The sequence below is a fragment of the Lysinibacillus sp. FW12 genome, from assembly GCF_050817245.1.
Taxonomy (GTDB): Bacteria; Bacillota; Bacilli; order Bacillales_A; family Planococcaceae; genus Lysinibacillus; species Lysinibacillus irui.
Genome location: NZ_CP139094.1, coordinates 1 through 57,671, shown reverse-complemented (window position 1 = coordinate 57,671; position 57,671 = coordinate 1). Strand labels below are relative to the sequence as shown.

At 40.1% G+C, this 57,671-nt stretch carries 45 protein-coding genes, 14 tRNA genes and 6 rRNA genes (1 of these 65 running past the window's edge); 60 read left to right on the top strand and 5 right to left on the bottom strand.

Going from position 1 to position 57,671, the window contains the following annotated elements; translation table 11 throughout:
* Positions 1-148 carry the 5' portion of an AbrB/MazE/SpoVT family DNA-binding domain-containing protein gene (locus SJW71_RS00325; protein WP_274795150.1) on the bottom strand. The gene continues 131 nt to the left of window position 1, outside the view, so the window shows 148 of its 279 coding nt (coding positions 1-148); the start codon lies at positions 146-148; its stop codon lies beyond the left edge, outside the window.
* Positions 149-482: 334 nt separating this feature from the next.
* Here SJW71_RS00325 and metG point away from each other — a divergent pair, with 334 nt between their 5' ends.
* The 25 genes from metG (at position 483) to SJW71_RS00200 (ending at position 24,948) form a co-directional block, all read left to right on the top strand.
* Positions 483-2,474, top strand: coding sequence for a methionine--tRNA ligase (metG, locus tag SJW71_RS00320; RefSeq protein ID WP_431811635.1), 1,992 nt, complete (start codon positions 483-485; stop codon positions 2,472-2,474).
* 253 nt (positions 2,475-2,727) lie between these two features.
* Positions 2,728-3,498: a TatD family hydrolase gene (locus SJW71_RS00315; RefSeq protein ID WP_274795152.1), complete on the top strand. Its 771-nt coding sequence runs from the start codon at positions 2,728-2,730 to the stop codon at positions 3,496-3,498.
* Positions 3,499-3,633: 135 nt separating this feature from the next.
* Positions 3,634-4,845, top strand: coding sequence for a G5 and 3D domain-containing protein (locus SJW71_RS00310; RefSeq protein ID WP_274795153.1), 1,212 nt, complete (start codon positions 3,634-3,636; stop codon positions 4,843-4,845).
* Positions 4,846-5,254: 409 nt separating this feature from the next.
* Positions 5,255-5,821, top strand: a complete 567-nt coding sequence (rnmV, locus tag SJW71_RS00305; RefSeq protein ID WP_274795154.1) for a ribonuclease M5 — start codon at positions 5,255-5,257, stop codon at positions 5,819-5,821.
* Positions 5,814-6,695 carry a 16S rRNA (adenine(1518)-N(6)/adenine(1519)-N(6))-dimethyltransferase RsmA gene (gene rsmA / locus SJW71_RS00300; RefSeq protein ID WP_274795155.1) on the top strand — a complete coding sequence of 294 codons (882 nt, stop codon included), beginning with the start codon at positions 5,814-5,816 and terminating at the stop codon, positions 6,693-6,695. The genes rnmV and rsmA overlap by 8 nt, the downstream gene beginning before the upstream one ends.
* Before the next feature lie 156 nt (positions 6,696-6,851).
* The gene (veg, locus tag SJW71_RS00295; RefSeq protein ID WP_004229199.1) at positions 6,852-7,112 is read left to right on the top strand and encodes a biofilm formation stimulator Veg; all 261 of its coding nucleotides are present in this window, start codon (positions 6,852-6,854) and stop codon (positions 7,110-7,112) included.
* Between the two features lie 114 nt (positions 7,113-7,226).
* On the top strand, positions 7,227-7,406 hold the full coding sequence (locus SJW71_RS00290; RefSeq protein WP_004229193.1) for a small, acid-soluble spore protein, alpha/beta type: 180 nt from the start codon (positions 7,227-7,229) through the stop codon (positions 7,404-7,406).
* 222 nt (positions 7,407-7,628) lie between these two features.
* The gene (gene ispE / locus SJW71_RS00285; RefSeq protein WP_274795156.1) at positions 7,629-8,495 is read left to right on the top strand and encodes a 4-(cytidine 5'-diphospho)-2-C-methyl-D-erythritol kinase; all 867 of its coding nucleotides are present in this window, start codon (positions 7,629-7,631) and stop codon (positions 8,493-8,495) included.
* A 56-nt stretch (positions 8,496-8,551) separates the two neighbouring features.
* Entirely contained in the window at positions 8,552-9,385 is an 834-nt protein-coding gene (gene purR, locus SJW71_RS00280; protein ID WP_274795157.1) for a pur operon repressor, read from the top strand.
* Entirely contained in the window at positions 9,382-9,756 is a 375-nt protein-coding gene (locus SJW71_RS00275) for a RidA family protein (protein WP_322605665.1), read from the top strand. The genes purR and SJW71_RS00275 overlap by 4 nt, the downstream gene beginning before the upstream one ends.
* Positions 9,757-9,978: 222 nt before the next feature.
* A complete protein-coding gene (gene spoVG / locus SJW71_RS00270) occupies positions 9,979-10,281 on the top strand; it encodes a septation regulator SpoVG (RefSeq protein WP_274795159.1) in 303 nt (100 codons plus the stop codon).
* A 262-nt stretch (positions 10,282-10,543) separates the two neighbouring features.
* On the top strand, positions 10,544-11,914 hold the full coding sequence (gene glmU / locus SJW71_RS00265; RefSeq protein ID WP_274795160.1) for a bifunctional UDP-N-acetylglucosamine diphosphorylase/glucosamine-1-phosphate N-acetyltransferase GlmU: 1,371 nt from the start codon (positions 10,544-10,546) through the stop codon (positions 11,912-11,914).
* Positions 11,915-11,938: 24 nt separating this feature from the next.
* A complete protein-coding gene (locus SJW71_RS00260) occupies positions 11,939-12,898 on the top strand; it encodes a ribose-phosphate diphosphokinase (protein ID WP_274795161.1) in 960 nt (319 codons plus the stop codon).
* A 255-nt stretch (positions 12,899-13,153) separates the two neighbouring features.
* A complete protein-coding gene (locus SJW71_RS00255) occupies positions 13,154-13,753 on the top strand; it encodes a 50S ribosomal protein L25/general stress protein Ctc (RefSeq protein WP_431811634.1) in 600 nt (199 codons plus the stop codon).
* A 135-nt stretch (positions 13,754-13,888) separates the two neighbouring features.
* Entirely contained in the window at positions 13,889-14,455 is a 567-nt protein-coding gene (gene pth, locus SJW71_RS00250) for an aminoacyl-tRNA hydrolase (RefSeq protein WP_274795163.1), read from the top strand.
* A 247-nt stretch (positions 14,456-14,702) separates the two neighbouring features.
* A complete protein-coding gene (locus tag SJW71_RS00245) occupies positions 14,703-14,930 on the top strand; it encodes an anti-sigma-F factor Fin (RefSeq protein ID WP_016993788.1) in 228 nt (75 codons plus the stop codon).
* Between the two features lie 263 nt (positions 14,931-15,193).
* The gene (gene mfd, locus SJW71_RS00240) at positions 15,194-18,706 is read left to right on the top strand and encodes a transcription-repair coupling factor (RefSeq protein ID WP_274795164.1); all 3,513 of its coding nucleotides are present in this window, start codon (positions 15,194-15,196) and stop codon (positions 18,704-18,706) included.
* Between the two features lie 243 nt (positions 18,707-18,949).
* A complete protein-coding gene (gene spoVT, locus SJW71_RS00235; protein WP_274795165.1) occupies positions 18,950-19,486 on the top strand; it encodes a stage V sporulation protein T in 537 nt (178 codons plus the stop codon).
* Positions 19,487-19,643: 157 nt separating this feature from the next.
* Positions 19,644-21,263 carry a putative polysaccharide biosynthesis protein gene (locus tag SJW71_RS00230; RefSeq protein WP_431811633.1) on the top strand — a complete coding sequence of 540 codons (1,620 nt, stop codon included), beginning with the start codon at positions 19,644-19,646 and terminating at the stop codon, positions 21,261-21,263.
* A 9-nt stretch (positions 21,264-21,272) separates the two neighbouring features.
* On the top strand, positions 21,273-22,733 hold the full coding sequence (gene mazG, locus SJW71_RS00225; RefSeq protein WP_274795168.1) for a nucleoside triphosphate pyrophosphohydrolase: 1,461 nt from the start codon (positions 21,273-21,275) through the stop codon (positions 22,731-22,733).
* A 4-nt stretch (positions 22,734-22,737) separates the two neighbouring features.
* On the top strand, positions 22,738-23,028 hold the full coding sequence (locus SJW71_RS00220) for an RNA-binding S4 domain-containing protein (protein ID WP_322605661.1): 291 nt from the start codon (positions 22,738-22,740) through the stop codon (positions 23,026-23,028).
* 147 nt (positions 23,029-23,175) lie between these two features.
* Positions 23,176-23,475 carry a sporulation protein YabP gene (yabP, locus tag SJW71_RS00215; RefSeq protein WP_004229167.1) on the top strand — a complete coding sequence of 100 codons (300 nt, stop codon included), beginning with the start codon at positions 23,176-23,178 and terminating at the stop codon, positions 23,473-23,475.
* Positions 23,472-23,963, top strand: coding sequence for a spore cortex biosynthesis protein YabQ (gene yabQ / locus SJW71_RS00210; protein WP_312507368.1), 492 nt, complete (start codon positions 23,472-23,474; stop codon positions 23,961-23,963). Before yabP ends, yabQ begins: the two co-directional genes overlap by 4 nt.
* A gap of 17 nt (positions 23,964-23,980) precedes the next feature.
* On the top strand, positions 23,981-24,385 hold the full coding sequence (locus SJW71_RS00205) for an FtsB family cell division protein (protein WP_274795170.1): 405 nt from the start codon (positions 23,981-23,983) through the stop codon (positions 24,383-24,385).
* Between the two features lie 134 nt (positions 24,386-24,519).
* A complete protein-coding gene (locus SJW71_RS00200) occupies positions 24,520-24,948 on the top strand; it encodes a S1 domain-containing RNA-binding protein (protein ID WP_274795172.1) in 429 nt (142 codons plus the stop codon).
* An 85-nt stretch (positions 24,949-25,033) separates the two neighbouring features.
* On the opposite strand, the gene SJW71_RS00195 is transcribed toward SJW71_RS00200, so the two are convergent.
* The 4 genes from SJW71_RS00195 to SJW71_RS00180 form a co-directional block, all read right to left on the bottom strand.
* Complete coding sequence (locus SJW71_RS00195) at positions 25,034-25,285, bottom strand: hypothetical protein (protein ID WP_312507367.1); 252 nt, start codon at positions 25,283-25,285, stop codon at positions 25,034-25,036.
* A gap of 166 nt (positions 25,286-25,451) precedes the next feature.
* A tRNA-Glu gene (locus SJW71_RS00190) sits at positions 25,452-25,523 on the bottom strand.
* A 5-nt stretch (positions 25,524-25,528) separates the two neighbouring features.
* A tRNA-Met gene (locus SJW71_RS00185) sits at positions 25,529-25,605 on the bottom strand.
* A gap of 11 nt (positions 25,606-25,616) precedes the next feature.
* A tRNA-Gly gene (locus SJW71_RS00180) sits at positions 25,617-25,691 on the bottom strand.
* Positions 25,692-26,111: 420 nt separating this feature from the next.
* Between SJW71_RS00180 and SJW71_RS00175 the strand changes: the two genes are divergently transcribed.
* From SJW71_RS00175 to rrf (SJW71_RS00005), 35 genes are all read left to right on the top strand, one after another.
* Positions 26,112-28,499 carry a SpoIIE family protein phosphatase gene (locus SJW71_RS00175; RefSeq protein ID WP_274795174.1) on the top strand — a complete coding sequence of 796 codons (2,388 nt, stop codon included), beginning with the start codon at positions 26,112-26,114 and terminating at the stop codon, positions 28,497-28,499.
* Positions 28,500-28,533: 34 nt separating this feature from the next.
* Positions 28,534-29,940 (top strand): tRNA lysidine(34) synthetase TilS, encoded by a 1,407-nt coding sequence (gene tilS / locus SJW71_RS00170; protein ID WP_274795175.1) that lies wholly within the window; start codon positions 28,534-28,536, stop codon positions 29,938-29,940.
* 67 nt (positions 29,941-30,007) lie between these two features.
* Positions 30,008-30,550, top strand: coding sequence for a hypoxanthine phosphoribosyltransferase (hpt, locus tag SJW71_RS00165; protein ID WP_274795176.1), 543 nt, complete (start codon positions 30,008-30,010; stop codon positions 30,548-30,550).
* A 281-nt stretch (positions 30,551-30,831) separates the two neighbouring features.
* The gene (gene ftsH / locus SJW71_RS00160) at positions 30,832-32,862 is read left to right on the top strand and encodes an ATP-dependent zinc metalloprotease FtsH (protein ID WP_274795177.1); all 2,031 of its coding nucleotides are present in this window, start codon (positions 30,832-30,834) and stop codon (positions 32,860-32,862) included.
* Positions 32,863-33,004: 142 nt separating this feature from the next.
* Positions 33,005-33,838, top strand: coding sequence for an aldo/keto reductase (locus SJW71_RS00155; RefSeq protein ID WP_274795178.1), 834 nt, complete (start codon positions 33,005-33,007; stop codon positions 33,836-33,838).
* Positions 33,839-34,155: 317 nt separating this feature from the next.
* Positions 34,156-34,923: a type III pantothenate kinase gene (locus SJW71_RS00150; RefSeq protein WP_274795179.1), complete on the top strand. Its 768-nt coding sequence runs from the start codon at positions 34,156-34,158 to the stop codon at positions 34,921-34,923.
* Positions 34,924-34,944: 21 nt separating this feature from the next.
* A complete protein-coding gene (gene hslO / locus SJW71_RS00145; RefSeq protein WP_274795180.1) occupies positions 34,945-35,826 on the top strand; it encodes an Hsp33 family molecular chaperone HslO in 882 nt (293 codons plus the stop codon).
* Entirely contained in the window at positions 35,810-36,781 is a 972-nt protein-coding gene (locus SJW71_RS00140; protein ID WP_431811632.1) for a peptidyl-prolyl cis-trans isomerase, read from the top strand. Before hslO ends, SJW71_RS00140 begins: the two co-directional genes overlap by 17 nt.
* 240 nt (positions 36,782-37,021) lie before the next feature.
* Positions 37,022-37,951, top strand: coding sequence for a cysteine synthase A (gene cysK / locus SJW71_RS00135; protein WP_274795182.1), 930 nt, complete (start codon positions 37,022-37,024; stop codon positions 37,949-37,951).
* 149 nt (positions 37,952-38,100) lie between these two features.
* Complete coding sequence (locus SJW71_RS00130) at positions 38,101-39,510, top strand: anthranilate synthase component I family protein (RefSeq protein WP_396631776.1); 1,410 nt, start codon at positions 38,101-38,103, stop codon at positions 39,508-39,510.
* Positions 39,507-40,088: an aminodeoxychorismate/anthranilate synthase component II gene (pabA, locus tag SJW71_RS00125; protein ID WP_322605671.1), complete on the top strand. Its 582-nt coding sequence runs from the start codon at positions 39,507-39,509 to the stop codon at positions 40,086-40,088. Before SJW71_RS00130 ends, pabA begins: the two co-directional genes overlap by 4 nt.
* Entirely contained in the window at positions 40,089-40,928 is an 840-nt protein-coding gene (gene pabC, locus SJW71_RS00120) for an aminodeoxychorismate lyase (RefSeq protein WP_322605659.1), read from the top strand.
* Between the two features lie 13 nt (positions 40,929-40,941).
* Positions 40,942-41,796, top strand: a complete 855-nt coding sequence (folP, locus tag SJW71_RS00115; protein ID WP_274795185.1) for a dihydropteroate synthase — start codon at positions 40,942-40,944, stop codon at positions 41,794-41,796.
* Entirely contained in the window at positions 41,796-42,161 is a 366-nt protein-coding gene (gene folB, locus SJW71_RS00110; protein ID WP_274795186.1) for a dihydroneopterin aldolase, read from the top strand. The genes folP and folB overlap by 1 nt, the downstream gene beginning before the upstream one ends.
* Positions 42,161-42,673 (top strand): 2-amino-4-hydroxy-6-hydroxymethyldihydropteridine diphosphokinase, encoded by a 513-nt coding sequence (gene folK, locus SJW71_RS00105; protein ID WP_322611851.1) that lies wholly within the window; start codon positions 42,161-42,163, stop codon positions 42,671-42,673. The genes folB and folK overlap by 1 nt, the downstream gene beginning before the upstream one ends.
* Positions 42,674-42,765: 92 nt before the next feature.
* Positions 42,766-43,806 carry a tRNA dihydrouridine synthase DusB gene (dusB, locus tag SJW71_RS00100; protein ID WP_322605656.1) on the top strand — a complete coding sequence of 347 codons (1,041 nt, stop codon included), beginning with the start codon at positions 42,766-42,768 and terminating at the stop codon, positions 43,804-43,806.
* Between the two features lie 173 nt (positions 43,807-43,979).
* Positions 43,980-45,482, top strand: coding sequence for a lysine--tRNA ligase (lysS, locus tag SJW71_RS00095; protein ID WP_274795189.1), 1,503 nt, complete (start codon positions 43,980-43,982; stop codon positions 45,480-45,482).
* A gap of 196 nt (positions 45,483-45,678) precedes the next feature.
* Positions 45,679-45,960: a hypothetical protein gene (locus SJW71_RS00090; RefSeq protein ID WP_274795190.1), complete on the top strand. Its 282-nt coding sequence runs from the start codon at positions 45,679-45,681 to the stop codon at positions 45,958-45,960.
* 738 nt (positions 45,961-46,698) lie between these two features.
* Positions 46,699-48,251, top strand: a 16S ribosomal RNA gene (locus SJW71_RS00085).
* A 180-nt stretch (positions 48,252-48,431) separates the two neighbouring features.
* Positions 48,432-51,359, top strand: a 23S ribosomal RNA gene (locus SJW71_RS00080).
* Positions 51,360-51,473: 114 nt separating this feature from the next.
* A 5S ribosomal RNA gene (rrf, locus tag SJW71_RS00075) occupies positions 51,474-51,589 on the top strand.
* A 10-nt stretch (positions 51,590-51,599) separates the two neighbouring features.
* Positions 51,600-51,675: transfer RNA gene (locus SJW71_RS00070), tRNA-Val, on the top strand.
* A 3-nt stretch (positions 51,676-51,678) separates the two neighbouring features.
* Positions 51,679-51,754 (top strand) — tRNA-Thr (locus tag SJW71_RS00065).
* A 7-nt stretch (positions 51,755-51,761) separates the two neighbouring features.
* Positions 51,762-51,837, top strand: a tRNA-Lys gene (locus tag SJW71_RS00060).
* 17 nt (positions 51,838-51,854) lie between these two features.
* Positions 51,855-51,939, top strand: a tRNA-Leu gene (locus tag SJW71_RS00055).
* Between the two features lie 36 nt (positions 51,940-51,975).
* Positions 51,976-52,050, top strand: a tRNA-Gly gene (locus tag SJW71_RS00050).
* Positions 52,051-52,055: 5 nt separating this feature from the next.
* Positions 52,056-52,144 (top strand) — tRNA-Leu (locus tag SJW71_RS00045).
* A 7-nt stretch (positions 52,145-52,151) separates the two neighbouring features.
* Positions 52,152-52,228: transfer RNA gene (locus SJW71_RS00040), tRNA-Arg, on the top strand.
* A gap of 10 nt (positions 52,229-52,238) precedes the next feature.
* A tRNA-Pro gene (locus SJW71_RS00035) sits at positions 52,239-52,315 on the top strand.
* 14 nt (positions 52,316-52,329) lie between these two features.
* Positions 52,330-52,405 (top strand) — tRNA-Ala (locus SJW71_RS00030).
* 143 nt (positions 52,406-52,548) lie between these two features.
* A 16S ribosomal RNA gene (locus SJW71_RS00025) occupies positions 52,549-54,100 on the top strand.
* Between the two features lie 94 nt (positions 54,101-54,194).
* Positions 54,195-54,271, top strand: a tRNA-Ile gene (locus SJW71_RS00020).
* A 12-nt stretch (positions 54,272-54,283) separates the two neighbouring features.
* Positions 54,284-54,359: transfer RNA gene (locus SJW71_RS00015), tRNA-Ala, on the top strand.
* 87 nt (positions 54,360-54,446) lie between these two features.
* Positions 54,447-57,374: ribosomal RNA gene (locus tag SJW71_RS00010) — 23S ribosomal RNA — on the top strand.
* A gap of 188 nt (positions 57,375-57,562) precedes the next feature.
* Positions 57,563-57,671, top strand: a 5S ribosomal RNA gene (gene rrf / locus SJW71_RS00005).
* The 16S, 23S and 5S rRNA genes sit together here with 11 tRNA genes alongside, the layout of an rRNA operon.

Here is a 57,671-nt window from a genome sequence, read left to right as displayed (position 1 = left end):
GCATATATTTTTTTAAGATGATTTTATCATCATCGACATAGATTTCTAAAGCGTCCTTTTCAGCAATACCTAGCGTACGACGTAACTCGATAGGAATTACTACACGACCTAACTCATCGACTTTACGAACAATCCCTGTTGATTTCATAATAGATTTCCTCCTAATTTATAAAAGTTATATTTGTATTTCGTCAAATTTCGACATTATTTCCTTGTCTGATAGTTATCATACCAAGTAATGCCATAAACGTCAATTAATTAATACACTAATATTATGGTTTTAGAAAAAATTTTTTGAGAAGAATGCAGATATTTTAATTATTTTAAAAGGTTTTTAATAAATATTTTCTATAATAGTAAAAAAGGTTCTTATTTAAGTCATTTAATGGATTGAATATATTATTCGACAATTTTCGCATGTAATAAACTTTCATTGAAACGAATTTCGTACTTCGTTAGAATAGAGAGTATATTGTAGAACAATGGAGGCAGTTCTTGTGAGTGAACAACAAAAAACATTCTATATAACAACACCCATTTACTATCCAAGTGGGAAATTTCATATTGGTACGGCATATACAACAGTTGCATCTGATACTATTGCACGCTATAAACGTTTACGTGGCTATGATGTTCGTTTTTTAACAGGTATGGACGAGCATGGACAAAAAATACAGGAAAAAGCAGCAGAGGCAGGTAAGCACCCTCAAGATTATGTAAATGAAATCGCAGATGCTGCTAAAAAGCTATGGGCTTTAATGGATATTTCTTACGATGACTTTATTCAAACAACGCAAGAACGACATACTAAAGCTGTCGAAAAGATCTTCCAGAAGTTTTTAGATAATGGAGATATTTATAAAGGCGAATATGAGGGCTGGTATTGTACACCGTGTGAATCATTCTTTACAGAGACTCAATTAGTTGATGGAAATTGTCCAGACTGTGGTCGACCAGTGCACAAAGTAAAAGAAGAATCGTATTTCTTTAATATGAAGAAATATGCCGATCGTTTATTAGCTTATTATGAAGAAAATCTAGAATTCATTGAGCCCGAATCACGGAAAAATGAAATGATTAACAACTTTATTAAACCAGGACTTGAAGATTTATCTGTATCAAGAACTTCCTTCGATTGGGGAATTAAAGTACCTGGGGATCCAAAGCATGTCATTTATGTGTGGGTGGATGCATTAACGAATTATATTACATCTCTAGGATATCTTTCAGATGATGAGACATTGTTCAACAAATATTGGCCAGCAGATGTACATGTAGTAGGAAAAGATATTGTTCGCTTCCATACTATTTATTGGCCTATTTTCTTAATGGCATTAGATTTGCCATTACCAAAAAAGGTATTTGCCCATGGTTTTATTATGATGAAAGACGGTAAAATGTCTAAATCAAAAGGAAATGTCATTTATCCAGAAATGCTAATCGAGCGTTATGGCCTAGATGCGACACGTTATTTCCTTTTACGTGAATTGCCATTTGGCTCTGACGGGGTATTTTCTCCAGAATCATTTATCGAACGTACAAACTTTGATTTAGCAAATGATTTAGGTAATTTATTAAATCGAACTATTTCCATGATTAATAAATATTTTGATGGCATTATTCCTACAGAAAATCTTCAACAAACAGAATTTGATGCAGGTTTAAAAGAACAAGCTGAGTCAGTTCGTATTAAATATGAAGAAAGTATGGAAAAAATGCAATTTAGTGTCGTACTTGCTGATCTATGGACACTAGTTTCACGTACTAATAAATATATAGATGAAACCCAGCCTTGGGTATTAGCAAAAGAAGAAGCGGATAAGCCAAAACTAGGTGCTGTTATGCGAAATTTGGCAGAAAGCTTACACCAAATAGCTGTCATGTTACAACCATTTATGACAACAACACCAAAACGTATGATCGATCAGTTAGGTTTAGATGACAAATTCTTAGCATGGGATACAATTGAAACATTCGGCAATACTATTCCAGCAAACATTAAAGTGGTAGAAAAAGGGATACCTATTTTCCCACGCTTGGAAAATGAAGTTGAAATTGCTTATATTCGTGAGGAAATGCGTGGTTCTGTGAAAACACCACAAGAAGAAGAAACTAATAAGGTTGCCAAGTCTAACGAACATCCAGATATTCCTGAAATTACTATTGATGATTTTATGAAAATTGATTTGCGAGTGGCAACTGTAACTGCATGTGAAACCGTCCCAAAAGCTGATAAATTATTAAAGCTTCAAGTTGATCTAGGATACGAGCAACGCCAAGTTGTTTCAGGTATTGCGAAATTCTATAATCCCGATGAATTAATTGGTCAAAAGGTGATTGTCGTTGCGAATTTAAAACCAGTTAAATTACGTGGAGAGTTGTCACAAGGTATGATTTTAGCTGGTGAAAAAGATGGAATTTTAAAATTAGCATCAGTTGATCCGAAACTTGAAAATGGTGCAAAGGTAAAGTAAAAAAACTATGAAAGGCCTGCTGAATAGAAAATATTCGGCAGGCTTTTCAAATCTGGTTGTAAAAAGGACTATTTATTATTCTGAAATAGTTTGTGCGTTGTGAAATAAAGGGATTTTTAGGTATTTTGTATTATGAGTAGAGTTGTCGATTAAGTGTAATGTCACATTACCAAATAGTTTGTAACAAATTTGTAATGCTTACGAAAAATATGAAATAATAAATTTTAATAAAATCGATGTTAGGAGAATGAAGATGTTTATAGATAGCCATGTACATTTAAACGCAGATCAGTATGATGAAGACCTTCAGGCGGTAATAGATAGAGCCCTTGAAGCTAAAGTAGAGAAAATGGTTGTAATTGGTTTTGACCGTAAAACCATTGAAAGAACTATGCAATTGATAGAGCAATATGATTTTGTTTACGGTGTTATTGGCTGGCATCCAGTAGATGCCATTGATTGTACGCAAGAAGATTTGGAATGGATTGAAAAGTTAGCATCACATCCAAAAATAGTTGGCATTGGTGAAACTGGGTTGGACTACTATTGGGATAAATCCCCAAAAGACGTTCAACAAGCACTTTTCCGCAAACAGATTCATTTAGCACAAAAGACCGGTTTGCCAATTATTATTCATAACAGGGATGCAACAGGAGATGTTGTAAGAATATTACGCGAAGAAAACGCAGCATCAGTAGGAGGTGTTATGCACTGCTTTAGTGGGAGTGTAGAAACAGCGCGTGAATGTATAGCTATGAATTTTATGATTAGTCTTGGTGGACCAGTAACATTCAAAAATGCACGTCTGCCAAAGGAAGTGGCTACAGAAATACCTCTAGAGCACTTGATGATCGAAACAGATGCCCCTTACTTGGCGCCACATCCACATCGAGGTAAGCGCAATGAACCAGCATTTGTACCCTTAGTTGCGGAGGAAATTGCGCGTTTAAAAGGGTTGACAATTGAGGAAATTGGACAAGCAACTACAGACAATGCGAAAAAATTTTTTGGGATTGACAATTAACTAGCTTAGATGCCTCCAATACAGGGTTTATGGTTGGCAAAAACAAAGAAGTCAATTTTCAGAGAAATACTTTCGGGTTGACAGTGCCAAAACTAGTCCGTATAATCCAACCTTGTATTAAGGAGGCGTTTTTTCATGTCAAATAATTCCATGAAAAACTTGTTCTTAGGATCATTGAGGAGTAAGCAAACAGTGATAAGAATTATTTCACTTGTCCTGTTTGTATCTGTAATCTCTTTCGTACTCTACCAAGGTACGAAAAAAGCCGTAACGCTTGAAGCAAACGGAGAAACAATCGAAGTATCAACACATGCCAAAACTGTAGAACAATTATTACAAGATCAAAATATAGATGTAGCAGAGCATGACAAAATATCACCCTCTCTGAACACCAAAATTGTTAATGGATTAGCAATTCAATGGGAACAGGCAAAAGAAGTAACTATTTCAGTTGATGGAAATCAGTCAAAAGTTTGGACAACTGAAACACTTGTGAAAGACATTTTGAAGGAAGCAAATATTAAAGTATCTGAACATGACACTTTAGCACAGGGTCTAGATACTGAACTAGGTGCAGAAAACAAAATCGATATTCAAAAAGCGTTTCAAGTAGCGCTTGTCGATGGCGTAAATAAAAGACAAGTATGGTCCACTTCGACTACGGTCGCTAACTTTTTAAAACAACAAGGAATTCAGTTAAATGAATTCGATCGTGTCGAAAATAACCTGGAGGACGTTATTACTCCGGCGAGTAAAATCACAGTAGTTCGCGTAGAAAAGGTTATCGATGTAGTGGAAGACTCTTTAGATTTCGCAGTTGAAAAGAAGCAGGATGCTTCATTGCAAAAGGGTAAACAAAAGGTAGTGGCAACAGGCGAGAATGGCTCAGTTTCTCGTACGTATGAGATTGTCAAAGAAAATGGTAAGGTTGTAGCGAAAAATTTACAATCTGAAAAAGTTTTAAAAGAGCCGAAAAAGAAAGTCGTTGCAGTTGGCACTAAAACAGTTGTTGCAAGTGCACAAACTGTATCACGTGGTTCAGCAGAGCCAGCTAGCGGCAAAGAATTTTATGTAACGGCAACAGCTTATACACCATATTGTGACGGTTGTTCAGGTACATCAGCAACTGGTATAAACTTACGTTCAAATTCTGGATTAAAGGTAATTGCAGTTGACCCATCTGTTATTAAATTAGGCTCAAAAGTATGGGTTGAAGGCTACGGTACAGCTATTGCTGGGGATACTGGTGGCGCAATTAAGGGTAATAAGATCGATATACTTGTACAAACAGATGCCCAAGCACGTAACTGGGGACGTAAGAAAGTGCGTATTAAAGTATTAAATTAAAAAAATTGTAAAATTAATCAAAATGTTTTTTCACAAATGGAGCTTTCCTGTTTTGACTGGCAGGAAAGCTTTTTAATTTGACTATGAAAATTGATAATGCAAGGAAAAGAGTCAAGTACATAAGATTTTTTGTTCTTGAGGGGCAGGTATAGTAGAAAAAATCACGGGTTTTGCTGCGTATTTGCTGTCTCAATTCAATTAGCTTAACTGCTATTGGTCAGAAAAATCGGCACAAGCAAGGCAAGGCATTTTGAGCTATTTAGCAAAAGATTTTGTAAGCACTGTATAATGATAAACTCTGTAAGCTGAAATGATATTAGGCTCGTTCCAGCCTTGTATTTCTGTACAAACAGTATCATGCAGTTGTAAAATGGTCAGAAGATAAGGTAGATAGAAAAGAGGAGCCTTTTTGCAAATAAAAGAAATCATAGTTGTTGAAGGAAAAGATGATACGACTGCTATTAAGCGTGCCGTACATGCAGATACTATAGAAACAAATGGGTCTGCTATCTCTGAGGAAACATTGAAGCGAATTCAGCATGCCCAAGAAAAACGTGGTGTTATAGTATTTACGGATCCTGACTATCCAGGACGTCGAATACGTGCCATTATTGAAGAGCATGTTCAAGGTGTGAAACATGCCTTTTTACCAAAAGCCAAAACGATTGCCAAGAACGGTAAAGGGTTAGGGATTGAACATGCTGCTGACGAAGATATAAGAGAAGCTCTACAACATGTTTATACCCCTCAGCATGATGTGCCAAGTGAAGATGATATTACACTAGAAGATTTAATGACAGCACGATTGATTGGGCACCCTCAATCTAAGCAGCGTCGTGATCGTCTAGGAGAAATCTTAAATATTGGAGCAACAAACGGTAAACAGCTTCATAAAAGGTTAAAAATGTTTCAGATTACAGAAAAGCAATTTGGTGCGGCGGTCGCACAGCTAGATCAGGAGGAAAATAATGCATAAGGATATTGCAACACCTATTCGTACTCAAGAAATTTTAAAAAAGTATGGATTTTCATTTAAAAAAAGTTTAGGTCAAAATTTTTTAATTGACCCTAACATTTTAAGAAATATAGTGAGTCATGCAGATTTAACAGAAAACAGTGGTGCAATTGAAGTTGGTCCTGGTATTGGAGCATTAACAGAGCATCTGGCAAGAAGTGCAAAAAAGGTTGTTTCCTTTGAAATTGACCAACGCTTATTACCGGTACTAGAAGATACACTTAGTCCATATAATAATGTGTCTATTATTCATTCTGACATACTTAAGGCTGATGTCGCGAAGGTTATTGCAGATGAAATGCCAGGAATTGAAGATATTATGGTCGTTGCCAATCTACCGTATTATGTCACTACACCAATCTTAATGAAATTGCTCAATGATCGACTGCCAATTCGCGGTTTTGTTGTTATGATGCAAAAAGAGGTAGCTGATCGTATAACGGCTAAGCCAGGAACGAAGGAATATGGTTCATTATCTATTGCGATTCAGTATTATGTGAAGGCCGATATTGCTATGACTGTGCCAAAAACAGTTTTCATGCCACAACCAAATGTAGATTCAGCAGTACTTCGTCTTATCAAGCATGATGAACCACCTGTAAAAGTAATAGATGAGGACTTTTTATTTGTCGTGACTCGTGCTTCATTCGTACAGCGAAGAAAAACAATTTATAATAACCTACAATCAGGGTTGCCAAACGGTAAGGCACATAAGGATTCGATCTTAGAGGCATTAGAGGCAGCTAATATTGAACCAACTCGTCGTGGAGAAACACTTTCTATTCAAGAGTTTGGAAAATTAGCAGATGCACTGTATCCTGTGTTTGCAAAGTAAAAATTTTTGTTAACAATTTTTCTTTGATGTAAAAAAATATATATTTTTTATAAAAAATAAGTTGACAAGTTTTATAAGAGGCTGATAAAATATTATATTTTGTTGACATTTTTGGGCGTTTCGCTTATACTAGTTATTAGTGAGGTGTAAGCGAAAATGCCAAAAACTTTAGCGGACATTAAAAAGTCGTTGGATTGTCATTTGGGTAAACGTTTGCAATTAAAAGCAAACGGTGGTCGCAAGAAAACGGTTGAGTGTGCAGGGATATTACGTGAAACATATCGCGCTATCTTTGTAGTAGAGCTCGATCAAGAAGACAATACGTGCAAGCGCGTATCGTATAGTTACACAGATATTTTAACTGAAGCAGTAGAGATTACATTTTTAGACGAAGCAAAGGCTGCTGTCGCAAAATAGTTTCTAGTACTTATTTCTATATTTTCAAAACACTCATGTATGTTAAAAACTACATGAGTGTTTTGCGTTTTCGCGGGCATACTAAATTCGTCAGTTGTTAAAGGAGGAGTTTATATGCCTAGAAAAGGTATCATGTCACCTCGATTAAAAGAAGAGATCGCAAAAGAACTTGGATTTTATGATGTTGTGCAAAAGGAAGGCTGGGGCGGCATAAAAGCTCGAGATGCTGGTAATATGGTTAAACGTGCCATTGAAATGGCTGAACGGGCAAGTAGTGAGCAAGAGCGTAAGTAGGCTATTTTTGTTAAAGTAGGCGACTTATAAAGTTTCATTCAGCAGGGATGAAAATCCTTACTGACACAACAAATACAACTGACGAAAGAGAACCGATACACCGAAGAGGGTATACGGTTCTTTTTTTCCATTTTCGTATGCCCAATATGGTAAAATAAAATGAATAACCTTGCGCGAAAAAAAGGAACTGTTTATACGTGTAGCTATAAGGGAGGAAGAAATATGCTTTATGTAAAGGCGCCTGCAAAAATCAATTTAACATTAGATGTGCTTTATAAAAGACCAGATAATTTTCACGAAGTAGAGATGGTCATGACAACAGTCGATTTAGCTGATCGTATTAGTCTTGAATCTCGAGAAGATGGAGAAATCCAAATAATCTCTACTGATAATTTTGTACCAAACGATCATCGTAATTTTGCTTATCAGGCAGCGCGTCTCATTAAAGATACATACGGCATTAGACAAGGTGTATCCATTACAATTGAAAAGGAAATTCCCATTGCAGCAGGGCTAGCGGGCGGTAGTAGTGATGCAGCCGCTACTTTAAAGGGTCTCAATGAGCTGTGGGATTTAGGTTTATCGATAGATGAATTAGCAGAATTGGGAGCTAAAATTGGCTCTGATGTTTCATTTTGTGTCTATGGCGGCACAGCATTAGCTACAGGCCGTGGGGAAAAAATAAAGGAATTACCAGCCCCACCAAACTGTTGGGTGGTCTTAGCAAAGCCTAAAATTGGTGTATCTACAGCTGAGGTATATGGAGGATTGAAGGTTGAAGGCTTAGAACACCCAAATACTAAGCAGATGATACAGGCTATTGAAACAAAAGATTATGAGCTATTATGCTCTTCATTAGGTAATGTTCTGGAAACTGTAACATTTAAGTTACATCCAGAAGTTGTGATGTTAAAGGAACAAATGAAGCGTTTTGGTGCAGATGCCACATTGATGAGCGGAAGCGGTCCGACGGTGTTTGGTCTGGTGGATAGTGAAGCTCGAGTAAGCCGCATCTATAATGGTTTACGTGGTTTTTGTGAGGAAGTTTATGCAGTTCGGATTTTAGGTGAGCGAAATACACTTGCTTAGAAACGCAAATTTGTGTTAATTTTACCTATAAATATTCGTGTTTAGGAGAGGGTCGCATGAAATGGAAACGTAGTGAACGACTAGTTGATATGACGTACTATTTACTAGAACATCCACATCAGCTGATCCCGCTAACTTATTTTTCAGAATTATATCAATCTGCGAAGTCATCCATTAGTGAGGATTTAACGATTGTAAAAGAAACTTTCGAAGAAAAAGGAATCGGGTTATTGATGACAGTGCCGGGCGCCGCAGGAGGAGTAAAATATATTCCGAAAATGTCCGAGACTGAAGTACGTTTAGTAATTCAGGATTTAAAGGCAGAGCTTGAACATTCAGATCGATTATTACCAGGTGGGTACCTATTCATGACAGACTTGCTAGGGAACCCAGATTTAATTAATAGAGTAGGGAAGGTATTTGCCTCTGCTTTTGCTGATCAACAAATTGATGTCATAATGACTGTAGCAACAAAGGGTATTTCTATTGCTCACGCGATTGCAAGACATTTAAATGTACCAGTGGTTGTTGTGAGAAGAGATAGTAAAGTAACCGAGGGCTCTACAGTAAGTATTAACTATGTATCTGGTTCTTCCAGAAGAATTCAGACAATGGTATTATCAAAAAGAAGCATGAAAAGTGGACAACGTGTTTTAATTACTGACGACTTTATGAAGGTCGGTGGTACGATGAACGGTATGAAAAATCTATTAGAGGAGTTTGATTGTCAGTTAGCAGGTATAGCGGTGCTTGTAGAGGCTGAACATGCGGACGAAACTTTAGTAGATGATTATTATTCACTTGTAAAGCTTCATGAAGTTAATGAAAAAGATCGAACAATTGCATTAAGTGAAGGTAACTATTTTTCTAGAAGGGGACATGACAAATGAAAGTAGTAGCAACAACAAATGCACCAGCAGCAATTGGACCATACTCACAAGGAATTATTGTTAACGGAATGTTTTATAGCTCAGGGCAAATTCCATTAACAGCATCAGGGGAATTGGTAGAGGGCGATATAACAGCTCAAACAAATCAAGTTTTCGCTAATTTAAAAGCAGTTTTAGCAGAAGCAGGATCTTCTTTAGAAAATGTTGTAAAGACAACTGTTTTTATGAAGGATATGAATGACTTTGTAGCTATGAATGAGGTTTATGCAAGTCATTTTGGTGATCATAAACCAGCTCGTTCAGCGGTAGAGGTAGCTCGACTTCCGAAAGATGTAAAAGTAGAAATAGAAGTAATTGCTATCGTTAAATAAACATAAATTGATAAGCTCACTAAAGGGAACTACGCGTTCTGTTTAGTGAGCTTTTTTAATACTGACAAACAATTGTCAAAAATTCCGTATATAAGAAAAAATATTATTCTAATAAGTATTCAAATTTTTTAGAAAATTTGATAGACTATAAAAAGGAAAATATTCGGTAATCGAGAATATGATATTTTCAATTAGGCATCTAAGAAGAGAGGTGGTGAGAAAATGGAAGTTACTGATGTGAGATTACGTCGGGTACAGACGGATGGTCGCATGCGTGCGATTGCTTCCATTACACTTGACAATGAATTCGTTGTTCACGATATTCGTGTAATTGATGGAAATACTGGTTTATTCGTCGCAATGCCAAGTAAAAGGACGCCGGACGGGGAGTTTAGAGATATTGCACACCCAATTAATTCGGATACTCGCAATAAAATTCAGGAGATCATTTTAAACGAGTATCATAACTCTAGTGAAATAGAGGAAACGACTAAAGAAGAAGAATTAGAAGGAATTGGTGTCTAATCAAAAGGAAATAAATACCTCACTGGGGATTTGCTACAAAATGAATCTATGAAAAGATATAAAGAACTCTTCATGTATGAAGGGTTCTTTTTATTTTGATAAAAAGAGAATATGAGCTTTTTTAGGATATACTTCATGACATTCGAGCATATGGTGCAGTGGTTTTTGTAATTCATCTTTTTGTCAACTCTACATGCCTTGAAAATAGATGAATTTTGCTATATAGTCATAAGAGAAAATGAGCGTATTGGAGGACTTACAGATGAGCAATGTTTTTGCTGTCATTTTGGCTGCAGGTCAAGGTACACGTATGAAGTCCAAATTATATAAAGTGCTCCATCCAGTATGTGGGAAACCAATGGTACAACATGTGGTGGATCATATTCAAACGTTAGATGTAAATCGCATTGTAACGGTTGTAGGACATGGTGCAGAAAAAGTGCAATTACAGCTAGGAGATAAAAGTGAGTATGTTCTGCAGGCAGAACAGTTAGGGACAGCACATGCTGTTCAACAGGCTGAAGAAATTTTAGGTAATGAAGAAGGTACAACTTTAGTTGTCTGTGGAGACACACCCCTTATTCGACCTGAAACAATGCAGGCTTTATTCGAACATCACCAAGCTAAAAATGCTAAAGCAACAATTTTAACAGCGATTGCTGAAAATCCAACTGGCTATGGTCGTATTTTACGTGGCGAGAACGGACAGGTGGAACAAATTGTTGAGCAAAAGGACGCATCGGCAGAACAGCAATTAGTAAAAGAAATAAACACTGGCACATACTGCTTTGATAACAAACTGTTATTTGAAACATTAAAGCTTGTGAAAAATGATAATGCACAGGGCGAATTTTATTTACCTGATGTCATTGAAATTTTACAAAAACAAGGCGATATTGTAGAAGCATATGTGACGGATGATTTTGAAGAAACGTTAGGTGTCAATGATCGTGTAGCTTTGTCACAGGCAGAGACATTAATGCGTGCAAGAATTAATGAAAAACATATGCGTAATGGTGTGACGATTATCCACCCAGAAACAACTTATATTAGCGCAGATGCAGTAATTGGTCGTGATACAATCATTCAACCAGGTTCAATGATTGAGGGTGCTACTGTTATTGGTGAGGATTGCATTATTGGACCAAACACTCAAATTGCAGATAGTCGTATCGGTGATCGTACAACTGTACATTCCTCTGTAGTACGTGAAAGCGCTATTGCAGAAGATACAGCAATTGGACCATATGCTCATATTCGACCGCTTTCAGAGATCGGTAGTCATGTGAAAATTGGTAACTTTGTAGAAGTGAAGAAAAGCAAGCTAGATAATGACACGAAAGTATCGCATTTAAGTTATATTGGTGATGCTGAAATCGGTAGTAACGTCAATATTGGCTGTGGTTCCATTACAGTAAACTATGATGGAAAAAATAAGTTCAAAACGATTATTGAAGATGATGTATTTGTAGGATGTAATACTAACTTAGTAGCACCAGTGAAAGTTGGAAAAGGTTCATTTATTGCAGCAGGTTCTACAATTACAAAAGAAGTTCCTGAAGATGCACTTGCAATTGCGCGTGCAAGACAAGAAAACAAACCTAATTATGTAAGCAAATTAAATTCAAAATAATTATCAACTAAACAGGAGGCCATCATGCCGTATCATTATGCAAACTCACAATTAAAAATATTTTCTCTTAATTCTAATAATCCATTAGCTCAAGAAATTGCGCAGGAAATGGGTGTTGAATTAGGAAAATCTTCTGTTAAGCACTTCAGTGATGGAGAGATTCAAATTAGCATTGAAGAAAGTATTCGTGGTTGTGATGTGTTTATCGTGCAGTCTACTTCTGCACCTGTAAACGAACATTTAATGGAGCTTTTAATTATGGTGGATGCAGTTAAACGCGCATCTGCTCGTACAGTAAACGTTGTAATGCCTTATTATGGCTATGCACGCCAAGACCGAAAAGCAAAAGCGCGCGAGCCAATTACAGCTAAATTAGTGGCGAACCTTCTAGAGACTGCTGGTGCAACACGTGTAATCGTACTAGATTTACACGCACCTCAAATTCAAGGTTTCTTTGATATCTTAATCGACCACTTAATGGCAGTACCTTTATTATCAGATTACTTCAAATCTAAAGGTATTCCAGCAGAAGAAATCGTTGTTGTTTCACCTGACCATGGTGGGGTAACACGTGCTCGCAAAATGGCTGAACGTTTAAAAGCACCGATTGCAATTATTGACAAGCGACGTCCAAAACCAAATGTTGCGGAAGTTATGAACATTGTTGGTAATGTAGATGGTAAAGTGGCAATCTTGATTGATGATATTATTGACACAGCAGGTACGATTACAATTGGTGCTGACGCATTACGTGCTGCTGGTGCAAAGGAAGTTTATGCATGTTGTTCTCACCCTGTATTATCTGGTCCAGCAATCGAACGTATTGAAAACTCTGCTATTAAAGAGTTAGTTGTGACAAATACAATTCAGCTTGCAGACGAGAAAAAGTCTCCGAAAATTACTGAGCTTTCTGTAGCAAAATTGATGGCTGATGCGATTTCTCGCGTTTATGAAAACAAATCTGTAAGTACACTATTTGATTAATAATAAATATAGACAAATCCATCTTTTTAGATGGATTTGTTTTTTTTTATGTTAAATGATTCGGACATAAGTTCATCTTGGGAATAAATAATCGAGTGTTTTTTGTGTGATTCTTCATATAAAGGGGTATAATAGAAAATGTGACTTAATAATATTTACTCTATCAAATAATAAGAGATAAATATTATCATAGCCTACAACATATTGCTTGTTGATAAGGCGTAAATAATTTTCTTGGAAGGGGAATAAAGAAGTATGAGTACAGTATTAAGTGTTAAAAAGCGCGAAACTGGGCATCGTTCGACATTAACCCAACTTAGAAAAGGGGGAGCCATTCCTGCGGTTATTTACGGCTATAAATTAGATTCAACCCCAATTTCTATTTCTGCAAAAGAATTTGTTAAGTCCATTCAGAGAAATGGACAAAATAGTGTGTTTTCACTTGAGTTAGAGGGGCAAAAAGTGAATGCTGTTGTGTCAGAAATACAGCAATGTTCATTAAAGGATGAAGTAAATCATGTCGACTTTTTAGCCATTAATATGGCTGAGGAGTTAGAAGCTGATGTTCCGATTAAACTAATGGGTCAGTCAGTCGGTGTGAGTGAGGGCGGTATTTTAATGCAGCCTAACTTAGAATTGAAAGTGAAGGTAAAACCAGCAGAGTTACCTGAATCGATTGATGTTGATATTTCAACATTGAAAATTGGAGAATCCTTAACTGTAAAAGATATTCGAGATCATATACCTGTTGAAGTTATTGATGAAGATGATTATATATTAGTAACGATTATAGCGCCTGCTTCAGTAGAAGAAGAGACTATAGACGGTGTGGAAGAGCAAGATAAAAATAAATAATAGGTAAGGCTAGTAAGAAAGTTGAGCTTTCTTATTAGCCTTATTTTTTATGCGGTTTAAGAATTGTACAAAATGCTTTCTATGTGTGCTGTATGGTAAAATAATGACTATTAGATTGAAAGAAGAGAGGTACTTATGAAAATTATTGTTGGTTTAGGAAACCCAGGTAAACCTTATGAGCATACAAGACATAATATTGGCTTTGATGTAATTGATGCGATAGCAGAAAAATGGGGGACGCCTTTAACAAATTCAAAATTTAATGGAATGTACACAACTGTACATCGACCTGAAGGAAAGGTTCTACTTGTTAAACCTTTAACATATATGAATTTATCAGGGGAATGTATTGGTCCCCTTATGGATTATTTTGATATTGATGTAGAGGATTTAATTGTAATTTATGATGACTTAGATTTAGAAACAGGAAAATTGCGTCTGCGACAAAAAGGTAGTGCAGGCGGCCATAACGGCATTAAATCTTTAATTCAACATTTAGGTACCCAGGAATTTAATCGTATTCGAGTAGGAATTAATCGTCCACCTGCGGGCATGAAAGTTGCAGACTATGTCTTAGCGAAATTTTCAAAGGACGATCAGGTTCTTATGGAAGAAGCCATCGAAAAATCTGTAAATGCAGTCGAAGCATCTCTTTCAAAGCCGTTTCTTGATGTGATGAATCACTTTAACACTAGCAAATAAATGGAACACAACTAAAAAATTTTTGTTAAAGTCAATGGATAATTGGAATGGTTTAAGGATGAGCTACAATGTGCCTTATACTATAACCGCAGCTAAATGCTTGTTTTGAATAGTGTTAACTACAAGCACAAAATAATTCTCTAATTTTGAAGTGATTGCAATGTTGACGACATTGGAAAGTGCATAATCCTTTTTATAAATGTCTATACTTTAAGTAGAAAGTTGCTTAAAGGAGGATGATTTGGAGATGTCAGTTCGCTACCGATGTCGGCATTGTGAAGTAGAAATAGGGACACTACCATTTGATGCAGATGATACAATTCGAAAACTGCATATTTTCGAATTGGGAGAAGCAGATGATTATGTTGAGAAAGATCAACATGGACAAACGACTGTGCACTGCATTTGTGAGCAATGTGAGGATTCGCTGAGACAATATCCAGATTATCACGCACTCAATAAATGGATTCAATAATTGGAAGGATGCTTTGACGCACTCATGTGTGTTCAAGGCCTTTTTCCATTTTATAAAATAGCCAATAATAGAGATATTTAAAATAGCACTAGAGTAATAGAAAGACTACGCCTCGTTGCTATGTATAGAATTTTTCATGCTTGATCGAAAAATTCTGCGATCACACTGAAAAAATGAATACAAGTATCTTCCCTTATAGAAGTATGAGAAGAATACTGAAAAAAGATACAAATAGAAATTTATGCTGAAAGGAGCTTTTGACTGTGGAGGTTTTACGACAACTTGTGTCGCAGGATAAACATATTACATCATTTTTACAGGAAATTCAGAGCGGTCAAACTGCATCACAGCTTATTACAGGTTTAACAGGAAGCGCACGACCAGTAATGGTTGATGCGTTATTTGAATATGTTAAGAAGCCCATCTATATTGTTTCTCCTAATCTATTGCAGGCACAAAAAATGGTTGATGAGCTTGCTGGATTATTAGGTGAAGAATATGTACATTATTACCCTGCTGATGAATTCATTGCAGCAGATCTTTCTGTGGCATCACCTGAATTACGTGCAGAGCGAATTGCAACACTTGATTGTTTAGCTAGAGGTGAGAAGGCTATCTATGTAATACCCGTAGCAGGTTTAAGGAAAATTATGCAGCCAAAGGAACATTGGCAACAATATTTTTTACAAACAGCTATAGGTGATGATATCGAAATTGATAAGTGGTTACAAACATTAGTTGAGATGGGTTATGTTCGTAATTCAATGGTGACAACACCTGGAGAATTTGCGTTGCGTGGAGGCATTTTAGATATTTATCCTCCTTATTTAGAATCGCCTATTCGTATTGAATTGTTTGATACAGAGGTTGACTCTATACGGACATTTTCAGCAGACGACCAACGCTCTATTGATAAATTGCAAAAAATTCGTATTCTTCCTGCTGCAGAGGTTATTCTGACTAAAGCAGAAAGACAGTCGCTATCTGGTCGTTTGGAATCCGCCTTAGCAGCCAGCTTAAAGAAGGTCAAAAAACAGGAAACTAAGGAGTTACTGTATCAGCATATTCAGTATGATATTGAACTGTTACAACAAGGAAACTTACCTGATTACGTCAACAAATATGGTTCATTATTATACGATAAAACGGCCTATCTGGGAGATTACTTTGCACAGGATGGCATTGTGCTTTTCGATGAGCTTGGACGCATTCAAGAGGTTATGGATGCATGGGAACGTGAAGAGGATGAATGGTTTTTATCATTAATTGAAGAAGGAAAAATGGTTCATGATGTCAAACCCGCCTTCACGCTAAAAGAAATACTAGCGATGTTGCCACAACAAAAGCTTTCGTTTTCGTTATTTTCACGAACATTTTCAGGGATCACATTTAATAAAACAACTAATTTTTCTTGCAAGCCTATGCAGCAATTTCACGGGCAGATGGCATTGCTACAAAGTGAAGTAGAACGCTGGTTCCTTGGTAAATTTACGGTACTAATTGTTGCAAGGGATAAAGAACGTGTGAAACGGGTTCAGCAAATGCTTGAAGAATACGATATTCATACAACAATAGGTGAACCAGCAGAACCTGGGATTTATATTGTTGATGGTGGCTTATCGAGTGGCTTTGAATTACCGTTGCAGCGCTTAGCAATTGTGACAGAGGATGAGCTCTTTAAGCAGCAGGCAAAGAAAAAAGCGCGAACAAAAAAAATGACCAATGCTGAACGGATTAAGAGCTATACAGAAATTAAGCCGGGTGATTATGTTGTGCATGTTCATCATGGGATTGGTAAATATATTGGTGTGGAAACGCTAGAGGTCAATGGTACACATAAAGATTATTTGCATATTCGATACCGTGCTGACGATAAATTGTATGTACCTGTAGAGCAAATAGACTTAATCCAAAAATATGTGGCATCAGAAGATCGTGAACCAAAGCTACATAAATTAGGTGGAGCAGAGTGGAAAAAAACTAAGGCGAAGGTATCCTCTGCTGTACAGGATATTGCTGATGACTTAATTAAGCTTTATGCCAAGCGAGAAGCAGAGAAAGGGCATGCTTTTACACCTGATAATGATGATCAGCGTAATTTCGAGGCCATGTTCCCTTATGAAGAAACAGAGGATCAGCTTCGATCTATTGTTGAAGTAAAGCGAGATATGGAGCGAGAACGCCCCATGGATCGTTTAGTATGTGGTGATGTAGGCTATGGTAAAACAGAGGTAGCCATTCGCGCAGCATTTAAGGCTATTCAAGACGGTAAGCAGGTAGCTTTCCTTGTCCCTACTACTATTTTGGCCCAGCAGCATTATGAAACAATCCGTGAGCGCTTTCAGGACTTTGCTATTAATGTTGGATTATTATCCCGTTTCCGCACTAAAAAAGAGCAAACTGCAACATTAAAGGGTTTAAAAGAGGGGCAAGTCGATATAGTTATCGGAACACACCGAATTTTATCTAAAGATTTAATTTTCCAAGATCTTGGTTTGTTAATTGTTGATGAGGAACAGCGTTTTGGTGTGACACATAAGGAAAAAATTAAGCAATTAAAGACTAATGTCGATGTCTTAACTTTAACGGCTACACCAATCCCACGTACTCTTCATATGTCTATGGTAGGTGTTCGGGATTTGTCTGTTATTGAAACACCACCAGCCAATCGTTTCCCAGTCCAAACGTATGTAATGGAACATAGTGGAGCATTAGTGCGAGAAGCAATTGAGAGAGAAATGGCACGTGGCGGACAAGTGTTTTATTTATATAATCGAGTTGAAGATATGGCCCGTAAGGTAGAGGAGATTCAGGTACTCGTTCCTGAGGCGCGAATAGGTCATGCGCATGGAAAAATGACAGAGTCAGAATTGGAATCAGTGATTTTAGCCTTTTTAGAGGGTGACTATGATGTCCTTGTTACGACAACCATTATTGAGACAGGTGTTGATATACCGAATGTGAATACATTAATCGTCCATGATGCTGATCGAATGGGCTTGGCCCAGCTTTATCAGTTACGTGGACGGGTTGGACGTTCAAACCGGGTAGCATATGCGTACTTTATGTATCAAAGAGACAAAGTATTGACAGATGTAGCCGAGCAGCGTTTACAGGCAATTAAAGAGTTTACTGAGCTTGGCTCAGGCTTTAAAATTGCCATGCGGGATTTATCTATTCGAGGCGCAGGTAACTTACTCGGAGCGCAGCAACATGGCTTTATTGATTCAGTCGGCTTTGATTTATATTCTCAAATGCTTCAAGACGCCATTGCTGAACGACAAACAGGTGTAAAAAAAGAAGAGAAGCCAGATATCGAAATATTGCTAAGTGTTGATGCGTATATTCCTGACGTCTATATTCCGGATGGATATCAAAAAATCCAAATGTATAAACGCATTAAGGCAATGGATCAAGTAGAGGAATATGATGAAATCATGGAGGAATTAGAGGATCGATTTGGCGATCTTCCAATTGAAACAGAGCGTTTACTGCGAATAGCACGAATGAAGGTTTGGGGTCTTGGCGCAGGAGTAGTATCTGTAAAGGAAAAGCAAAAACTGATTACAATTCTGTTGTCTGAACAGGGAACAGCCAATGTTGATGGCAGTAAAATCATTGAAGAATCGATGAAATTTGAACGTGCTGTCGGTTTTGGTATGGACGGCATGCAGTTAAAATTAACAATAGATGAGCGAAAGTGTGGAAAATATCAACCATTTGATTTGTTGGAAGAGCTCATGCAAATTATTGATAAAGCAAAAAAACAGCACTAGCAAAAAGGCCGGTCTTATCTTTTTCGGAAAAGATAAGATGGCCTTTTTATATACATTTTTTATGAATTAATTATAGAAACTTATTCCTTGGGCAAACTAATATGGAGTTGATTGACGTAATAGCTTATGAAAAAAATTGTTGGTTGCGAAATCCTTTTTCATCAGTTTTTGCATAGATTACTTAAATAAAAACCATACTATAGTTGAATAAAAATTTCATTGTAGCGAAAGCGAGGCATTAGAATGAAGGCAACAGGAATTGTTCGTCGTATTGATGATTTAGGGCGTGTAGTTATTCCAAAAGAAATTCGTAGGACGCTACGTATTCGTGAAGGCGACCCTCTTGAAATTTATACGGACCGTGAAGGTGAAGTCATATTAAAAAAATATTCTCCTATCAATGATTTAGGGGAATTTGCAAGAGAATATGTTGAGACACTTTATGAAACATTAGGAACACCAGCATTTGTCACTGACCGTGATGAAGTAATTGCTGTAGCAGGGATTGGTAAAAAAGAATATATTAATCGTCGCATTACATCCTTTGCGGAAGGTTTCATGGAAGAGCGATCAACAAAAATTGAAAAAATGGAAACAACGATTGAAATTGTCCCTGGACAATATGAGCAGGTAAAATCGTATTGTGCGACACCTATTATGGTAAACGGTGATCCAATAGGCTGTATTATTGTCTTATCAAAAGTACACTTTGTCGGTGAGGTAGAAGTCAAAGTAGTGGAAACAGCTGCTAACTTCTTAGCTAAACAAATGAATAGTTGATGCATGGAAAAGTTATTGCGATGACCTTTTAGGCTGAACAATAACTTTTTTTGCGTACATAAATAAGTCATTATAGGAACAGTAGTGCTACCTGGCGCGTCAAACTTTGGAGATATGCTATACTATGGGCATTGTTAAGAAGGAAAGAGGGCAATTTATGTCGCAACGTTTTGGCATGAAAAGCTACATGAAGGGTGCAGCTTTATTGACAGTTGCTGCCCTTATTGTAAAGGTTCTTAGTGCAATTTATCGTGTACCTTTTCAAAATCTAGTTGGAGATGAAGGCTTTTATATCTATCAACAGGTGTATCCCGTTATATCAATTTTCGTTGTTTGGACATCTAGTGGCTTTGCTGTGGCCATTTCTAAAATGCTTGCAGATAATGATTGCATTGCTGATACAGTAGAACGTCAGAAACGACGAAACACCATTATGCGTGTGGTTTTCCGATATTTGACGATATTATCGCTATTATTTTTTGCAATTTTATTTGGAGGTGCTGAAATTATAGCCCAGTGGATGGGTGATGTTCAATTGGCACCTTTAATACGTACAGGCTCCCTTGTAGTATTGGTTATGCCAGCACTAGCAATTATGAAAGGTTGCTTTCAATCTAGAGGCATTATGGAGCCTATTGCATATGCCCAAGTTCTCGAACAAACGATTAGAGTAACTGTTATTTTAGTAGGCACCTTTATTATAATGACAACAACAAAATCACTTTATGATGCAGGGAAAATGGCTGTTATCGGTACAGTAATTGGTGAAGTTACGGCCCTGTTATTGCTTGCTTATATCTTTTATAAACGATTTGGACTTCGAAATAATCAACACCTACATCAGGTGAAAAGTATTTCAATTATTAAAGAAGTAACATGGTTGAGCTTAAGTGTCAGCATGAGTGGTCTGCTATTACTTGGATACCAGCTGGTCGATTCATTTACGATTTATACATCATTGATTGACAATGGTATGGCACCTACATTAGCGAAGGAAACGAAAGGTATTTATGATCGTGGACAGCCGTTAGTACAATTAGGGGTTGTTATCGCTTCTTCGTTGTCGCTTGCTATTGTGCCACTTGTTGCTCATTTGTCGAAAAAACAAGAGGGGCGAAGTGCTATACCATTTATACAGTTAACATACAAAGCATCAATACTATTTGGCTGGTCAGCCTCATTAGGTTTAATGCTTGTCATGCCTTATATAAATGAAATGCTTTTTAAAACCAATACTTTATCAGAAGTTTTAATCGTCTATGTATTCCAAATCGTCCCATTGTCAATTATTCTTACATTTACGGCAATCTTACAAGGATATGGTAAATTAAAAAAGCCAGCATTATTTTTAATCATTGGCTTTTTGTTAAAAATCATATTGAATGTACGGTTAATTGGCTGGTTGGGTGTATTAGGTGCAGCTGTTGCGAATGATATTGGATTATTAGTAACGGCCTTCTTGCTTATTGTTTATTTGAAAGGATTGACTGGTATTCAATTTGCATCAGGAGACTTTTATAAAAAAGTAGGGGTGGCATCATTAAGTATGGCAGCTGTTGTACTCGTATGGTTACAAATAGCATCAGCGTTTTTAAGCCATTTGATGTCTTCACGTTTGATGGCGGTGGTGGCAGGTCTAACAGCTGTATTTTTTGGTGCATTTGCTATGCTAACGATTATTGCTAAGAAACGAGTGTTAGTAGAAAAAGAGTGGTATTTATTGCCGTTTGGACGCAGAATGGCTGTCTACCAATTATGGCTAAATTCAAAGAAGTAGGTGTGAATATTGAATACATTAACAATTATAGGCTTAGGTGCGGGGGATTTTAATCAGCTGCAAATGGGCGTTTATAGAAAATTAAAGGCTGCTAAAAAATTATATGTACGAACAGTGGATCATCCAGTATTAAAGGAATTAGAAGCTGAGGGAGTACAATTCGAAAGCTTTGATAAGGTTTATGAAAAACATGATGCATTCCAGCCAGTCTATGCAGAAATTGCAGATGCTCTTATTGAAGCTACTGCTGTTGAGGATATTATGTATGCTGTGCCAGGCCACCCATTGGTTGCAGAACAAACAGTACAATTACTTATTGCAGCGGCTAATAATAGTCGAATTAATTTAGTCATTGAGGGTGGTCAAAGTTTCCTGGACCCAATCTTTGGCGCATTAAAAATTGACCCAATTGAAGGCTTCCAATTACTTGATGGTACTAGTTTTTCAATGCATGACATCAACATGCGTCAACATATCTTAATTGCTCAAGTATACGATACATTTAGTGCTTCAGAAGTGAAGCTAACATTGATGGAAAAATACGCTGATGAGTACCCTGTGACAGTTGTTACGGCTGCAGGGTCTTCACAAGAAAAGATTGTAACGGTACCTCTCTATGAGCTCGATCAAAGTGTCGAAGTAAATAATTTAACAACAGTGTACGTTCCGCCTGTAAAATCTCAGGAAGAAGCATTGAGAGATTGGACAACATTCCGCCAAATTATTGCCACGCTAAGAGGTCCGAATGGCTGTCCTTGGGATCAAAAACAAACACATGAGTCATTAAAAAAATATTTACTTGAAGAAGCACATGAATACTTGGCTGCTGTAGATGCTGAGGATGATTTTGCAATGATTGAGGAACTTGGTGATGTGCTATTACAAATATTTTTACATGCCCAAATTGGTGAAGATCAAGGCTACTTTACACTAGAGGATGTTTTAGCTTCAATTAGCGAAAAAATGATTCGTCGCCATCCGCATGTTTTTGGTGATGTAGCAGTAGAGGATGCTGATGCTGTAGTTGCCAATTGGGAGGTAATCAAAGCTAAGGAAAAGGGTACTAGCGATAAACCATTATTAAAAGAAGAGTATAGAGCATCCTCTTCATTACAGACAGCCTATAACTACCAAAAAAGAGCTGCCAAAGTAGGTTTTGATTGGCCTGATGTGGAGGGAGCATGGGATAAGTTTGCTGAGGAATGGCAGGAATTCCGCCATGAGGTGACAAAAGGCTCAAATGCCTCCCGTCTTGATGAGTTTGGTGATGTATTATTTACATTAGTGAACTTAGCACGTTTTTACAAGCTGTCTCCAGAAGAGGCCATGTTACATGCAAATGAGAAATTTGCTAGACGATTTGGTTATGTAGAGGAACAGGTGAAAATTAGTGGAAAATCATTTGCTGATTTTACATTAGAACAATTAGATGCATTCTGGAATGAAGCAAAGCAATTAGAAAGGGAGTAAAAAGATGAGACTAGATAAATTTTTAAAAGTATCCCGTTTAATAAAACGCCGCACTTTAGCTAAAGAGGTGGCAGATCAAGGGCGTATTACAGTCAATGGAAAGGTAGCAAAAGCTAGTAGTGCTATAAAAGCTGGGGATGAGCTAGCTATCCGTTTTGGTCAAAAAATAGTAACAGCTCGTGTTGAAGAATTACGTGATACAGTGAAAAAAGAAGATGCAGCAAAAATGTTTACAATTTTGAAAGAAGAAAGACTAGAAAAAGTTGAACCTGAATTTATCGATGATGAAGAATAGCGTTAATTTTATTTTCTAACTTACCTAATGTTGCCCTACCGTTCTTTTGTGGATGAAAGTAATGCACAACTTAAATAAAGTTTGTCATGCTTTGAAGGTTGTCCGCATAAAGTGAACAGAAGCTAGGACGACTAAAGGAGGAAGAAAATGACGCTACATCAAGAAAGTAATCGTTACACAATTCCATCTGGAGAGCATATTTTAACGATTCGTAATCGTAAAAGAATGGACATGACTTCTGTAAAATCAATTGAACGCTTTGATCAGGAAGAGTTTTTTATTAAGACGTCCCAAGGGCACTTGTTAATTCGTGGTGAGGAACTGCATATCGTTCATTTAGATGTTGACAAAGGATTATTGACACTTGAAGGAACTGTAAAAACCTTACAGTATGACGAGGAGGAAAGTGGCTTCTCGAAAGGTTTCCTTCATAAGTTATTTGGATGATTGTTAGTGAACAATTTTATCAATTAATTGTCATGGTTTTGAGCGGTATAGCAGTTGGTTTCATAATTGATAGTGTAAGACTTATTGTTTTTTCAACTCCAAAAAGGTCAAGCCTTCGCAAGTGGATGATGATTTTTGAAATATTAACATGGATTCTACTTGGAGGATTGACATATTATTTATTATTTTGGCTAAAAGACGGCGCTTGGCGGGCTTATGACCCGCTAGCGCAAATAGCCGGAATTTTTTTGTATCAATCGTTTTTTCAAACTTTTTTACGTTTCGTAGCTAGAATTTTGGTGAATATAACATGGAGGCCCTTCTGGTTCATTGTACGTTTCATTGTCACTGTAATTCGACATATTTTGCAGCTATTATTAAATATAGTAATGTTTGTTATAAGACCTTTTGTCAAAATTTATTCGTATTTGTCCTACACTTTTTTTAAAAAATTACGATATTTGAAGTATAATAAAAAGCAACAATAATTTTCGGAGGTGCGGGCATGACTAGACGTCATTCATCAAATGATGAACAACAGAACTTCACAAAGCTTGATAATGACTATGTCCGTAACACGGATAGAGCTATAAATCGCAAACAACAAGCTCGTAAACGTAAAATGCGTCGTATTGTCTTTTTTGCGATTGTACCAGTCATTATTATCGCTCTTCTCTTAAATGTGCTGTCACATCAAAATGAAACATTAGCGGCAAAAGAGAAATCAAAAGAAGAAGCGAATAAGCATCTCACTGAATTGAAAGAGGAACAAGAAACATTAAACCTTAAAATCAAACAATTACAGGATGATGAATATATCGCGAAACTACTAAGAAAAGAGTATTACTTATCCGAAAAAGGTGAAGTTATTTTCATTATGCCAGATAAGAAAGATAAAAAGGACGACTGAAAAGCTATGTATTGTTGACACTCTTTTATTGTTATATATAATGAAAAGAGAAGCTTATAGTAGTAAAAGGTTTGATTAAATTGATTACATGGCTCAAAAGAGTCGCTTAATTTTTAAGGAGGAGCATTTTTTTTATGTCAATTGAAGTAGGCAGCAAGGTACAAGGTAAAGTAACAGGAATCACAAATTTTGGAGCATTCGTTGAGCTGCCAGATGGCAAAACAGGCTTAGTTCACATTAGTGAAGTTGCTGACAATTATGTAAAAGATATCAATGAGCATCTAAAAGTTGGAGATGAAGTTGAAGTAAAAGTGATGAATGTTGAAGCGGACGGAAAGATTGGTCTTTCAATCCGTAAAGCAAAGCCTCAAGCTGAGAGACCAGAGCGACCAGCACGCCCACGTCGTGAGAATCGTTCTAATGATCGCAACGAACGCCACCAGCCAAAAGAAAATTTTGAGCAAAAAATGGCACGCTTCTTAAAAGATAGTGATGAACGTCTAGCAACACTTAAACGTGCTACAGAATCAAAACGCGGAGGTCGCGGAGCTAGAAGAGGGTAGTTTGCTGACTGTTTTAATCGTAGAAAAAGTGTATGAAATAGAGTTGGGATTAGCTTGTTCATAGCTAATCCCTTTTTTCATGTCCCTATAGAGTAGAAGAAGGCCTTCTCTTCTTTTTTATAGGTGTTATATCCTTTTCGTCAGCAGGAGCGATAATTGCCTTTTCTGCTGGATGGGTCACCATTTTGACAAGTAAAAAAACACCATATATACTTACCGCAAGTCCGCAAAGTAATAGTGCTATTTGAACAAAAAAAGGTAAATTAATAAGAATTGAAATTAAAATAATCATCGAGCCGCTCCCACAAATTAAAGCAGCCTTCGTTAATGCGCCCAAGGAAAATGAACCCCCCTAAAAATAAATCTTTTATTTAGTATGCCATATTTTAAACTTTGTTACATAGAATTTTCAACGTAATGAGTGGATTCTAGGAGCCCATAGCTTACATTTTTAGAATAAAAATAGGCGCCTCAGAAGTAGATTCTGAGACGCCTATTTGAGATGACCCGTACGGGATTCGAACCCGTGTTACCGCCGTGAAAGGGCGGTGTCTTAACCACTTGACCAACGGGCCTACTATGGTGGCGGCCGAGGGGATCGAACCCCCGACCTTACGGGTATGAACCGTACGCTCTAGCCAGCTGAGCTAGGCCGCCAATATAGTAAATGGAGCGGAAGACGAGGTTCGAACTCGCGACCCCCACCTTGGCAAGGTGGTGTTCTACCACTGAACTACTTCCGCATGTCGTTAAGCAACAAGTTAAATAATACAAGCCAATTGCGTTAGTGTCAAGTAAGTTTATTAAAAAAATAATAAAAAATATAATTAATAAAAATTAGTGTAGAAGTGTTATTTTAGCGGATTTTTTGTTCTTACGTAGAAATGTATCGGTGCAGTAGTTTAATGAAGTACGAGATAGTACATAGAATGCCATTTAAGTATGGTGAGGGTAAAAGTATAGACATTATTATTTTGTATCAATAAGGTGGTTTTTCAACGTTTTTCATAAATATAAGGCAACTGTGAAAGAAATTGTTGCCAGTTCTCGTATTTATGTATATCTATTAGTCGAAATATTTTAATTTTTTTCTGTCAACGTCAGACAATCTTTCCACACATAATTTTTTATAATAGCCAAAAGTGCGGAAAGGGGAAAGTTATATGACAAGTATTGAATGGTATAATACAACGAATGTAGAAGGCCGAAAAATAGGTATAAAAAAGAAACAAATACTGATAGGCTCTCTATTTTTCTTAACCGCTTTTTTTCTAGCTCAATCCGTTGTGTTCGAAGCAGCTGTACCGTTCTCAGTTCCTTTTTGGGCCATCATTCGAACGAAATATAGGGAGTATGCAAAATATGTTCTATTTGGTAGTTTAGTTGGTTGTTTTTTCCTTGGCTTTGGACAAGTCCTTATTCTAGCTTTACAGATCGTTATGTATGAATGTATTATGCGTTTCCGTTACTGGCAGCTGCCACAAAGCATTGCCGTATCTTTAGCTGTATTGCTAGTACAAATAATGTGGCAAGGAGTGATGTATCAAGGCTTACCACCAGTGCTTGTACAATTTTATGTAGGCTGTGAGGTAGCTCTAGCTCTTATTATGACGCTGTTTATGCAAGTGCTGTTTGTTAACTCGTATGAATGGTTTACGAGTCATTGGACATATGAGAAGCTGGGTTCTGGATTAGTGGTGTTTGCCGCCATGCTTACAGGGATGCAAGCAGTTGTGTTTAGCTATTTTTCTCTCCCCATTTTTTTATTGCAACTCTTTATCTGTTTTGGTGCATTAGTTGGGAGTGTTCCCTTGGCAACTGTAATCGGGGCTGTGCTAGGGACGCTAATCGGTGTGGCAAAGCTTTCATTTACCGGCATGCTCTCAGTTGCAACTTTAACAGGGCTGTGTGCGGGTATGGGAGCGAAGGGTGGTAGATTTGGGGTTGCCATCGGAAGTATTTTACCAAGTGTGTTCTTTTTATTTTATGACGCCACATTGCCTTTAGATAGCGTTTATTTTACCTCTATTGCTATTGGTAGTCTTCTTTTTCTAATGATTCCTAAAAAATATTCAGATAAGGTAAGGGACAAGCTCTTCCCACAACGTGAGGAGGTTTTACTGGCACGTCAGAACTGGTTAACAGATCATGTAACATATAAGTTAGAGCATTTTCAGCATTTTGTTCAATTCATGAAGGAGCTTGTGTTTGATCGTTTTATGACGGCACCGGTTGAAGAAGCGAAGGAAGTTTCTCCAATGAATACTTGTTTAAGTTGTTTCAGATACGAACATTGCTGGGGAGCTAAAAATAATGGGATGGACAAGCTGATGACTGATTGGTTTCATATGAAAGGAGTAGGTAAAGAATCAGCTATCCACCGTGTAGAAGAACAAATACGCTATAAATGTGTGAAATCGACGAAGATTTTTGAGGAGTTAGATACGGAGCTCTATAGAGAACGGATTAACGGGCAGTATTTCCATGGCAAAAAAATGATTGCTCTGCAACTTCGTGATATGAGTAATCATTTAAACCAGTTAATTGCTGAGATGAAGGAGGATACGATTTCATTTGTAAGTGTTGAAAAAGACATCGCTGAACGTTTAAAGGAGGCCCATATTGAATGTTTTCAACTTGATGTGCTTAGCAATAAGCCAGGAGCAAGAAAAATTGTCTGTGCTTTAGCGCCAGCACGGGTCAACTGGGAGGAAGATACGACACTAGCTGAACGTATGATATTGCCAATTCTTTATGAAATTTTTGATGAACCTTTTGAAATTGAAAAAGTAACAGCCTGTGAAATACCGTTTCGTCATGTACAAATATGCTTTAGATCAGCTATTAGCTTTGAAGTAGAGTATGATATATATAGCATGTCTAAAAATGCTACCTTATACTCTGGGGATTCACATGCCCTCTTCCAATTGCATCCAGGGTTATTTGCGATATTGTTGTCTGATGGTATGGGGCAAAGTAAAGAAGCACAACATGAAAGTAGAAAATTGATACATTTGATGAGAGAGTGTCTCAATTACAATATGAATCCGGAAACTGCGATGCATACATTGCATTATGTCATGTCATTAAAGCAACAAGATGATATGTACGCAACACTTGATTTTGCTCTCGTTGATTTACAGCATGGTGATTTGTGGTCGTGGAAGGCTGGAGGAATGTCGACCTATATTTTACGTGGGAAAGAAGTACTGAAAGTTGAAAGTAATGCAGCACCTGTAGGATTCTTATCAATTTCAGCAGTGGAGGCTGAGAAAAGGAAACTGAAGGCAGGAGACGTCATTTTAATGCATTCAGATGGTCTATTTTCAAGCGTAGCTGATTGGAGTGAGCAGGAGGAGGCGTTTTTAGCTTTTGCACAGCAGGTCGCAAGTACAAATAAAACCATTCAAGAAAAGTTAACTACGATTATGCAATCATTCCAAAGTTATTATGACATTGAGGACGATTGTACAGTACTAATGTTAGAGGTGACACATGTTGTACCGACATGGTCTGTTTTTAGACCAGCTCAATATTCTATGAGTCACTGATAATCAATAACAACGAAAAGGGGAGGAGAAGCGTTTGTCATTTGAATTAAAGGTCAAAACATTTATTGAAGAAGAGCAATTATTACAGCAAGGCGACCATCTTCTCATCGCCGTTTCGGGTGGAGTGGACTCAATGGCATTACTCCATTACTTTGTACAGACACAGGAGCAGTGGAATATTCAAGTAGAAGCAGTGCATGTTGACCATATGTTGAGAGGACAAGCTTCAGCTGAAGATAGAGCGTTTGTCCAAAAGTATTGTGACGACAATGGTGTTTCCTTACATGCTACCGAGATTCCAGTACCTGCAATTATGGCACAGGAAAATGGTAATACACAGCTCATTTGTCGTAGAGAAAGGTATCGATATTTCAAAGAAATCTTGGGAAAAATAAATGCAAATAAGCTTGTAACTGCACATCATGCGGATGACCAACTGGAGTCAGTATTAATGGCCCTTACGAAAAACGCAACAATGAATAGTATGCAAGGCATACGTCCCCAACGACTTTTTGAAGGAAAATCATTAATTCGTCCGTTTTTAACGGTTACAAAGTCTGAAATAAGGGAATATTTACTTAGAAAAGGTTTGGATTATCGAGAAGATGCTAGCAATTCCAAAGATACTTATGTACGCAATCGATTTAGACATCATGTAGTGCCTTTACTGGAGGCGGAAAATCCTCGGGTAACTGAACAAATCACCCATTTTACAAAGCATTTACAAGTAGACGACGCCTTTTTAATGTCATTAGCCCAAGATGTATTTTCTCAAACCGTAATAAGAAGTAACGAAAATACATATAGCCTAGAAATTGAGGCTTTTCAATTGATACCACTTGCTTTACAAAGGAGGCTCATTTTAATACTATTAAACTATCTTTACAAAGATTCAAATACGATACAAAGTTTTGCTTTATTGACTTCAATTTTAAAGCTTTGTGATACAACAGCAGGGTATGCTGAAATTCACTTGCCTGAAGATTTTCTAGCAGTTCGCCGTTACGGGAAATTAACGATTCAGAAGAATAAACCATTAGAGGATCAAACATCTCCTGAGAAACAGATTATTTCAATTGCTAATGGATGGACAACACTGATAAATGGTGAACGCTTATGCGTAGTCAATTTGCATGATTTATCGTCTGAATTGCTGACGGATACTGCACAACTTTTTTATTTTAACGCTAGCAAACTCCATCTACCGCTTTACATTCGAGCACGGAAGGATGGAGATAAAATGCTGTTAAAAGGAATGGATCAGCCAAAACGCTTATCTCGCCTTTTTATAGATGAAAAGATTCCTTTAAATGAGCGAAATAGCTGGCCGTTACTGATTTCTCAAACTGATGAGGTGGTAGCGGTAATTGGTGTGCGTATGGGAATATTTTTTTCAACCACTCCGCAACCAAACGATGATACAGTGCTCATCGTAGACTAAGGTCTTTGTAAAATATTTCAACGTAATAGGTTGAAGATTTTTTGATACATCACGAGGAGGAATCGATATGTTACAAAATGACATCGAAAAAATTATGATTACAGAAGAACAATTGCAAGAAAGAATTGCAGACTTAGGAGCACAACTAACAGCGGAATACAAAGATGCATTCCCATTAGCTGTAGGTGTTCTTAAAGGGGCAATGCCATTTATGACTGATTTAATGAAACGTTTCGATTCTTTCATTGAATTAGATTTTATGGATGTTTCTAGTTATGGTAACGCTACTGTTTCTTCTGGTGAAGTAAAGATTTTAAAGGATTTAAATACAAGCGTTGAGGGACGTGACGTATTAATCATCGAGGATATTATTGATAGTGGTTTAACGTTAAGCTATCTAGTGGATTTATTTAAATATCGCAAAGCAAAATCCATCAAAATTGTTACATTACTTGATAAACCATCAGGTCGCAAAGTAAACCTATCTGCTGATTATGTTGGCTTTGAAGTGCCAGATGGCTTCGTTGTAGGGTATGGTTTAGATTACGCAGAAAAATATCGCAACTTACCTTATATTGGTATCTTGAAGCCTGAAGTTTATTCTTTCTAAGATACAAAAAGACCAGCTATTAAAGTAAGACCTCCAGCGCAAGTCACGTATTTTTCGTTATGTTTAACATAATTCAAAATCTTGACACAATGTTCAGCTAAATCAAGTCCAAGGAACAGGTACAATTACGCTGGGACGTATAAAGATGGCCTAAAAACTGTTTTGATAACGGCAAAAAGTGAACGAAACATTTTTTAAGTAGGGCTTTTCGTTGTATGATGAAATCATGATATGTTAAGATTTTACTTATAATTTTTCTGTTTGTAATGAGGAGGCTGGAGATGAATCGAATATTTCGATATACCATATTCTATCTACTGATTTTCCTAGTGATTATCGGTATTTTTGGTACTTTCAATGGTGGAAATTCACCAACGAAAGAATTATCTTATCATGAGTTTCAAGAAGCTCTAGATAAAAAAGAAATAACAAGTGCAACAATTCAACCTGATAAATCAGTTTACGTCGTTGAAGGTACACTGAAAGGTTATGAAAAGGGTCAAAGCTTTACAACGAATATCCCTCGTGATAACCAATCTTTAATGGACCGTATCGATGAGGCTGCTAGGGATAAAGATAGTAATATTAGTTATTTAGCAGCACCAGAAACAAGTGGATGGATTCAATTCTTTACGGGAATTATTCCTTTCATTATCATCATTTTCTTATTCTTCTTCCTAATGAGTCAATCTCAAGGCGGCGGAAATAAAGTGATGAGCTTTGGTAAAAGTAAAGCTAAGCTTTATGACGATCAAAAGAAAAAAGTACGTTTTACAGATGTAGCAGGTGCTGATGAAGAGAAAGCAGAGCTTGTTGAGGTTGTAGAATTTTTAAAAGACCATCGCAAGTTTACTGAAATTGGTGCGCGTATTCCAAAAGGTATCTTACTTGTAGGTCCTCCAGGTACAGGTAAAACATTACTTGCCCGTGCAGTAGCAGGTGAAGCAGGCGTTCCTTTCTTCTCAATTTCGGGTTCTGATTTCGTAGAAATGTTTGTAGGTGTCGGTGCATCACGTGTCCGTGATTTATTCGAAAATGCTAAGAAAAACGCACCATGTATCATCTTTATTGATGAGATTGATGCGGTTGGTCGTCAACGTGGCGCAGGTCTTGGTGGTGGACATGATGAGCGTGAACAAACACTTAACCAATTGTTAGTTGAAATGGATGGTTTCGGAGCAAACGAAGGTATTATTATTATCGCTGCAACAAACCGCCCAGATATTTTAGATAAAGCGTTATTACGTCCTGGTCGATTTGACCGTCAAATTACAGTAGGACATCCTGATGTAAAAGGACGTGAGGCGATTCTTAAAGTACATGCACGCAATAAGCCATTAGCAGATACAGTTGATTTAGCAGCAGTTGCACAACGTACGCCAGGTTTCTCAGGTGCAGATTTAGAAAACTTATTAAACGAAGCAGCGCTTGTTGCGGCTCGTAAAAGTAAACGCACCATCAATATGGCAGATATCGATGAAGCTTCTGACCGTGTAATCGCTGGTCCAGCTAAAGCTAGCCGTGTATATTCAGCCAAGGAGAAGAAACTTGTATCCTTCCATGAAGCCGGCCACGTAGTTGTTGGTCTTGAGCTTGATGAAGCAGATACAGTACACAAAGTAACAATTGTTCCGCGTGGTCAAGCGGGTGGGTATGCGATTATGTTACCGAAGGAAGAGCGCTTCTTTACAACAAAGCAAGAGCTTTTAGATCGTATTGCAGGTCTCCTTGGTGGTCGTGTAGCTGAAGAAATTGTTCTTGGTGAAGTTTCTACTGGGGCACATAATGATTTCCAAAAGGTTACAAGCATTGCTCGTGCAATGGTTACTGAATACGGAATGAGTGAAAACCTTGGTGCTATGCAATTTGGTTCAAGTCAGGGCGGTAATGTATTCCTTGGTCGCGACTTTAATTCAGACCAAAACTACTCTGATTCTGTAGCTTATGAAATCGATAAAGAAATGCAAAAAATTATTGATACTCAATATGAGCGTACAAAACGTATCCTAACGGAAAAACGTGAGCTGCTTGATTTAATTGCCAATACTTTAATGGAGAAAGAAACGTTAAATGCACAGGAAATCGAGCATTTGCGTGACCATGGTGTTTTACCAGAGCCAGAGGCTGTAGAAAAAATTGAGGATAATACGCCGAAAATTGAAGCGAAGCCAACATTAGATACAATTGGTAAACCAGTTGTTGAAAAAGAGCTACTGAGTAAAGAGCCGAATCCAACAACTCTTGATTTAGCTAAAGAAAATAAAGAACAACAAAATGATGCTCCTAAAGGTATCGATGAAAAACGTGATTAAAAGTAGGAAGACTGTTTACTAATTTGGTAAGCAGTCTTTTTCTTTGCCTTTTATTACTAATAAGCATTAGGATATAGGAGTGAAAGATAAGCTCTATACGAATCTTCGTTAGAGGATATTTTATAGATAGGAGTGTTTAAGCATGGGAAATGTAACATTGAATAATGGACTTAAAATGCCTTTAGTTGGTTATGGCGTTTTTAGAGTACCTGAAGGAGATGACTTAGCTGAAGCTGTAAAAACAGCAATTGCAAAGGGTTATCGTAGCATTGATACAGCACAGGTATATCGTAATGAAGAAAGTGTTGGACGAGGAATACGTGCAGCCATAGAAGAAGGTTTAGTAACTCGTGATGAACTATTTATCACATCAAAAGTTTGGAACGATGGTCTTTCCTATGACGAAACACTTGCTGCTTACGATAGTAGTTTAGAAAAAATCGGGTTAGACTATTTGGATTTGTATTTAGTGCACTGGCCAGGGATTGACGAAAATTACATTGAAGTTTATAAAGCACTAGAAAAAATATATCAAGATGATCGAGTACGTTCAATTGGGGTTAGTAATTTCCACGTACACCATTTAGAAAAGCTTTTGAAGGAAACTACTGTTGTCCCTGTTATTAATCAAATCGAATTCCATCCGCATTTAACACAAGAGGAAGTTCGTGCTTATTGTCAGGATAAAGGCATACAGGTGGAGGCGTGGTCTCCATTGATGAATGGTTCCCTACTAGAGGAAGCCTTAATTCAAGAGTTAGCATCTAAATACGATAAAACGCCTGCGCAGATTGTATTACGCTATGATGTACAACATAATGTAGTTACGATTCCAAAAACGATGACACCTACACGTATGGTCGAAAATCTAGATGTTTTTAACTTTTCTTTAACAGATGAGGAAATGGCGCAGTTAGATGCGTTAAATGATGGATTACGTTGCGGTCCAGATCCAGAAACATTTAATTTCAAATAATTTCAATGGGGCTTCCTACTTTAAGGAAGCTCCTTTTTAAAGAACAATGTTTTTTGATTACTCTTCAAAATTTATGACATTCATAAGAGGTATTGAGGTAAATGTGGGCTTTTGACGGTGTTCCGTTTTTCTGCGTGTGTTTGACAACTGATTATCAAACAAAAAGCGTTCATTTCCACCATTTAGACGAGAGGGACATCTGCTGAATCAAGATAAAAAGTGTGGTATCATTTTCTAAAGTATATTCACTTTTTTTAGACAAAAGTTGTAACAATAGAGTGGCGAAAGTTACAATGACGATATGGGAGGTGTTAGCCTTGATTTTAGTTTTAGATGCAGGGAATTCTAATATTGTATTAGGTGTCTACAATGACAACGATCAATTAGCCTTCCATTGGCGTATGGTAACAGACCTTCATAAAACAGAAGATGAATATGCTATGCAAGTTCTTTCTTTTTTTAATCACGCAGGCATTTCATTTGAACAAATTACAGGCATTATTATATCCTCAGTTGTGCCACCAATTATGTTTTCATTAGAGGCAATGTGTCAGAAATATTTTCAAAAAAGGCCTTTGGTAGTTGGTCCTGGTGTAAAAACAGGTTTAAATATTAAATACGAAAATCCGCGTGAGGTAGGGTCTGACCGCATTGTGAATGCCATAGCAGCTCTTGATTTATATAAAGCCCCTTGTATCATAGTTGATTTTGGTACAGCGACAACCTATTGTTATTTGAACGAAAAGGGCGATTACATGGGTGGTGCTATTGCACCGGGCATAACTATTTCTACAGAGGCTCTTTATACACAAGCTGCGAGATTGCCGCGTATTGAAATAGTTCGACCTACACATATTATCGGGAAAACGACCGTTTCTGCCATGCAGGCAGGAATTTTTTATGGCTTTGTAGGACAAGTGGAGGGCATTGTAAACCGAATGAAAGCACAAAGTAAAGAGGAGCCGTTAGTGATTGCTACAGGTGGACTAGCAAATCTGATCGCAGGGGAGACACAAATAATTGATGTTGTGGATCCATTTCTAACTTTAAAGGGTTTATATAAGCTATATAAACGTAACCAATAGGAAATGAGGGACATTCTATTTATGAATGATTATTTAGTAAGAGGTTTAGGTTTTAATGGTCAAGTACGTGTATTTGCAGCCCGTACAACAGCCACAGTAGGAGAAGCACAACGTCGTCATAATACATGGCCGGTTGTATCAGCAGCTTTAGGTCGTTCAATGACAGCCGCTGTCATGATGGGAGCTATGTTAAAAGGCGAAGAGAAAATCACTATAAAAATTGAGGGTAATGGCCCAATTGGACCAATGGTGATTGATAGTAATGCACATGGTGAAGTACGTGGGTTTGTGACAAATCCTCATGTTCACTTTGATTTAAACGAACATGGTAAGTTAGATGTTCGTGCAGGTGTTGGAACAGAAGGAGCTCTTACAATCGTAAAAGATCTTGGATTAAGAGATATGTTCTCTGGACAAACACCAATTGTTTCGGGTGAAATTGCTGAAGATTTTACTTATTATTTTGCTACTTCTGAGCAAGTACCGTCATCTGTTGGATTAGGTGTACTCGTTAATCCAGACAACACTATTCTTGCAGCTGGTGGATTTATTTTACAATTAATGCCTGGTTGTGAGGAAGAAACGATCAAAGAAATTGAACAACACCTTGCTACAATAGAGCCTGTTTCAAAAATGATTGAAAAAGGGTTTACGCCAGAGCAAATTCTAGAAGCTGTTTTAGGAAATGGTCACCTGCAAATTTTAGATTCCATGCCAATTGAATTTAAATGTCAATGTTCTAAAGAGCGGTTTGGTGCAGCAATTTTAGGTTTAGGAACTGCAGAAATTAAAGAAATGATTGAAGAGGATGGCGGAGCTGAAGCAGAGTGTCATTTCTGCTTAGAAAAATACAGCTTCTCTAAAGATGAGTTAGAAGGGTTTATCGATGAGCTCAACGCGTAATCGAAGACCCTCAACCACTGTATCACCAAACCAAACGCCTTTAATGCAACGTCGTTTAAAGACAAAACCTGCTTTAGCTGTTATATCGATTTTGTTATTAGGAAATATTTTGTGGTTCATTAGTTGGTTGATCCCGAATAAAGGTCAGGAAATTGGTAGCGATGAGCAGGTCGCTACCATTGACGGGGATGTAATTACACGCCAAGAATGGATGATTGCCATGGAAGAACGATATGGTAAAGAAACACTCCAAAATTTAGTGAATGAATCGGTCATGGAAAAGGCAGCTAAAACATATAAAATAAAAGTTACAGACAAAGAAATTGACCTTGAACTAGCGCTAATGCGTTCTGCTCAAGATAAGTTTGATACGGCCATGCAAAATCTTTCAGCAGAGCAGCTACGCCAAAAAATTCGATCACAGCTTATATTGGATAAAGTACTCACAAAGGACGTAGTGATAGAAGAAGAAAGTGTTGAAAAGTATTATGAGGAAAATCAAGGATTATATAATACAAAAACAAGCTATCGTACCAATTTTATTGAAGTCGATTCAAAAAAGGCTGCTGACGAAGCATTGGGTGAATTAAAAAATGGCTCTGATTTTATGGTGCTGGCACGTGAAATTTCCGTTGATAGTGCCTCAGCTAGTCTAGGGGGAGATATTGGCTACCTTACAGAGAATCAGGAAAATATAGACCCCGCAATTATTAATGCTGTGAAATCTCTTAAGACAAAAGAGGTAAGTAAGGCCTTTAAATTAGATAATGGTCATTACGGAATTGTTCAAGTGCAAGAGGTATTAGAAGGACAATCCTTTACATATGACGATGTGAAAGAACATATAGAGCGGGAATTGGCTTTAGAGCAATTACCACAATCCGTAACACCAGAAGCATTTTGGTCTGAATTTAATGCTACTTGGTATTATGGTGAGTCTAAAAAGGAAAAGTGATAAACGAAAAGAGTCTGCAATTTTTTGTGGGTACAACGAGTCTGATCAAACTTGCAGGCATTTGTAGTGACAAACCCAAATAAAAGAGGCAGATTCTTTTTATCTTTATTTAAAAACAAAGTATCAGATAAATATTCTGAAAATATACGGTTTATTTATTGACAATCGAATGGAAAAATTGATAAAATACAAAATAAGTAAAACCTATAAAAATAGTAGGGATTGGGAGTGGATTATTAAATGAGTAAAATAGCAAACTCAGTAGCTGAATTAGTTGGTAAAACACCAATCGTAAAATTAAATCATGCAACAAGTGAAAATGAAGGTACTGTATATGTAAAATTAGAATATTTTAATCCAGGTAGTTCAGTAAAAGACCGTTTAGCCTTAGCAATGATTGAGGCGGCCGAAAAAGATGGGACATTAAAACCTGGCGGTACAATTATTGAGCCGACATCCGGTAATACAGGTATTGGTCTTGCAATGATTGCAGCTGCTAAAGGATATAAAGCCATTTTAGTTATGCCAGAAACAATGAGCTTAGAGCGTCGTAACCTTTTACGAGCTTATGGCGCAGAGCTAGTGTTAACTCCAGGTCCAGCAGGTATGAAAGGTGCAATCGCTAAAGCAGAAGAATTATCTGCAGAGCACGGCTACTTCCTGCCACAACAATTTACAAACCCAGCGAACGCTGTTATTCACCGTCTAACAACTGGTCCTGAAATTGTAGAAGCATTTGATGGTCTAACACTAGATGCATTTGTAGCTGGTGTTGGTACGGGTGGTACAATTACGGGTGCTGGTGCTGTATTAAAAGAAAAGTATCCAAACATTGAAATCATTGCAGTTGAGCCAAAGGATTCACCAGTACTTTCTGGTGGTCAACCAGGGCCACATAAAATTCAAGGTATTGGTGCTGGATTTGTTCCAGCAGTATTAGATACTGACATCTATTCTTCAGTATTCCCTGTTGAAAATGAGATTGCTTTTGAAGTAGCGCGTAAAGTGGCTCGTGAAGAAGGGATTTTATGTGGTATCTCATCTGGTGCTGCTATCTATGCTGCAATTGAAGCAGCAAAACGTTTAGGTAAGGGTTCAAATGTTCTTGCGATCGTTCCTTCAAACGGTGAGCGTTATCTATCAACACCTTTATACCAATTTGAAGATTAATTTTTAATTTTTATGTTAGGACTCCTTTATAAAAGGGGTCCTTTTTAATGCCTAGAAATGGACACTATTAAAATTATAAAAATATTCGCTTCTATGTACTATTCAAGTTAAGATGGAATCACATCATATGTTTAAAGGGGAAAGAAGACTTGAAGACTATACTTACGAAAACATTAACGATGGATGCAGATTCATTTTTTTATAGCTACAAGAAACAAACAGAGACACAACAAGCACATGTATTTTTAGAAAGTGGACGTGGTGGACATTTTACGATTGCTGCTTGGAATCCATTAGCCATTGCACAATCGGTAGAGGATGGACTGTCAGTCAATTGGAGAAATGGTAGACACGAAGTTTTACAGGGTGAATCTCTGGCCTTACTGGAAGAGCTCGTGGCAGAATATAAAATTCCTTATCATGCGGAGCTTCCTGTTTTTCAAGGGGGAGCCATTGGATTTGTCACATATGATTATGCACGTAAAATTGAAGTGCTTCCTAATACAGCGAAGAATGACTTAGAAATACCAGACAACTATTTTTATATATTTGATTGCTGGGCAGTGCATGATGTGAAGACCAATATAGTGACGCTTATGAAGATAGACGAAAGTGATGTTAACTTGGAACAGTGGGCTCATAACTGGCAGGTTGCAGCACAAGATGGACTAGCTACGCGAAAATTTGAAAAAACAAACGCTGTAGAAGTTATCAATGATGAAAATGAACTACTTGTTTCATTTGCTGGAACAGATTTTGAGGCAGCCGTAAAAAAAATACAAACCTATATAGCACAGGGTGATGTGTTTCAAGTGAATTTGTCTGTTCGACAGTCCAAGAAATTAAATGCTTCAGCTATGGATGTCTATGAGGCATTACGAGCATTTAATCCATCACCGTACATGGCTTATATTGAAGCACCAGATTTTGCTGTTGTTTCTGGATCCCCGGAGTTATTAGTCAAACGCCATGGAAATGAATTATCTACAAGGCCAATTGCTGGTACTCGACCAAGAGGGAAATCAGAGGCGGAAGATTTAGCATTAGCACAAGAATTAATTGATAATGATAAAGAACGTGCTGAGCATGTGATGCTAGTGGATTTAGAGCGCAATGATTTAGGTCGGGTGTCAACCTATGGAACAGTGGAAGTGGACGAGTTTATGGTCATTGAGCGCTATTCTCATGTAATGCATATTGTGTCGAATGTACGAGGCGAAATAGCGGAAGGTAAAACAAATGCGGATGTTATTCGTGCAATGTTCCCAGGAGGGACAATTACAGGAGCTCCGAAGATCCGCACTATGGAAATTATTGAGGAACTAGAGCCTGTGCGCCGTGGTTTATATACAGGTTCGATTGGTTGGCTCGGCTTTACAGGTGACATGGAGTTTAATATTGTCATTCGGACAGCGTTTATAAAAGATGGAGTTTCACATATCCAGGCAGGGGCAGGCATTGTCATTGACTCTGTTCCCGAAAGAGAGTATCAGGAATCGTTAAATAAAGCGAAGGCAATGTGGCAGGCAAAGGCAATGGCAGAGGAGCGAGCAAAATGATTTTAATGATTGATAATTATGATTCTTTTATCTATAATATCGTCCAATATTTGGGTGAATTTGGTCATGAGATAGTGGTGAAGCGCAATGATGTTATAACGGTAGAGGAGATAGAACAACTAGCACCAGATATAATTGTTATTTCACCGGGACCATGTAGCCCAAATGAAGCAGGTGAAAGCTTGAACATTATTAAATATTTCGCAGGAAATATTCCGATTTTGGGTGTTTGTCTTGGTCATCAGGCGCTTGCACAGGTATTTGGCGGCAATGTCATACGGGCCGAGCGTCTAATGCACGGAAAGACATCACCTGTACTCCACGCTGAAGTAGGTTTGCATAAAGGCATGCCAAATCCATTCCTGGCGACTCGCTACCACTCCCTTATTGTAGAGAAAGAGACATTACCAGCTTGTCTTGAAATCACAGCTTGGACTGAGGAGGGAGAAATTATGGGGCTACGTCATAAAGAATATCCAATTGAGGGTGTACAATATCATCCAGAATCCATTATGACTGAGCAAGGTAAAAGACTCCTTCGCCAATTTATAGAAACCCACGTCGAAGGGGTGAAATAGATGCAATGCTGGATGAATGGGCACTATGTGGCTGCACGGGATTTGCGTATTTCTCCATTTGATCATGGATTTTTGTACGGATTGGGTTTTTTTGAAACGTTTCGGACATATGGAGGTCAGGTATTTGGCTGGGAAGAACATATGGAAAGATTACAGCTTGCATTATCACAATACCACATTCATTTAACCTATCCTGAAAATGTTTTACTAGAGGTAGTGCAGCAATTAAATGAACTTGCAGGCGGGCAAGATGGCTACTTCCGTTTAAATGTATCAGCTGGAGAGCATAATATTGGACTACAGCCAACCGAATATAAACAACCCAATGTCATCATCTTTCGTAAAGAACTTCAGGACATACCGCGGGGGACTGAGAAAATAGCCCAATGGCTTTCAACTCCACGCAATACACCTGAACAAGGATTACGTGTTAAATCACATCATTATGGCAATAACGTACTCGGTCGCTTTGAAATGCCGTCATTGGCACAGCAAGAAGGTTTCTTTTTAACGCAAGAGGGTTATGTAGCTGAAGGGGTAACATCAAATGTTTTTTGGGTAAAAAATGATATACTATATACGCCTTCTTTAGAGACAGGCATTTTACCAGGGATTATTCGAGCATGGGTCTTAGAGAAGGCCAATGCTCTTGGTCTTAAGGTGATGGAAGGCTTTTATACAAAAGAAGAGTTACTACGAAGTACAGAATGCTTCATTACCAATTCTGTGCAAGAGCTTGTGCCTATAAGTAGCTTAGAAAACCTACAATTTTTAGGCAATAAAGGGCCAATTTATTCGTGTTTACATGAAGCATTTGTTCAAGAAGTGGAGCAAGGATAGAAGGAGCGTTTTCATGCTAGAAAAATATACGAAACCATTAACCATTAATGGTATTACATTAGACTATACAAAAGAAACATTTGTTATGGGCATTCTAAATGTTACACCAGATTCCTTCTCAGATGGTGGCAAGTATAACAATGTTGAAGCTGCTGTTGCTCAAGCGAAAAAAATGGTTGCTGATGGAGCTAAAATAATTGACGTTGGTGGGGAATCTACTCGTCCAGGGTATGAACGAATTTCAGATGAAGATGAGATTGCACGGATCGTACCTGTTATTCAAGCGTTAGCCAAAGAAGTAAAGGCGATTATTTCCGTTGATACGTATAAAGCAAATGTAGCACGTGCCGCAATTGAAGCGGGGGCACACATCATTAATGATATATGGGGAGCAAAAGCGGAGCCGGAAATTGCCCAAGTTGCTGCAGATTTGCATGTTCCCATTATTTTAATGCACAATCGTGAAAATATGGACTATGGTATTGATTTTTGGGCCTCGGCAAAAGCGGATTTAGAAAGAAGTATCGCTATTGCACATCAAGCCGGCGTTCCTGATCATCATATCATCTTAGACCCAGGTATCGGCTTTGCTAAAAACACTGCACAAAATATTGCTATGATGCAACATTTAAGGGATTTAGTAGCTATGGGCTATCCAGTGTTATTAGCGACATCACGGAAATCAATGATTGGCAATGTCTTGAACCTACCTGTCGAGGAGCGTCTTGAAGGGACTGCTGCAACAGTAGTTTACGGTATTGAAAAGGGTTGTCATATGATAAGAGTTCATGATGTAAAAGAAATGGCACGTGCCACGCATATGACTGATATTTTAGTAGGAAAACGTTTGTTTAAGGAGGAAGCGTGATGGATTATATTCACTTAAAGGACATGCAGTTTTACGGCTATCATGGTGTATTAGCAGCAGAAACGACTCTTGGTCAACGCTTCAGAGCAAATGTTTCTCTTGCTGTAGATATGACAAAGGCTGGGGAAACTGATGATCTCTCTTATACAGTCAATTATGCAGAGGTATATGCGATATGTCGTGATATCGTAGAGGGCGATCCATTAAAGCTTATTGAAGCTCTTGTTGTGAAAATAGCGAATGCAGTATTAACAACCTACCCTGATAAAGTAAAGGGCGTTCGAGTAGAGCTAATTAAACCAGACCCACCTATTCATGGTTATTATAAAGAGGTGTCTGTTGAGGTAACGAGAGGTGATTTCTAATGAAGGATGTCTACCTATCTATCGGAACTAATATGGGAGAGAGATATGAGAATCTTCAGCATGCCGTTGCCCTATTAAAGGAAAAAAGTAATATTGAGGTTGTTCGTATTTCATCTGTTTATGAAACAGCTGCAGTGGGGTACACAGATCAGGCAGATTTTTTAAATATAGCTGTTCATATAAAAACGAATGTCTCATCTGCTGATATGTTGGAGATTTGCCAATCAATTGAACAGGAATTAGGGCGTATAAGAGAATTCCGCTGGGGCCCACGAATCATTGACCTTGACATTTTGCTTTACAATCACGAAAATATTAAAACTGAGAGCTTAATTGTTCCCCATCCAAGAATGTACGAGCGAGCGTTTGTCTTAGTACCCTTAGTTGAGATTACACCATCACCTCTTGGTGAACAACTACAACAAGCACATAATCTGTTGCAGCAAATGGATTGCGAAAATGAAGGTGTAACCTTATGGAAAACGTTTAAAGAACCTTCGACGGTACATTAAGCTATAGAAATACAGTATCAATGAATTTTAATGCACAGCATTAACATAGATAGCGAAGAAGAGGAAAGAGCCTTTAGAGGAGGAAGACAACGTTGAGTCATACAACAGAGAAGCCATTTCAAATTGGCGATATTGTTATGGACAATCGAGTAGTTTTAGCGCCCATGGCAGGGATTTGTAACTCTGCTTTCCGATTAACAGTTAAAGAGTTCGGAGCAGGGCTTGTCTATGCCGAAATGATTAGTGATAAGGGCATTGTCCAAAAAAATGAGAAAACATTAGGTATGCTTTATATCGATGAACGTGAAAATCCTCTGTCACTACAAATTTTTGGTGGAGATAAAGCAACCTTAGTGGAAGCGGCGAAGTATGTGGATGAAAATACTACTGCTGATATTATTGATATCAACATGGGGTGCCCAGTTAATAAAATTATAAAATGTGAAGCAGGAGCTCGCTTGTTATTAGATCCAAATAAAGTATATGAAATGGTGGCAGCTGTTGTTGATGCAGTTAAAAAACCTGTCAGCGTAAAAATGCGTATTGGCTGGGATGATGAGCATATTTTTGCCATTGAAAATGCACAAGCTGTTGAGCGTGCAGGTGCCTCTGCAGTAGCAGTCCATGGACGTACTCGTGTACAAATGTACGAGGGTAAGGCGAATTGGGATATCATTCGCCAAGTAAAGGACAACGTGAAGATTCCTGTGCTTGGTAATGGTGACGTGGAAACGCCACAAGATGCTAAACGGATGCTCGATACAACAGGAGTAGATGCTGTTATGATTGGTCGTGCAGCATTAGGTAATCCATGGATGATTTATCGTACCGTTCAATACCTAGAAACTGGTGAGCTAAAGGAAGAACCGAGTATCCGTGAAAAGATAGATGTATGTCTATTGCACTTTGAACGTTTACTCCAGTTAAAGGGCGAAGGAATAGCAGTACGTGAAATGCGTAAACATGCTTCATGGTACTTAAAAGGAATTCGCGGTAATGGTAAAGCGCGTAATGCGATTAATCAAACTGAAACAGCAGCGGATCTTCGTGTACTATTAAATAGTCTTGTACAGGAATATGAAGAGGTCGAATCTAATTTAATCGTTCCTGAAGCAAAAGAATTAATAATATAGTTTTTTATGGCGTCTCACTATTATAAGAGACGCCTTTTTGTGCTGACTTTAATTTTTAGAATTATTAATCATCTTGTGTTGAATTGAAAATAAACTGAAAGAGATGATTACAGCACTAAAATTGTGTACAATAGAAATATTATGGACGTAAACACGGACAATTTACTTAAGGAGTGAAACAAGTGTCAAATATAGAAGAATTAAATGATCAGCTATTGGTGAGACGCCAAAAAATGACGACGATACTAGAAAACGGACAAGATCCATTTGGAAGCCGTTTTGAGCGTACACATTTATCTGCAGAAGTACGTGAACAATTTGCAGACCAAACAAAAGAACAACTTGAAGAAAACCTTCAAGAGGTGATTATTGCGGGACGTATTATGACGAAACGCGGTAAAGGAAAAGCTGGTTTTGCCCATATTCAAGATTTAGCAGGACAAATCCAAATTTATGTTCGCCAAGATCATGTAGGTGAAGAAGCATATGAGTTGTTTAAACAGGCTGACTTAGGGGATATCGTAGGTGTACGTGGAAATGTATTCCGTACGCAAGTTGGAGAGCTTTCAGTAAAAGCTGAGGACTTCACATTCCTTACAAAAGCTTTACGTCCTATGCCGGAGAAATTCCACGGCTTACAGGATGTTGAGCAACGTTATCGCCAACGTTATTTAGATCTAATGACAAATGAAGATAGCAAAAAAACGTTTATCACTCGTTCTAAAATTATCCGTGCAATCCGAAATTATTTAGATAACGCTGGATATTTAGAAGTAGAAACACCAATGCTTCATACAATTGCTGGTGGCGCAGCTGCTCGTCCATTTATTACGCATCATAATGCACTTGATATGGAATTATATATGCGAATCGCCATCGAATTGCATTTAAAACGTTTAATAGTTGGTGGTTTAGAAAAGGTTTACGAAATTGGTCGTGTGTTCCGTAACGAAGGAATCTCTACACGTCACAATCCAGAGTTTACAATGATTGAGCTATATGAAGCATATGCTGATTATCAAGATATCATGTCTCTAACTGAAAACCTTATTGCACATGTTGCTCAAGAAGTGCTTGGTACAACAACGGTTCAATATGGAGAAGATGAGATCAACCTTGCAGTAGGCTGGAAACGAGTTCATATGGTAGACGCTGTAAAAGAGGCAACTGGTGTGGACTTCTGGCAGCCAATGACAAAAGAACAAGCTCAAACACTTGCTAAAGAGCATGGAGTAGAAGTAAAAGATGTTCATGAAGTAGGTCATATTATCAATGAATTCTTTGAACAAAAGGTAGAAGAGACACTTGTACAACCTACATTTGTATATGGCCACCCAGTAGAAATCTCTCCTCTAGCGAAGAAAAATCCAGAGGACGAGCGTTTCACAGATCGCTTTGAGTTATTTATCGTTCGTCGTGAGCATGCAAATGCCTTCACAGAGCTAAATGATCCTATCGACCAACGCCAACGTTTTGAAGCACAATTAGCAGAAAAAGCGGCAGGTAACGATGAGGCACATGAAATGGACAATGATTTCATTGAAGCGTTGGAATACGGTATGCCTCCAACAGGTGGTTTAGGAATCGGTATTGACCGTTTAATTATGCTCCTTACAAATTCACCATCAATTCGTGACGTATTATTGTTCCCAACAATGCGCCATATTACAAAGTAGTTGGTTTTTTTCATAGAGCAATAAAACAAAAGAAATAAATAAAGAGGAGAATTCACGGGATAAGTGGGTTCTCTTTTTTTATGCTTTGAAAAAAATTAAGTTGTTTAAAGGTTGATTAAATTTAGGTTATACTTTTATAGTTCTATGTTTTTTAAATTACTAAGTAAAAAAAGAAGTATTTTATTGGGGGCTTATAATGAATTACAAAATTATTAACAAACAAGTGTTTGAACAGGCACAATTACGATCAGTTTCTGATGTTCCATTTACTGAAGAAGAACTTGAGCATGGTATGAAATTAGTAGTGGCTAAGAAAGACGAAAACCTTACATTATATTTAGTGGAGATAGACGGTCAGAAGAAATTCGACGTGCGTTGGGATGATTCGTCGGAAATTTTCAGTGGCTGGTATTCCGCTTGGGATAATTTCTTATGGTGCTTAAATATAGTTGATCCTCAAAGTGACGATTTAAAATAGGACATAATAGAAATAAGCGCTAAAGTGTAGTAAAAGCACTTTAGCGCTTATTTTCGATACGGTACATATAAAACGTGTACATGTAAATACGTTGTTGCCTTGAATGAAAAAAGTTTGTATGAAATGAACGACACAATAACATTTGCTCTATCGAAAGCCTTTAGTTTTCTAGAGGTTTTCTTATATAGTAAACTGTAATGCACTTTTGATTTGAAAAATAGTAGGATAAAATGTTGTGATTTGAAAGAAAGAGATGTATAGTAAAACAAATAATTAAGTGGGCAAAGGAGAATATATAATTTCCGTATTCTCGTAAATGCGTAAAATAGCTTATTAATTCGTTATTTTTAAATAAAGTAGATTTTGTTTAAAAAAACACTTGCGATGTCTAAGTTAACATGATAAATTATTACTTGTCGTTAAGACGATGCAAGAAACAACATCAAAGAAATTTAGATGAAAAAGATGTTGACTTACGAAAATGATTATGATATAGTTTAAGAGTTGTCTCTTCGGACTTAAAAACTTTTTAAAAAAGATGTTGACAACGAAAAACGAAATATGTTATAATTTAAAAGTTGCTGTCGATGAGATGGTTAACAAAATGAACCTTGAAAACTGAACAAGCAAAACGTAATCAATAAAGTTTTAAGTAACTAGTTTCGGCTAGTGAACAAAACAAAATTTTGGACATCAAAATTGATGCCAGCAAAACAATTTGAGCTAATCAAATTTCTTTTTATGGAGAGTTTGATCCTGGCTCAGGACGAACGCTGGCGGCGTGCCTAATACATGCAAGTCGAGCGAACAGAGAAGGAGCTTGCTCCTTTGACGTTAGCGGCGGACGGGTGAGTAACACGTGGGCAACCTACCTTATAGTTTGGGATAACTCCGGGAAACCGGGGCTAATACCGAATAATCTGTTCCACCTCATGGTGGAACACTGAAAGACGGCATCTCGCTGTCGCTATAAGATGGGCCCGCGGCGCATTAGCTAGTTGGTGAGGTAACGGCTCACCAAGGCGACGATGCGTAGCCGACCTGAGAGGGTGATCGGCCACACTGGGACTGAGACACGGCCCAGACTCCTACGGGAGGCAGCAGTAGGGAATCTTCCACAATGGGCGAAAGCCTGATGGAGCAACGCCGCGTGAGTGAAGAAGGTTTTCGGATCGTAAAACTCTGTTGTAAGGGAAGAACAAGTACAGTAGTAACTGGCTGTACCTTGACGGTACCTTATTAGAAAGCCACGGCTAACTACGTGCCAGCAGCCGCGGTAATACGTAGGTGGCAAGCGTTGTCCGGAATTATTGGGCGTAAAGCGCGCGCAGGCGGTCCTTTAAGTCTGATGTGAAAGCCCACGGCTCAACCGTGGAGGGTCATTGGAAACTGGGGGACTTGAGTGCAGAAGAGGAAAGTGGAATTCCAAGTGTAGCGGTGAAATGCGTAGAGATTTGGAGGAACACCAGTGGCGAAGGCGACTTTCTGGTCTGTAACTGACGCTGAGGCGCGAAAGCGTGGGGAGCAAACAGGATTAGATACCCTGGTAGTCCACGCCGTAAACGATGAGTGCTAAGTGTTAGGGGGTTTCCGCCCCTTAGTGCTGCAGCTAACGCATTAAGCACTCCGCCTGGGGAGTACGGTCGCAAGACTGAAACTCAAAGGAATTGACGGGGGCCCGCACAAGCGGTGGAGCATGTGGTTTAATTCGAAGCAACGCGAAGAACCTTACCAGGTCTTGACATCCCGTTGACCACTGTAGAGATATAGTTTCCCCTTCGGGGGCAACGGTGACAGGTGGTGCATGGTTGTCGTCAGCTCGTGTCGTGAGATGTTGGGTTAAGTCCCGCAACGAGCGCAACCCTTGATCTTAGTTGCCATCATTTAGTTGGGCACTCTAAGGTGACTGCCGGTGACAAACCGGAGGAAGGTGGGGATGACGTCAAATCATCATGCCCCTTATGACCTGGGCTACACACGTGCTACAATGGACGATACAAACGGTTGCCAACTCGCGAGAGGGAGCTAATCCGATAAAGTCGTTCTCAGTTCGGATTGTAGGCTGCAACTCGCCTACATGAAGCCGGAATCGCTAGTAATCGCGGATCAGCATGCCGCGGTGAATACGTTCCCGGGCCTTGTACACACCGCCCGTCACACCACGAGAGTTTGTAACACCCGAAGTCGGTGAGGTAACCTTTTGGAGCCAGCCGCCGAAGGTGGGATAGATGATTGGGGTGAAGTCGTAACAAGGTAGCCGTATCGGAAGGTGCGGCTGGATCACCTCCTTTCTAAGGATTATTTCGGAATACAAACCTTGGGTTTGTAAGATTACGTTTTGCGTTCAGTTTTGAAGGTTCATTCTTCCGAATGAAATACTTCAAAACTTGTTCTTTGAAAACTGGATAAAACGACATTGAAATTGTAACAAACACATTTATTTTTTAAGTTTTTTATAGGCTTAATAACTTGGTTAAGTTATTAAGGGCGCACGGCGAATGCCTTGGCACTAGGAGCCGAAGAAGGACGGCACTAACACCGATATGCTTCGGGGAGCTGTAAGTGAGCTTTGATCCGGAGATTTCCGAATGGGGGAACCCACTACGTTTAATCGCGTAGTATCTTGACGTGAATACATAGCGTCTTGAAGGCAGACCCAGGGAACTGAAACATCTAAGTACCTGGAGGAAGAGAAAGAAAAATCGATTCCCTGAGTAGCGGCGAGCGAAACGGGAAGAGCCCAAACCAAGAGGCTTGCCTCTTGGGGTTGTAGGACACTCTATACGGAGTTACAAAAGAGCGAGTTAGATGAAGCGACTTGGAAAGGTCCGCCAGAGCAGGTAAAAGCCCTGTAGTCGAAAGTTCGTTCTCTCCTGAGTGGATCCTGAGTACGGCGGAACACGTGAAATTCCGTCGGAATCCGGGAGGACCATCTCCCAAGGCTAAATACTACCTAGTGACCGATAGTGAACCAGTACCGTGAGGGAAAGGTGAAAAGCACCCCGGAAGGGGAGTGAAAGAGATCCTGAAACCGTGTGCCTACAAGTAGTTAGAGCCCGTTAATGGGTGATAGCGTGCCTTTTGTAGAATGAACCGGCGAGTTACGATTACGTGCAAGGTTAAGCTTTAGAAGGCGGAGCCGCAGCGAAAGCGAGTCTGAATAGGGCGAAATAGTACGTGGTCGTAGACCCGAAACCAGGTGATCTACCCATGTCCAGGGTGAAGGTAAGGTAACACTTACTGGAGGCCCGAACCCACGCACGTTGAAAAGTGCGGGGATGAGGTGTGGGTAGCGGAGAAATTCCAATCGAACTTGGAGATAGCTGGTTCTCTCCGAAATAGCTTTAGGGCTAGCCTCGTGATGAGAATACTGGAGGTAGAGCACTGTTTGGACTAGGGGGCCATCCCGGTTTACCGAATTCAGACAAACTCCGAATGCCAGATATTTATACACGGGAGTCAGACTGCGAGTGATAAGATCCGTAGTCAAAAGGGAAACAGCCCAGACCACCAGCTAAGGTCCCAAAGTAATCGTTAAGTGGAAAAGGATGTGGCGTTGCACAGACAACCAGGATGTTGGCTTAGAAGCAGCCATCATTTAAAGAGTGCGTAATAGCTCACTGGTCGAGTGACGCTGCGCCGAAAATGTATCGGGGCTAAACGATTCACCGAAGCTGTGGATTGACATCTACGATGTCAGTGGTAGGAGAGCGTTCTAAGTGCGTTGAAGTCAGACCGGAAGGACTGGTGGAGCGCTTAGAAGTGAGAATGCCGGTATGAGTAGCGAAAGACGGGTGAGAATCCCGTCCACCGTATGACTAAGGTTTCCTGAGGAAGGCTCGTCCGCTCAGGGTTAGTCGGGACCTAAGCCGAGGCCGACAGGCGTAGGCGATGGACAACAGGTTGATATTCCTGTACCACCTCCTCACCGTTTGAGAAATGGGGGGACGCAGTAGGATAGGGTAAGCGCGCTGTTGGTTATGCGCGTCCAAGCAGTAAGGCGTGTGTGTAGGCAAATCCGCACACTGTAACGTTGAGCTGTGATGGCGAGTCCGTATGGACGAAGTTCCTGATTTCACACTGCCAAGAAAAGCCTCTATCGAGGTGAGAGGTGCCCGTACCGCAAACCGACACAGGTAGTCGAGGAGAGAATCCTAAGGTGTGCGAGAGAACTCTCGTTAAGGAACTCGGCAAAATGACCCCGTAACTTCGGGAGAAGGGGTGCTCTTGAGCGTGCAAGCGCATGAGAGCCGCAGTGAATAGGCCCAGGCGACTGTTTAGCAAAAACACAGGTCTCTGCAAAACCGTAAGGTGACGTATAGGGGCTGACGCCTGCCCGGTGCTGGAAGGTTAAGAGGAGTGGTTAGCGCAAGCGAAGCTGCGAATTGAAGCCCCAGTAAACGGCGGCCGTAACTATAACGGTCCTAAGGTAGCGAAATTCCTTGTCGGGTAAGTTCCGACCCGCACGAAAGGCGTAACGATCTGGGCACTGTCTCAACGAGAGACTCGGTGAAATTATAGTACCTGTGAAGATGCAGGTTACCCGCGACAGGACGGAAAGACCCCGTGGAGCTTTACTGTAGCCTGATATTGAATTTTGGTACAACTTGTACAGGATAGGTAGGAGCCAGAGATCTCGGAGCGCCAGCTTCGAAGGAGGCGTCGGTGGGATACTACCCTGGTTGTATTGAAATTCTAACCCATGCCCCTTAGCGGGGCAGGAGACAGTGTCAGGCGGACAGTTTGACTGGGGCGGTCGCCTCCTAAAAGGTAACGGAGGCGCCCAAAGGTTCCCTCAGAATGGTTGGAAATCATTCGTAGAGTGTAAAGGCACAAGGGAGCTTGACTGCGAGACCTACAAGTCGAGCAGGGTCGAAAGACGGGCTTAGTGATCCGGTGGTTCCGCATGGAAGGGCCATCGCTCAACGGATAAAAGCTACCCCGGGGATAACAGGCTTATCTCCCCCAAGAGTCCACATCGACGGGGAGGTTTGGCACCTCGATGTCGGCTCATCGCATCCTGGGGCTGTAGTCGGTCCCAAGGGTTGGGCTGTTCGCCCATTAAAGCGGTACGCGAGCTGGGTTCAGAACGTCGTGAGACAGTTCGGTCCCTATCCGTCGTGGGCGTAGGAAATTTGAGAGGAGCTGTCCTTAGTACGAGAGGACCGGGATGGACACACCGCTGGTGTACCAGTTGTCTTGCCAAAGGCATCGCTGGGTAGCTATGTGTGGACGGGATAAGTGCTGAAAGCATCTAAGCATGAAGCCCCCCTCAAGATGAGATTTCCCATTACGCAAGTAAGTAAGATCCCTCAAAGACGATGAGGTAGATAGGTTCGAGGTGGAAGTGTGGTGACACATGGAGCTGACGAATACTAATCGATCGAGGACTTAACCAAATTGTTTGAAGCAGTCAATGCACCGTTTATCCAGTTTTGAAAGAACAAGAAAGTTTTAAAAAAAGCTTGTATTTATAACGAAATATGTTATAATAAATCTTGTCTTTTAAAAAGTCTAGTGATGATGGCAAAGAGGTCACACCCGTTCCCATACCGAACACGGAAGTTAAGCTCTTTAGCGCCGATGGTAGTTGGGGGCTTCCCCCTGCGAGAGTAGGACGTCGCTAGGCATAATACCCAGGAGGATTAGCTCAGCTGGGAGAGCACCTGCCTTACAAGCAGGGGGTCGGCGGTTCGAGCCCGTCATCCTCCACCATATGCCGGTTTAGCTCAGCAGGTAGAGCAACTGACTTGTAATCAGTAGGTCGTGGGTTCGATTCCTATAGCCGGCACCATTTTTTCGAGCCATTAGCTCAGTTGGTAGAGCATCTGACTTTTAATCAGAGGGTCGAAGGTTCGAGTCCTTCATGGCTCACCATTTTGAAATAATAATAAGCGGGTGTGGCGGAATTGGCAGACGCACTAGACTTAGGATCTAGCGCCGCAAGGCGTGGGGGTTCGACTCCCTTCACCCGCACCATTATTTTCATTGCCAGATAAAAAAACTTATGCACATGCGGAAGTAGTTCAGTGGTAGAACACCACCTTGCCAAGGTGGGGGTCGCGAGTTCGAACCTCGTCTTCCGCTCCAAATGTGCCGGGGTGGCGGAACTGGCAGACGCACAGGACTTAAAATCCTGCGGTAGGTGACTACCGTACCGGTTCGATTCCGGTCCTCGGCACCATTATTATGCGCCCGTAGCTCAATTGGATAGAGCGTCTGACTACGGATCAGAAGGTTATGGGTTCGACTCCTGTCGGGCGCGCCAAAAGAACGAACGGGAAGTAGCTCAGCTTGGTAGAGCACTTGGTTTGGGACCAAGGGGTCGCAGGTTCGAATCCTGTCTTCCCGACCATTTCCTAAATTTATGGGGCCTTAGCTCAGCTGGGAGAGCGCCTGCCTTGCACGCAGGAGGTCAGCGGTTCGATCCCGCTAGGCTCCACCAATTCAATTAAATGAACCTTGAAAACTGAACAAGCAAAACGTAATCAATAAAGTTTTAAGTAACTAGTTTCGGCTAGTGAACGAAACAAAATTTTGGACATCAAAATTGATGCCAGCAAAACAATTTGAGCTAATCAAATTTCTTTTATGGAGAGTTTGATCCTGGCTCAGGACGAACGCTGGCGGCGTGCCTAATACATGCAAGTCGAGCGAACAGAGAAGGAGCTTGCTCCTTTGACGTTAGCGGCGGACGGGTGAGTAACACGTGGGCAACCTACCTTATAGTTTGGGATAACTCCGGGAAACCGGGGCTAATACCGAATAATCTGTTCCACCTCATGGTGGAACACTGAAAGACGGTTTCGGCTGTCGCTATAAGATGGGCCCGCGGCGCATTAGCTAGTTGGTGAGGTAACGGCTCACCAAGGCGACGATGCGTAGCCGACCTGAGAGGGTGATCGGCCACACTGGGACTGAGACACGGCCCAGACTCCTACGGGAGGCAGCAGTAGGGAATCTTCCACAATGGGCGAAAGCCTGATGGAGCAACGCCGCGTGAGTGAAGAAGGTTTTCGGATCGTAAAACTCTGTTGTAAGGGAAGAACAAGTACAGTAGTAACTGGCTGTACCTTGACGGTACCTTATTAGAAAGCCACGGCTAACTACGTGCCAGCAGCCGCGGTAATACGTAGGTGGCAAGCGTTGTCCGGAATTATTGGGCGTAAAGCGCGCGCAGGCGGTCCTTTAAGTCTGATGTGAAAGCCCACGGCTCAACCGTGGAGGGTCATTGGAAACTGGGGGACTTGAGTGCAGAAGAGGAAAGTGGAATTCCAAGTGTAGCGGTGAAATGCGTAGAGATTTGGAGGAACACCAGTGGCGAAGGCGACTTTCTGGTCTGTAACTGACGCTGAGGCGCGAAAGCGTGGGGAGCAAACAGGATTAGATACCCTGGTAGTCCACGCCGTAAACGATGAGTGCTAAGTGTTAGGGGGTTTCCGCCCCTTAGTGCTGCAGCTAACGCATTAAGCACTCCGCCTGGGGAGTACGGTCGCAAGACTGAAACTCAAAGGAATTGACGGGGGCCCGCACAAGCGGTGGAGCATGTGGTTTAATTCGAAGCAACGCGAAGAACCTTACCAGGTCTTGACATCCCGTTGACCACTGTAGAGATATAGTTTCCCCTTCGGGGGCAACGGTGACAGGTGGTGCATGGTTGTCGTCAGCTCGTGTCGTGAGATGTTGGGTTAAGTCCCGCAACGAGCGCAACCCTTGATCTTAGTTGCCATCATTTAGTTGGGCACTCTAAGGTGACTGCCGGTGACAAACCGGAGGAAGGTGGGGATGACGTCAAATCATCATGCCCCTTATGACCTGGGCTACACACGTGCTACAATGGACGATACAAACGGTTGCCAACTCGCGAGAGGGAGCTAATCCGATAAAGTCGTTCTCAGTTCGGATTGTAGGCTGCAACTCGCCTACATGAAGCCGGAATCGCTAGTAATCGCGGATCAGCATGCCGCGGTGAATACGTTCCCGGGCCTTGTACACACCGCCCGTCACACCACGAGAGTTTGTAACACCCGAAGTCGGTGAGGTAACCTTTTGGAGCCAGCCGCCGAAGGTGGGATAGATGATTGGGGTGAAGTCGTAACAAGGTAGCCGTATCGGAAGGTGCGGCTGGATCACCTCCTTTCTAAGGATTATTTCGGAATACAAACCTTGGGTTTGTAAGATTACGTTTTGCGTTCAGTTTTGAAGGTTTATGAAATATTATAAAACTTCCAAGAGGGCCTATAGCTCAGCTGGTTAGAGCGCACGCCTGATAAGCGTGAGGTCGATGGTTCGAGTCCATTTAGGCCCACCATATATACCTCTTGGGGCCTTAGCTCAGCTGGGAGAGCGCCTGCCTTGCACGCAGGAGGTCAGCGGTTCGATCCCGCTAGGCTCCACCAATTTTGTTCTTTGAAAACTGGATAAAACGACATTGAAATTGTAACAAACACATTTATTTTTTAAGTTTTTTATAGGCTTAATAACTTGGTTAAGTTATTAAGGGCGCACGGCGAATGCCTTGGCACTAGGAGCCGAAGAAGGACGGCACTAACACCGATATGCTTCGGGGAGCTGTAAGTGAGCTTTGATCCGGAGATTTCCGAATGGGGGAACCCACTACGTTTAATCGCGTAGTATCTTGACGTGAATACATAGCGTCTTGAAGGCAGACCCAGGGAACTGAAACATCTAAGTACCTGGAGGAAGAGAAAGAAAAATCGATTCCCTGAGTAGCGGCGAGCGAAACGGGAAGAGCCCAAACCAAGAGGCTTGCCTCTTGGGGTTGTAGGACACTCTATACGGAGTTACAAAAGAGCGAGTTAGATGAAGCGACTTGGAAAGGTCCGCCAGAGCAGGTAAAAGCCCTGTAGTCGAAAGTTCGTTCTCTCCTGAGTGGATCCTGAGTACGGCGGAACACGTGAAATTCCGTCGGAATCCGGGAGGACCATCTCCCAAGGCTAAATACTACCTAGTGACCGATAGTGAACCAGTACCGTGAGGGAAAGGTGAAAAGCACCCCGGAAGGGGAGTGAAAGAGATCCTGAAACCGTGTGCCTACAAGTAGTTAGAGCCCGTTAATGGGTGATAGCGTGCCTTTTGTAGAATGAACCGGCGAGTTACGATTACGTGCAAGGTTAAGCTTTAGAAGGCGGAGCCGCAGCGAAAGCGAGTCTGAATAGGGCGAAATAGTACGTGGTCGTAGACCCGAAACCAGGTGATCTACCCATGTCCAGGGTGAAGGTAAGGTAACACTTACTGGAGGCCCGAACCCACGCACGTTGAAAAGTGCGGGGATGAGGTGTGGGTAGCGGAGAAATTCCAATCGAACTTGGAGATAGCTGGTTCTCTCCGAAATAGCTTTAGGGCTAGCCTCGTGATGAGAATACTGGAGGTAGAGCACTGTTTGGACTAGGGGGCCATCCCGGTTTACCGAATTCAGACAAACTCCGAATGCCAGATATTTATACACGGGAGTCAGACTGCGAGTGATAAGATCCGTAGTCAAAAGGGAAACAGCCCAGACCACCAGCTAAGGTCCCAAAGTAATCGTTAAGTGGAAAAGGATGTGGCGTTGCACAGACAACCAGGATGTTGGCTTAGAAGCAGCCATCATTTAAAGAGTGCGTAATAGCTCACTGGTCGAGTGACGCTGCGCCGAAAATGTATCGGGGCTAAACGATTCACCGAAGCTGTGGATTGACATCTACGATGTCAGTGGTAGGAGAGCGTTCTAAGTGCGTTGAAGTCAGACCGGAAGGACTGGTGGAGCGCTTAGAAGTGAGAATGCCGGTATGAGTAGCGAAAGACGGGTGAGAATCCCGTCCACCGTATGACTAAGGTTTCCTGAGGAAGGCTCGTCCGCTCAGGGTTAGTCGGGACCTAAGCCGAGGCCGACAGGCGTAGGCGATGGACAACAGGTTGATATTCCTGTACCACCTCCTCACCGTTTGAGAAATGGGGGGACGCAGTAGGATAGGGTAAGCGCGCTGTTGGTTATGCGCGTCCAAGCAGTAAGGCGTGTGTGTAGGCAAATCCGCACACTGTAACGTTGAGCTGTGATGGCGAGTCCGTATGGACGAAGTTCCTGATTTCACACTGCCAAGAAAAGCCTCTATCGAGGTGAGAGGTGCCCGTACCGCAAACCGACACAGGTAGTCGAGGAGAGAATCCTAAGGTGTGCGAGAGAACTCTCGTTAAGGAACTCGGCAAAATGACCCCGTAACTTCGGGAGAAGGGGTGCTCTTGAGCGTGCAAGCGCATGAGAGCCGCAGTGAATAGGCCCAGGCGACTGTTTAGCAAAAACACAGGTCTCTGCAAAACCGTAAGGTGACGTATAGGGGCTGACGCCTGCCCGGTGCTGGAAGGTTAAGAGGAGTGGTTAGCGCAAGCGAAGCTGCGAATTGAAGCCCCAGTAAACGGCGGCCGTAACTATAACGGTCCTAAGGTAGCGAAATTCCTTGTCGGGTAAGTTCCGACCCGCACGAAAGGCGTAACGATCTGGGCACTGTCTCAACGAGAGACTCGGTGAAATTATAGTACCTGTGAAGATGCAGGTTACCCGCGACAGGACGGAAAGACCCCGTGGAGCTTTACTGTAGCCTGATATTGAATTTTGGTACAACTTGTACAGGATAGGTAGGAGCCAGAGATCTCGGAGCGCCAGCTTCGAAGGAGGCGTCGGTGGGATACTACCCTGGTTGTATTGAAATTCTAACCCATGCCCCTTAGCGGGGCAGGAGACAGTGTCAGGCGGACAGTTTGACTGGGGCGGTCGCCTCCTAAAAGGTAACGGAGGCGCCCAAAGGTTCCCTCAGAATGGTTGGAAATCATTCGTAGAGTGTAAAGGCACAAGGGAGCTTGACTGCGAGACCTACAAGTCGAGCAGGGTCGAAAGACGGGCTTAGTGATCCGGTGGTTCCGCATGGAAGGGCCATCGCTCAACGGATAAAAGCTACCCCGGGGATAACAGGCTTATCTCCCCCAAGAGTCCACATCGACGGGGAGGTTTGGCACCTCGATGTCGGCTCATCGCATCCTGGGGCTGTAGTCGGTCCCAAGGGTTGGGCTGTTCGCCCATTAAAGCGGTACGCGAGCTGGGTTCAGAACGTCGTGAGACAGTTCGGTCCCTATCCGTCGTGGGCGTAGGAAATTTGAGAGGAGCTGTCCTTAGTACGAGAGGACCGGGATGGACACACCGCTGGTGTACCAGTTGTCTTGCCAAAGGCATCGCTGGGTAGCTATGTGTGGACGGGATAAGTGCTGAAAGCATCTAAGCATGAAGCCCCCCTCAAGATGAGATTTCCCATTACGCAAGTAAGTAAGATCCCTCAAAGACGATGAGGTAGATAGGTTCGAGGTGGAAGTGTGGTGACACATGGAGCTGACGAATACTAATCGATCGAGGACTTAACCAAATTGTTTGAAGCAGTCAATGCACCGTTTATCCAGTTTTGAAAGAACAATACTTTCAAAAATGAGAGCTTCAAGACACAAGTAGAACAAGGAAGCAATCGAGTGATTGAGGGAGCGTACTATTGTACGTGACTGATTGAGCGAGAGCAGCTGACGCAGTAATACGCCGTGTATTGAAGGTCGAACATAGTCTAGTGATGATGGCAAAGAGGTCACACCCGTTCCCATACCGAACACGGAAGTTAAGCTCTTTAGCGCCGATGGTAGTTGGGGGCTTCCCCCTGTGAGAGTAGGACGTC

Excerpts from the sequence above, each read along its gene's own strand:
- metG (WP_431811635.1), top strand. The coding sequence starts at position 483 with ATGGAGGCAGTTCTTGTGAGTGAACAACAAAAAACATTCTATATAACA.
- SJW71_RS00315 (WP_274795152.1), top strand. The coding sequence starts at position 2,728 with ATGTTTATAGATAGCCATGTACATTTAAACGCAGATCAGTATGATGAA.
- SJW71_RS00310 (WP_274795153.1), top strand. The coding sequence starts at position 3,634 with ATGTCAAATAATTCCATGAAAAACTTGTTCTTAGGATCATTGAGGAGT.
- rsmA (WP_274795155.1), top strand. The coding sequence starts at position 5,814 with ATGCATAAGGATATTGCAACACCTATTCGTACTCAAGAAATTTTAAAA.
- veg (WP_004229199.1), top strand. The coding sequence starts at position 6,852 with ATGCCAAAAACTTTAGCGGACATTAAAAAGTCGTTGGATTGTCATTTG.
- SJW71_RS00290 (WP_004229193.1), top strand. The coding sequence starts at position 7,227 with ATGCCTAGAAAAGGTATCATGTCACCTCGATTAAAAGAAGAGATCGCA.
- ispE (WP_274795156.1), top strand. The coding sequence starts at position 7,629 with ATGCTTTATGTAAAGGCGCCTGCAAAAATCAATTTAACATTAGATGTG.
- purR (WP_274795157.1), top strand. The coding sequence starts at position 8,552 with ATGAAATGGAAACGTAGTGAACGACTAGTTGATATGACGTACTATTTA.
- SJW71_RS00275 (WP_322605665.1), top strand. The coding sequence starts at position 9,382 with ATGAAAGTAGTAGCAACAACAAATGCACCAGCAGCAATTGGACCATAC.
- spoVG (WP_274795159.1), top strand. The coding sequence starts at position 9,979 with ATGGAAGTTACTGATGTGAGATTACGTCGGGTACAGACGGATGGTCGC.
- glmU (WP_274795160.1), top strand. The coding sequence starts at position 10,544 with ATGAGCAATGTTTTTGCTGTCATTTTGGCTGCAGGTCAAGGTACACGT.
- SJW71_RS00260 (WP_274795161.1), top strand. The coding sequence starts at position 11,939 with ATGCCGTATCATTATGCAAACTCACAATTAAAAATATTTTCTCTTAAT.
- SJW71_RS00255 (WP_431811634.1), top strand. The coding sequence starts at position 13,154 with ATGAGTACAGTATTAAGTGTTAAAAAGCGCGAAACTGGGCATCGTTCG.
- pth (WP_274795163.1), top strand. The coding sequence starts at position 13,889 with ATGAAAATTATTGTTGGTTTAGGAAACCCAGGTAAACCTTATGAGCAT.
- SJW71_RS00245 (WP_016993788.1), top strand. The coding sequence starts at position 14,703 with ATGTCAGTTCGCTACCGATGTCGGCATTGTGAAGTAGAAATAGGGACA.
- spoVT (WP_274795165.1), top strand. The coding sequence starts at position 18,950 with ATGAAGGCAACAGGAATTGTTCGTCGTATTGATGATTTAGGGCGTGTA.
- SJW71_RS00230 (WP_431811633.1), top strand. The coding sequence starts at position 19,644 with ATGTCGCAACGTTTTGGCATGAAAAGCTACATGAAGGGTGCAGCTTTA.
- SJW71_RS00220 (WP_322605661.1), top strand. The coding sequence starts at position 22,738 with ATGAGACTAGATAAATTTTTAAAAGTATCCCGTTTAATAAAACGCCGC.
- yabP (WP_004229167.1), top strand. The coding sequence starts at position 23,176 with ATGACGCTACATCAAGAAAGTAATCGTTACACAATTCCATCTGGAGAG.
- yabQ (WP_312507368.1), top strand. The coding sequence starts at position 23,472 with ATGATTGTTAGTGAACAATTTTATCAATTAATTGTCATGGTTTTGAGC.
- SJW71_RS00205 (WP_274795170.1), top strand. The coding sequence starts at position 23,981 with ATGACTAGACGTCATTCATCAAATGATGAACAACAGAACTTCACAAAG.
- SJW71_RS00200 (WP_274795172.1), top strand. The coding sequence starts at position 24,520 with ATGTCAATTGAAGTAGGCAGCAAGGTACAAGGTAAAGTAACAGGAATC.
- SJW71_RS00175 (WP_274795174.1), top strand. The coding sequence starts at position 26,112 with ATGACAAGTATTGAATGGTATAATACAACGAATGTAGAAGGCCGAAAA.
- hpt (WP_274795176.1), top strand. The coding sequence starts at position 30,008 with ATGTTACAAAATGACATCGAAAAAATTATGATTACAGAAGAACAATTG.
- ftsH (WP_274795177.1), top strand. The coding sequence starts at position 30,832 with ATGAATCGAATATTTCGATATACCATATTCTATCTACTGATTTTCCTA.
- SJW71_RS00155 (WP_274795178.1), top strand. The coding sequence starts at position 33,005 with ATGGGAAATGTAACATTGAATAATGGACTTAAAATGCCTTTAGTTGGT.
- hslO (WP_274795180.1), top strand. The coding sequence starts at position 34,945 with ATGAATGATTATTTAGTAAGAGGTTTAGGTTTTAATGGTCAAGTACGT.
- SJW71_RS00140 (WP_431811632.1), top strand. The coding sequence starts at position 35,810 with ATGAGCTCAACGCGTAATCGAAGACCCTCAACCACTGTATCACCAAAC.
- cysK (WP_274795182.1), top strand. The coding sequence starts at position 37,022 with ATGAGTAAAATAGCAAACTCAGTAGCTGAATTAGTTGGTAAAACACCA.
- pabA (WP_322605671.1), top strand. The coding sequence starts at position 39,507 with ATGATTTTAATGATTGATAATTATGATTCTTTTATCTATAATATCGTC.
- pabC (WP_322605659.1), top strand. The coding sequence starts at position 40,089 with ATGCAATGCTGGATGAATGGGCACTATGTGGCTGCACGGGATTTGCGT.
- folP (WP_274795185.1), top strand. The coding sequence starts at position 40,942 with ATGCTAGAAAAATATACGAAACCATTAACCATTAATGGTATTACATTA.
- folB (WP_274795186.1), top strand. The coding sequence starts at position 41,796 with ATGGATTATATTCACTTAAAGGACATGCAGTTTTACGGCTATCATGGT.
- folK (WP_322611851.1), top strand. The coding sequence starts at position 42,161 with ATGAAGGATGTCTACCTATCTATCGGAACTAATATGGGAGAGAGATAT.
- SJW71_RS00090 (WP_274795190.1), top strand. The coding sequence starts at position 45,679 with ATGAATTACAAAATTATTAACAAACAAGTGTTTGAACAGGCACAATTA.